Source organism: Kitasatospora sp. NPDC022785, from assembly GCF_055561295.1.
The window spans coordinates 112,253-167,395 of the sequence record NZ_JBVHHB010000014.1 but is presented as its reverse complement, the minus strand read 5'-3'; the positions used below and the strand labels follow the sequence as shown (position 1 = coordinate 167,395).

Annotated in this window: 51 protein-coding genes (2 of these 51 only partly in view); 25 read left to right on the top strand and 26 right to left on the bottom strand. The window is 72.9% G+C overall.

Annotated features, from left to right (window positions below):
- The 4 genes from ACZ3YO_RS22745 to ACZ3YO_RS22730 all read left to right on the top strand — a co-directional run.
- Positions 1-207, top strand: the 3' portion of a protein-coding gene (locus ACZ3YO_RS22745) for an IclR family transcriptional regulator (protein ID WP_465572121.1). 528 nt of this gene lie to the left of the window's left edge; only the last 207 of its 735 coding nucleotides appear in the window; the start codon falls outside the window, past its left edge; the stop codon is at positions 205-207.
- Between the two features lie 110 nt (positions 208-317).
- On the top strand, positions 318-959 hold the full coding sequence (locus ACZ3YO_RS22740; RefSeq protein ID WP_465572119.1) for a DsbA family protein: 642 nt from the start codon (positions 318-320) through the stop codon (positions 957-959).
- Positions 960-1,032: 73 nt separating this feature from the next.
- On the top strand, positions 1,033-1,245 hold the full coding sequence (locus tag ACZ3YO_RS22735) for an MbtH family protein (RefSeq protein ID WP_238861746.1): 213 nt from the start codon (positions 1,033-1,035) through the stop codon (positions 1,243-1,245).
- A gap of 196 nt (positions 1,246-1,441) precedes the next feature.
- A complete protein-coding gene (locus ACZ3YO_RS22730; RefSeq protein WP_465572116.1) occupies positions 1,442-2,482 on the top strand; it encodes a polyprenyl synthetase family protein in 1,041 nt (346 codons plus the stop codon).
- Between the two features lie 87 nt (positions 2,483-2,569).
- On the opposite strand, the gene ACZ3YO_RS22725 is transcribed toward ACZ3YO_RS22730, so the two are convergent.
- Positions 2,570-4,720, bottom strand: a complete 2,151-nt coding sequence (locus tag ACZ3YO_RS22725) for an MMPL family transporter (RefSeq protein ID WP_465572114.1) — start codon at positions 4,718-4,720, stop codon at positions 2,570-2,572.
- Between the two features lie 312 nt (positions 4,721-5,032).
- Between ACZ3YO_RS22725 and ACZ3YO_RS22720 the strand changes: the two genes are divergently transcribed.
- On the top strand, positions 5,033-8,428 hold the full coding sequence (locus ACZ3YO_RS22720) for an AfsR/SARP family transcriptional regulator (RefSeq protein ID WP_465572112.1): 3,396 nt from the start codon (positions 5,033-5,035) through the stop codon (positions 8,426-8,428).
- Positions 8,429-8,644: 216 nt separating this feature from the next.
- Positions 8,645-10,585, top strand: coding sequence for an AfsR/SARP family transcriptional regulator (locus tag ACZ3YO_RS22715; RefSeq protein WP_465572108.1), 1,941 nt, complete (start codon positions 8,645-8,647; stop codon positions 10,583-10,585).
- Positions 10,586-10,639: 54 nt separating this feature from the next.
- On the opposite strand, the gene ACZ3YO_RS22710 is transcribed toward ACZ3YO_RS22715, so the two are convergent.
- On the bottom strand, positions 10,640-10,795 hold the full coding sequence (locus ACZ3YO_RS22710) for a hypothetical protein (RefSeq protein WP_465572105.1): 156 nt from the start codon (positions 10,793-10,795) through the stop codon (positions 10,640-10,642).
- A gap of 153 nt (positions 10,796-10,948) precedes the next feature.
- On the opposite strand from ACZ3YO_RS22710, the gene ACZ3YO_RS22705 reads away from it, so the two are divergent.
- Positions 10,949-12,538 (top strand): tryptophan halogenase family protein, encoded by a 1,590-nt coding sequence (locus ACZ3YO_RS22705; protein WP_465572102.1) that lies wholly within the window; start codon positions 10,949-10,951, stop codon positions 12,536-12,538.
- A gap of 60 nt (positions 12,539-12,598) precedes the next feature.
- Here the strand turns inward: ACZ3YO_RS22705 and ACZ3YO_RS22700 are convergent, their stop codons facing one another.
- Genes ACZ3YO_RS22700 through ACZ3YO_RS22690 form a run of 3 tightly spaced genes read right to left on the bottom strand, consistent with a single transcriptional unit; the run spans position 12,599 to position 16,724 of the window.
- On the bottom strand, positions 12,599-13,003 hold the full coding sequence (locus tag ACZ3YO_RS22700) for a nuclear transport factor 2 family protein (RefSeq protein WP_396320969.1): 405 nt from the start codon (positions 13,001-13,003) through the stop codon (positions 12,599-12,601).
- 11 nt (positions 13,004-13,014) lie between these two features.
- Positions 13,015-13,968 (bottom strand): NAD-dependent epimerase/dehydratase family protein, encoded by a 954-nt coding sequence (locus ACZ3YO_RS22695; protein ID WP_465572097.1) that lies wholly within the window; start codon positions 13,966-13,968, stop codon positions 13,015-13,017.
- Positions 13,965-16,724 carry an alpha/beta fold hydrolase gene (locus tag ACZ3YO_RS22690; protein ID WP_465572094.1) on the bottom strand — a complete coding sequence of 920 codons (2,760 nt, stop codon included), beginning with the start codon at positions 16,722-16,724 and terminating at the stop codon, positions 13,965-13,967. Before ACZ3YO_RS22690 ends, ACZ3YO_RS22695 begins: the two co-directional genes overlap by 4 nt.
- Positions 16,725-17,545: 821 nt before the next feature.
- Here ACZ3YO_RS22690 and ACZ3YO_RS22685 point away from each other — a divergent pair.
- Together ACZ3YO_RS22685 and ACZ3YO_RS22680 are read left to right on the top strand one after the other, a co-directional pair.
- A complete protein-coding gene (locus tag ACZ3YO_RS22685; protein WP_465572091.1) occupies positions 17,546-18,157 on the top strand; it encodes a LuxR C-terminal-related transcriptional regulator in 612 nt (203 codons plus the stop codon).
- Between the two features lie 79 nt (positions 18,158-18,236).
- Positions 18,237-19,052: a LuxR family transcriptional regulator gene (locus tag ACZ3YO_RS22680; protein ID WP_465572089.1), complete on the top strand. Its 816-nt coding sequence runs from the start codon at positions 18,237-18,239 to the stop codon at positions 19,050-19,052.
- A gap of 50 nt (positions 19,053-19,102) precedes the next feature.
- Here ACZ3YO_RS22680 and ACZ3YO_RS22675 read toward each other — a convergent pair whose 3' ends face one another.
- The gene (locus ACZ3YO_RS22675; protein ID WP_465572086.1) at positions 19,103-19,288 is read right to left on the bottom strand and encodes a hypothetical protein; all 186 of its coding nucleotides are present in this window, start codon (positions 19,286-19,288) and stop codon (positions 19,103-19,105) included.
- A 97-nt stretch (positions 19,289-19,385) separates the two neighbouring features.
- Positions 19,386-19,616: a DUF6269 family protein gene (locus ACZ3YO_RS22670; protein WP_465572084.1), complete on the bottom strand. Its 231-nt coding sequence runs from the start codon at positions 19,614-19,616 to the stop codon at positions 19,386-19,388.
- 104 nt (positions 19,617-19,720) lie between these two features.
- Here ACZ3YO_RS22670 and ACZ3YO_RS22665 point away from each other — a divergent pair, with 104 nt between their 5' ends.
- Positions 19,721-20,071 carry an ArsR/SmtB family transcription factor gene (locus tag ACZ3YO_RS22665; RefSeq protein WP_465572081.1) on the top strand — a complete coding sequence of 117 codons (351 nt, stop codon included), beginning with the start codon at positions 19,721-19,723 and terminating at the stop codon, positions 20,069-20,071.
- 435 nt (positions 20,072-20,506) lie between these two features.
- On the top strand, positions 20,507-21,523 hold the full coding sequence (locus ACZ3YO_RS22660; RefSeq protein ID WP_465572078.1) for an adenosine deaminase: 1,017 nt from the start codon (positions 20,507-20,509) through the stop codon (positions 21,521-21,523).
- 306 nt (positions 21,524-21,829) lie between these two features.
- Here ACZ3YO_RS22660 and ACZ3YO_RS22655 read toward each other — a convergent pair whose 3' ends face one another.
- The 4 genes from ACZ3YO_RS22655 to ACZ3YO_RS22640 all read right to left on the bottom strand — a co-directional run bounded on the left by ACZ3YO_RS22655 (position 21,830) and on the right by ACZ3YO_RS22640 (position 24,653).
- Positions 21,830-22,444 (bottom strand): vitamin K epoxide reductase family protein, encoded by a 615-nt coding sequence (locus tag ACZ3YO_RS22655; protein WP_465572075.1) that lies wholly within the window; start codon positions 22,442-22,444, stop codon positions 21,830-21,832.
- On the bottom strand, positions 22,441-23,304 hold the full coding sequence (locus ACZ3YO_RS22650) for a DsbA family protein (protein WP_465572074.1): 864 nt from the start codon (positions 23,302-23,304) through the stop codon (positions 22,441-22,443). Before ACZ3YO_RS22650 ends, ACZ3YO_RS22655 begins: the two co-directional genes overlap by 4 nt.
- A 113-nt stretch (positions 23,305-23,417) precedes the next feature.
- On the bottom strand, positions 23,418-24,092 hold the full coding sequence (locus ACZ3YO_RS22645; protein ID WP_465572072.1) for a hypothetical protein: 675 nt from the start codon (positions 24,090-24,092) through the stop codon (positions 23,418-23,420).
- 87 nt (positions 24,093-24,179) lie between these two features.
- Positions 24,180-24,653 carry an SRPBCC family protein gene (locus ACZ3YO_RS22640; protein WP_465572070.1) on the bottom strand — a complete coding sequence of 158 codons (474 nt, stop codon included), beginning with the start codon at positions 24,651-24,653 and terminating at the stop codon, positions 24,180-24,182.
- 110 nt (positions 24,654-24,763) lie between these two features.
- On the opposite strand from ACZ3YO_RS22640, the gene ACZ3YO_RS22635 reads away from it, so the two are divergent.
- The gene (locus ACZ3YO_RS22635) at positions 24,764-25,633 is read left to right on the top strand and encodes an Fpg/Nei family DNA glycosylase (protein ID WP_465572068.1); all 870 of its coding nucleotides are present in this window, start codon (positions 24,764-24,766) and stop codon (positions 25,631-25,633) included.
- Between the two features lie 191 nt (positions 25,634-25,824).
- Here the strand turns inward: ACZ3YO_RS22635 and ACZ3YO_RS22630 are convergent, their stop codons facing one another.
- Positions 25,825-26,679 (bottom strand): SAM-dependent methyltransferase, encoded by an 855-nt coding sequence (locus ACZ3YO_RS22630; RefSeq protein WP_465572066.1) that lies wholly within the window; start codon positions 26,677-26,679, stop codon positions 25,825-25,827.
- Between the two features lie 475 nt (positions 26,680-27,154).
- Between ACZ3YO_RS22630 and ACZ3YO_RS22625 the strand changes: the two genes are divergently transcribed.
- From ACZ3YO_RS22625 to ACZ3YO_RS22600, 6 genes are all read left to right on the top strand, one after another.
- The gene (locus ACZ3YO_RS22625) at positions 27,155-27,760 is read left to right on the top strand and encodes a polysaccharide deacetylase family protein (protein ID WP_465572063.1); all 606 of its coding nucleotides are present in this window, start codon (positions 27,155-27,157) and stop codon (positions 27,758-27,760) included.
- Between the two features lie 160 nt (positions 27,761-27,920).
- Positions 27,921-28,247, top strand: coding sequence for a hypothetical protein (locus ACZ3YO_RS22620; RefSeq protein WP_465572061.1), 327 nt, complete (start codon positions 27,921-27,923; stop codon positions 28,245-28,247).
- Between the two features lie 80 nt (positions 28,248-28,327).
- Complete coding sequence (locus tag ACZ3YO_RS22615) at positions 28,328-29,080, top strand: family 20 glycosylhydrolase (protein WP_465572058.1); 753 nt, start codon at positions 28,328-28,330, stop codon at positions 29,078-29,080.
- A gap of 81 nt (positions 29,081-29,161) precedes the next feature.
- Complete coding sequence (locus ACZ3YO_RS22610; protein WP_465572055.1) at positions 29,162-30,241, top strand: class I SAM-dependent methyltransferase; 1,080 nt, start codon at positions 29,162-29,164, stop codon at positions 30,239-30,241.
- A 132-nt stretch (positions 30,242-30,373) separates the two neighbouring features.
- A complete protein-coding gene (locus tag ACZ3YO_RS22605) occupies positions 30,374-31,246 on the top strand; it encodes a sulfurtransferase (RefSeq protein ID WP_396321001.1) in 873 nt (290 codons plus the stop codon).
- Between the two features lie 182 nt (positions 31,247-31,428).
- Entirely contained in the window at positions 31,429-32,955 is a 1,527-nt protein-coding gene (locus ACZ3YO_RS22600; protein ID WP_465572051.1) for a M1 family metallopeptidase, read from the top strand.
- Between the two features lie 194 nt (positions 32,956-33,149).
- On the opposite strand, the gene ACZ3YO_RS22595 is transcribed toward ACZ3YO_RS22600, so the two are convergent.
- Positions 33,150-34,529 carry a condensation domain-containing protein gene (locus ACZ3YO_RS22595; RefSeq protein WP_465572048.1) on the bottom strand — a complete coding sequence of 460 codons (1,380 nt, stop codon included), beginning with the start codon at positions 34,527-34,529 and terminating at the stop codon, positions 33,150-33,152.
- 259 nt (positions 34,530-34,788) lie between these two features.
- Here ACZ3YO_RS22595 and ACZ3YO_RS22590 point away from each other — a divergent pair, with 259 nt between their 5' ends.
- Positions 34,789-35,640 (top strand): class I SAM-dependent methyltransferase, encoded by an 852-nt coding sequence (locus tag ACZ3YO_RS22590; RefSeq protein WP_465572043.1) that lies wholly within the window; start codon positions 34,789-34,791, stop codon positions 35,638-35,640.
- 216 nt (positions 35,641-35,856) lie between these two features.
- Here ACZ3YO_RS22590 and ACZ3YO_RS22585 read toward each other — a convergent pair whose 3' ends face one another.
- Positions 35,857-36,597, bottom strand: coding sequence for a dienelactone hydrolase family protein (locus ACZ3YO_RS22585; protein WP_465572040.1), 741 nt, complete (start codon positions 36,595-36,597; stop codon positions 35,857-35,859).
- 270 nt (positions 36,598-36,867) lie between these two features.
- A complete protein-coding gene (locus tag ACZ3YO_RS22580; protein ID WP_465572037.1) occupies positions 36,868-39,465 on the bottom strand; it encodes a helix-turn-helix transcriptional regulator in 2,598 nt (865 codons plus the stop codon).
- A 486-nt stretch (positions 39,466-39,951) separates the two neighbouring features.
- Between ACZ3YO_RS22580 and ACZ3YO_RS22575 the strand changes: the two genes are divergently transcribed.
- The 4 genes from ACZ3YO_RS22575 (at position 39,952) to ACZ3YO_RS22560 (ending at position 43,251) form a co-directional block, all read left to right on the top strand.
- On the top strand, positions 39,952-40,773 hold the full coding sequence (locus tag ACZ3YO_RS22575; protein ID WP_465572035.1) for a trypsin-like peptidase domain-containing protein: 822 nt from the start codon (positions 39,952-39,954) through the stop codon (positions 40,771-40,773).
- An 80-nt stretch (positions 40,774-40,853) separates the two neighbouring features.
- Entirely contained in the window at positions 40,854-41,969 is a 1,116-nt protein-coding gene (locus ACZ3YO_RS22570; RefSeq protein WP_465572032.1) for an alpha/beta hydrolase, read from the top strand.
- Between the two features lie 216 nt (positions 41,970-42,185).
- Entirely contained in the window at positions 42,186-42,581 is a 396-nt protein-coding gene (locus ACZ3YO_RS22565; protein ID WP_465572029.1) for a hypothetical protein, read from the top strand.
- A 28-nt stretch (positions 42,582-42,609) separates the two neighbouring features.
- On the top strand, positions 42,610-43,251 hold the full coding sequence (locus ACZ3YO_RS22560) for a hypothetical protein (protein WP_465572026.1): 642 nt from the start codon (positions 42,610-42,612) through the stop codon (positions 43,249-43,251).
- Positions 43,252-43,421: 170 nt separating this feature from the next.
- Here ACZ3YO_RS22560 and ACZ3YO_RS22555 read toward each other — a convergent pair whose 3' ends face one another.
- Entirely contained in the window at positions 43,422-44,231 is an 810-nt protein-coding gene (locus ACZ3YO_RS22555; RefSeq protein WP_465572023.1) for a class I SAM-dependent methyltransferase, read from the bottom strand.
- A gap of 475 nt (positions 44,232-44,706) precedes the next feature.
- On the opposite strand from ACZ3YO_RS22555, the gene ACZ3YO_RS22550 reads away from it, so the two are divergent.
- Complete coding sequence (locus tag ACZ3YO_RS22550) at positions 44,707-45,213, top strand: DinB family protein (protein ID WP_465543491.1); 507 nt, start codon at positions 44,707-44,709, stop codon at positions 45,211-45,213.
- A gap of 186 nt (positions 45,214-45,399) precedes the next feature.
- Here the strand turns inward: ACZ3YO_RS22550 and ACZ3YO_RS22545 are convergent, their stop codons facing one another.
- The 4 genes from ACZ3YO_RS22545 to ACZ3YO_RS22530 form a co-directional block, all read right to left on the bottom strand.
- On the bottom strand, positions 45,400-46,380 hold the full coding sequence (locus ACZ3YO_RS22545) for a MinD/ParA family ATP-binding protein (protein WP_465572019.1): 981 nt from the start codon (positions 46,378-46,380) through the stop codon (positions 45,400-45,402).
- A 546-nt stretch (positions 46,381-46,926) separates the two neighbouring features.
- A complete protein-coding gene (locus tag ACZ3YO_RS22540) occupies positions 46,927-47,433 on the bottom strand; it encodes an ATP-binding protein (protein ID WP_396321014.1) in 507 nt (168 codons plus the stop codon).
- Positions 47,434-47,577: 144 nt separating this feature from the next.
- Complete coding sequence (locus ACZ3YO_RS22535) at positions 47,578-49,260, bottom strand: CehA/McbA family metallohydrolase (protein WP_465572016.1); 1,683 nt, start codon at positions 49,258-49,260, stop codon at positions 47,578-47,580.
- A gap of 113 nt (positions 49,261-49,373) precedes the next feature.
- Entirely contained in the window at positions 49,374-50,270 is an 897-nt protein-coding gene (locus ACZ3YO_RS22530) for an SMP-30/gluconolactonase/LRE family protein (RefSeq protein WP_465572014.1), read from the bottom strand.
- A 223-nt stretch (positions 50,271-50,493) separates the two neighbouring features.
- Between ACZ3YO_RS22530 and ACZ3YO_RS22525 the strand changes: the two genes are divergently transcribed.
- Positions 50,494-51,459 (top strand): polysaccharide deacetylase family protein, encoded by a 966-nt coding sequence (locus tag ACZ3YO_RS22525; protein WP_465572011.1) that lies wholly within the window; start codon positions 50,494-50,496, stop codon positions 51,457-51,459.
- 59 nt (positions 51,460-51,518) lie between these two features.
- On the opposite strand, the gene ACZ3YO_RS22520 is transcribed toward ACZ3YO_RS22525, so the two are convergent.
- The 6 genes from ACZ3YO_RS22520 to ACZ3YO_RS22495 form a co-directional block, all read right to left on the bottom strand.
- A complete protein-coding gene (locus ACZ3YO_RS22520; RefSeq protein WP_465572009.1) occupies positions 51,519-51,980 on the bottom strand; it encodes a protease inhibitor I42 family protein in 462 nt (153 codons plus the stop codon).
- The gene (locus ACZ3YO_RS22515) at positions 51,977-52,348 is read right to left on the bottom strand and encodes a hypothetical protein (protein WP_465572007.1); all 372 of its coding nucleotides are present in this window, start codon (positions 52,346-52,348) and stop codon (positions 51,977-51,979) included. Before ACZ3YO_RS22515 ends, ACZ3YO_RS22520 begins: the two co-directional genes overlap by 4 nt.
- A 25-nt stretch (positions 52,349-52,373) precedes the next feature.
- Positions 52,374-53,954, bottom strand: coding sequence for a putative alpha/beta hydrolase (locus ACZ3YO_RS22510; RefSeq protein WP_465572004.1), 1,581 nt, complete (start codon positions 53,952-53,954; stop codon positions 52,374-52,376).
- Between the two features lie 3 nt (positions 53,955-53,957).
- Positions 53,958-54,269, bottom strand: coding sequence for a WXG100 family type VII secretion target (locus ACZ3YO_RS22505; protein WP_396321022.1), 312 nt, complete (start codon positions 54,267-54,269; stop codon positions 53,958-53,960).
- A 281-nt stretch (positions 54,270-54,550) separates the two neighbouring features.
- The gene (locus tag ACZ3YO_RS22500; RefSeq protein WP_465572001.1) at positions 54,551-54,934 is read right to left on the bottom strand and encodes a barstar family protein; all 384 of its coding nucleotides are present in this window, start codon (positions 54,932-54,934) and stop codon (positions 54,551-54,553) included.
- Positions 54,931-55,143: the final stretch of a 4'-phosphopantetheinyl transferase family protein gene (locus ACZ3YO_RS22495; RefSeq protein WP_465571998.1), read on the bottom strand. The gene runs 441 nt beyond the window's last position; only the last 213 of its 654 coding nucleotides appear in the window; its start codon lies beyond the right edge, outside the window; the stop codon is at positions 54,931-54,933. The genes ACZ3YO_RS22500 and ACZ3YO_RS22495 overlap by 4 nt, the downstream gene beginning before the upstream one ends.

Sequence of the window (55,143 nt, the reverse complement as noted above, 5' to 3'; positions counted from 1 at the left end):
GTCCGCCGACAGGGCTGGGCGCACAGCCTGGGCGCCGGCGAGCTGGGCTTCGCCGCGGCCGCGGTGCCCGTGCGCGGGGCCACCGGAGAAGTCGTGGCCGCGTTGGTGCTGGACGGGCCGATCACGTTGCTGTCCCGGTCCCCGGGCCACCTGTACGGCGGTCTGCTGATCGACGCGGCCGCCGAGCTCTGTGCGGCGCGGACCTGACCGGTCGGCCGGGAAATCCTGACAGCTTGCTGCGGGACGGCTTGTCCGGCCCCTCGGGAAATCGATAGAAATCCTACTGGCGATTCGTTGCTAATTCCTTGGAGACGGTGATGGCAAGAAAGCCACCGCGCTGGTACTTCTCGTTCGGCAGCGCATACTCCTGGATGGCCTACCGGGACCTGACCACGCGCTATCCCGATGTGGCGGAGGTGATCGACTGGTTGCCGTTCTGGGAGCCGGACGATGCCCACCACGACCACCTGGAGGCGACCGGGGTGCAGCTGCCCTACGTCGCGATGTCCCGGGAGAAGTACCTCTACGTCCTCCAGGACGTCCGCCGGCTGGCCCGGGAGCGCGAGCTGCGAATGGTCTGGCCGACGGACCGTGCGCCCAACTGGGAGGTCTCGCACCTGGCCTACCTGGTGGCCAGGGACCACGGCCTCGGCCGGCAGTTCATCGACGAGACCTACCGGGCCAGGTGGGCGGAGGGACTGGACATCTCCTCCCCGGAGGTCGTTGCCGGCATCGGGGCGAGGATCGGCCTCGACCCTGATGTCATGGGCAACGCCTGGCAGGACCCGGAGGTGCGCGCCCGCGGCCTGGAGGCACTCAACTCCCCATATCGTGACGGGGTGTTCGGGGTCCCGTACTTCATCGACGGCTACCAGCGCTTCTGGGGCATCGACCGGCTGCCCGGATTCGTCTCCGCCGTGCGCCACCGCATGGCGGCCGCCACCGCGACCGCCCGCTGACCAACGTCGGCCGACATCACGCGACGCCGACGGCCGCAAGATCCGCAACCAACCGACAGGAGCCCGATCCATCATGGCGACCAACCCGTTCGAGGACGACAGCGCCTCCTACTACGTCCTCGTCAACGAGGAGAACCAGCACTCGCTGTGGCCCGCCTTCGCCGAGGTCCCGGCCGGCTGGACCGTCGTGCACGGCCAGGAGAGCCGCGAGTCCTGCCTCGAGTACATCAACACCAACTGGACGGACATGCGCCCGAAGAGCCTCGTCGAGGCGATGGGCGCCTGACCCGCGTTCACCTGACGGCGGCTCCCCCCATTGGCCGCGGCACCACACCCAGGCCCCCGGTCCCACACGGACCGGGGCCTGTCGCGTGTTCGCTGGCAGTTTGCTGCCAGCCTGCCCCTGGGGGACCGGGTGATCCCCGGTACCGGACCTAGGGTCGGGTTCGAACGACCGCGCCGACGCTTCGCCCGGAGGAACGATGACCGCGCTGACCGCCGAGCCCCTGCCGGACTCCCTGGTGGCCCGGCTGGCCCTGACCGACCGGGGGCTCGCCGACCGGCTGCACCTCGGACTTGCCGACGCCGAGACCCGACTGCGCGAGGTGGCGGCCGATGTGCCGAACGCGCTGGTCGCCGAATGGTCGCGGTACCTGATCGAGGCCGGCGGGAAGCGGCTGCGCCCGCTGCTGGTGCTGCTCGCGGCCGAGTTCGGCGCGGCGGCCGCCGCGGACGGGTCTGACCGGATCAAGGACGCCGCCGCGATGGTGGAGCTGATACACGTGGCCTCGCTGCACCACGACGACGTGATGGACGGTGCCCGCAGCCGGCACGGCGTGCCGAGCGCACCGGCCCGCTGGGGCAACCGGACGGCCGTGCAGCTCGGCAACCGGCTGCTGATCAGGGCCGGCCGGATCGCCGCCGACCTGGGGGGCGAGGCGGTCAGGCTGCAGGGCAGCGCCGCCGAACGCCTGGTCCAGGGCCAGCTGCGGGAGTTGACCGGGCCTGCGGCGGGGGAGTCCCCGCTGACCCACCACTTCGCGGTGATCGCCGACAAGACGGCCTCGCTGATCTCCATGGCGCTGCGCGTGGGCGGCACGGTGGCGGGCGTGCCCGCCCCGGCCGTCCGGGTGCTCGCCGAGTACGGCGAGCACCTCGGCATCGTCTTCCAACTCTCCGACGATCTGCTGGACTTCGCCGCCGACCCGGCGGAGTCCGGCAAGGATGCCGGGATCGACCTCGCCGTCGGGGTGCGCACCCTGCCGGTGCTGCTGGCGCTCAGCGAGGACGGGCCGCGCGCGGCCGAGCTGCGCCGGCTGCTGGAGGGCGGGCCGCTCACCGACGAGGGCGGCCGCCGCCGGGCGGCGGAGCTGCTGCGCAGCTCGACCGCCGAGGCGCGCGCCCGCGAACTGCTGCACTCCTACGCGACGGACGCCCGCGACGCGCTGTCCGACCTGCCGGACCTCCCGGCCCGGGAGGCGCTGGCCGCGCTGGTGGGAGTGGTCGAGCATCGCACCTCGTGAACACCGCACCTCCTGAGGCCGGTTGACGCGAAGGGGCCGCCGGGTCGGAATCCGACCCGGCGGCCCCTTCGCCGTCGCCGACGCAGGTCAGCCCGTGGTGCGGCCGCTGCCCACCAGGAGGGGCTCCTCGTCGGCCGGGGTCGGCGTCTGGTCCTTCAGTCCCGGCCACCAGGCCCGGCGGCCGAGCAGCGTGGTGGTGGCGGGAACGAGGAACAGCGCCATGACGAAGGCGGTGAGCAGGATGCCGAACGCCACCGCGAAACCCATCTGCTGGAACATCGAGTTGTCCGCGAGCATCAGGACGCCGAAGGTGCCGGCGAGGATGATCGCGGCGGCGCTCATGGTCGGCGCCGACCGTGCCACGGCGTGCCTGATCGCCTCGCGGGGGTCGTTGCCCTCGCGGATCTCCTCGCGCAGCCGGGCGACCATCAGGATGTTGTAGTCGGTGCCGATGGCGACCACGAAGAGGTAGACCAGGATCGGCAGGCTGAACAGGACGCCGTTGGCGCCCTTGAGGTCCTGGAAGAGGAAGACCGTGGCGCCGAGGGTGCCGCCGAAGCCGAGGCCGACCGAGATCATCAGGAACCAGGGCGCGACCACGCTGCGCAGCAGCAGGCCGAGGATCAGCATGATGGCGAGGCCCGCGACCGGGAAGACCACGGTGTAGTCGTGCTCGACGGCGGTGCGGATGTCGGCCAGGACGGCGCTGGTGCCGCCGACCAGGGCGCGGGTGTCGGCCGGGGCGGCGGCGTGCGCCTGGTCCCGCAGGTGGCCGTCGACCAGGTCGATCGCCTTCTCCTCGGACGGCTTGTACTTCAGCGAGACGCTGTACCGGGCGACCGTGCCGTCGGCGGACGGCATCGCGGGGGAGACCTGGGCGACGTCCTCGATGCCGGCGAGCTTGTCCCGGTAGGCGGACAGCTGGTCGGCGGGCAGCTTGCCCCCGGAGGTGTTCTCCAGGAACACCAGGGTCGGATCGGCCTGGCCGGCGGAGAAGCCGCTCTGCAGGGTGTCCATCGCCTGGACCGACTCCAGGGTCTTCGGCAGCGAGCCGCCGGTGTCGAAGTCGGCCTTGAAGCCGAAGAGGCCGATCGAGAGGATCACCAGGAGACCGCCGGAGACGGCCGCGACCAGCCCGGGGCGGCGGGCCGTCAGCCCGCCCACCTTCTGGGCCAGGGCGTTCTTCGGCTCGCGCTTCCAGGCCTTGGAGGGCCAGAAGGCGGCCCGGCCGAGCAGCGCGAAGACGGCCGGGACCAGCGTGACGCCGGCGACCATGCTGACCGCGACCGCGATGGCGAGCGCCGGGCCCATGGCGCGAAGCATGCCCATGGTGGACAGTGTCAGCGCGAGGAAGGCAACCACCACGGCGCCGGCGGCGGAGGCGATGGTCTCGCCGACGCGGGCGACGGCCTCGGCCATCGCGGGGCGCGGCTCCATGCCGGCCCGCAGGAACTCGCGGTACCGGAAGAGCAGGAAGAGCAGGTAGTCGGTGCCGACGCCGAACAGCACCACGATCAGCATGGTCGAGACCGAGGAGTCGGCGGTCAGGCCGAAGACGGAGCTGACGGTGGAGATCAGCCCGGTCGCGGTCAGGTAGACCATCAGGATCACGAGCACCGGGAGCAGCGCGATCAGCGGGCTGCGGAAGATGACGCCGAGCAGGATGACGATCAGCAGCAGGGTCGCCATCATGATCATGCCGTCGGTGTTGCTGCCGGAGTCCTTGGAGTCCAGCGCGGAGGCGGACTGGCCGGTGATGCCGAGCTTGAGGCTGGTGCCGTTCAGGAGCTCCTTGGCGTCCGTGCGCAATTGCTTGACGTCGCTGGTGACGGGGTCGTCGTAGACCTCCTTGGTGTCGGCGTAGATGTTCGCCAGACCGATCTTCCCGTCGGGGGAGACCGCGTTCGGGTCGGTCTGCACCTTGTTGAGGTGGGCGTAGTGCTTGGCCTCCAGGCCGGCGGCGATCTTCGCCAGGTCGGCCTTGTCGGTGTCGGTGAGCGCGGCCCCGTCGGTGCGCTGGAAGACGCCGATCGCGGCGGGCTGGTCGGGCCCGGGGAAGGCGCGCTTCTGCACCTCCGTCACCTGGACCGACTCGTAGTGCGAGGGGAGGAACTCGGCCTGGTCGGTGGTCGACGTGAGCTTGGGCGCGAGCGCGCTCAGCGCGATCGCCGCGACGAGCCAGGCTGCGACGACCAGCCATGGCCGACGGACGACGAACCGCCCGATCTGTGTGAACATGACACTCCTTGACGTTCGAAGCCCCGGCATCAGAGGTGATGCCGGGCGGGCGATCCGAACCGATGGATGGTGCGCGATCAAGTTCGCGATCGCAGAGGGTGACGCTGCAGCATTGCACCGTGGCCTTATTGGCACCCGTGCCGTGGCAGCTTGTGGCCACTCGGCCCGGATCGTCCCGCTTGTCCGTCGTGGGCGGTTCAGCTTGCGGACGGCCGGGGGGTGGACCGTGGCGGCACGGGCCGGGCCCCGCCTACCGTCGATTCACTGTCGAGCGTTCAGGGAGGATGGCCGGTGCCGGGTACCGCGTCCACCGTGCGTGATCGGGGCGAGGAGCTGCAGGGCCTGCAAGTCGGCGCCCGCACCCAGGAGGGCGTGACCGCGCTGGCCGGCTACGGCGGCGTCTTCCGGTGCAACACCCGCGCCTCCGGCGTCATCCCGCTGCGCGCCGGCGTGCCGGGCGGCTCGCACTTCGTCTACGACGACGAGCACTCCTTGGTCGAGGAGGTCTGCCGCTGGCGGTCCGTCGGCGGCCGGGCCGGGCCGGGCGTGACAGCTTCCTGCGAGGCCGCTTGGTGTGAAAGCGGCCCGACTGGTACGAACAGCGCGAACTGGCAAGATCGAAAACGTGCGGCCTCGGCCGAGGGGAGGCGGCTGATGCACCAGGTGGTGTTCCGGATCCTCGGCCCCCTGGACGTCCAGGTGGACGGCCGGCCGGTACCGCTCTCCGGAGCGCGGCAGCGCACCATCCTGTCGATGCTGCTGCTCTCCGCCAATCGGGTCGTCTCGGTGGACACCCTCGCCGACGCGGTCTGGCAGGGCCGGCCGCCGAACACCTTCGTGAACCAGATCGCCATCTGCGTGTCCGGCCTGCGCAAGACCTTCAAGGCCGCGGTCGGCCAGGACGACCTGATCACCACCGTCCACCCCGGCTACCTGCTCGCGACCGGTGAACACCGGGTCGACGCGGTCGAGTTCGAGGAACTGGTGGGCCAGGCCCGGGAGGCGGTGCGGCAGCGGCGCACCGTCGAGGCCGTCGAACTGCTGGACGAGGCGCTCGGCCTGTGGCGCGGCGCCGCCCTGGAGGGTGTGGTCGGCGAACGCGTTGCGGCTGAGGCGGCCCGGCTCGGCGAGCTGCGGCTGGGCGTCTACGAAGAGTACACCGGGCTCCGGCTCGACCTGGGGCACCACCGCGAACTGGTGGGCGAACTCAGCTCCTTCATCAAGGAGAACGGGCTCCGCGAACAGGCCCGGGCGCAGCTGATGCTCGCCCAGTACCGCTCCGGGCGGCGGGCGGAGGCGCTGGAGACCTATCGGGAGGCCCGTCGGCTGTTCGTCGACGATCTCGGGATCGAACCCGGCCCGATGCTACGGAAGTTGCACGATGCGGTACTCGCCGACGAGTCATGGCTGACCGCGCCGCCCGCCGCGGTGACGATCGAGCAGCCGGCGTCCGGTCCGGTCGCCGCGGTCGCCGCGGCGGCGGCGATTCCCGCCCAACTCCCGGCCGACGTGGCCGCCTTCACCGGTCGGAGCGACGAACTCGCCGCACTGGACCGGATGCTGGACGAGCGCAGCAACAGCTCGGTGCTCCCGGTCGGCCTGATCACCGGAATCGGTGGAGTCGGGAAGACCGCGCTGGCCCGGCACTGGGCCCATCGGGTGGCCGCGCACTTCCCCGACGGCCAGCTCTTCGCCGATCTGCGGGGCTACGACGACTCCGAGGAGCCGCTCACCCCGAACGCCGTCCTGGACCGCTTCCTGCGCGCCCTCGGCGTACCCGCGGAGGAGATCCCCGCCGATCCGGTCGAGCGGGCCGACCGGTTCCGCAGCGAACTCGGCGGCCGACGCGTCCTGGTGGTCCTCGACAACGCCCGCTCCTACGCACAGATCCGCTGGCTGCTGCCGGGCAGCGGCCGGCACTGCGTCCTGGTCACCAGTCGCCATCCGGTCGAGAGCCTGGCCGGTGACCACGACTTCCTGCACCTGCCGCTCGGCGCGCTCGACCAGGGCGAGGCGGCCGAGCTGCTCACCAAGGTGGTGGGCGGCGAGCGGCTGTCGGCGGATCCGGAGAGCGTGCGCGAACTCGGCGCGCTCTGCGACGGCCTGCCGCTCGCCCTGCGCATCGCGGCGGCCCGGTTGGCCGGCAAGCCGCACTGGACGGTGCGACAGCTGGTGGACCGGCTGAAGGACCAGCACCGCCGACTGGACGAACTCAGCGAGGGCTCGCGCGGGGTGCGGGCCGGCTTCCGACTGAGTTACCGCGGCCTGTCCGCCGACGTGGCCCGGATGTACCGGCTGCTCGGCCTGCTGAACCTCCCCGACTTCCCGGCCTGGGTGGGCGCCGCGCTGCTGGACGTCGACCCACCGGACGCCGAGGACCTGATCGAGCAACTGGTCGACGCCCAACTGCTGGAAGTGGTCGCCGACCGGGGCAGCGGCCAGGTCCGCTACCGCTTCCAGGACCTGCTCCGGCTCTTCGCCGCCGAGTGCGCACAGGCGGAGGAGACCCCGCAGGCCCGGGCGGACGCGCAGCGCCGGGTGTTCGGCGCGCTGCTGTTCCTCGCCGAGGAGGCGCATCGGCGCATCTACGGCGGCGACTTCACCGTCGTGCACGGGCCCGGGCCGAGGCACCGGCTGCCGGACGAGCTGGTCGGCGCCCTGACGGCGGATCCGATGGCCTGGTTCGAACGTGAGCGGGCCTCGATCGTCGGCAGCATCGACCAGGCGGCCGAGTGCGGTGAGTCCGCGCTCGCCTGGGACCTGACGATGACCGGCGTTACGCTCTTCCAGAACCGCAACCACCCCGAGGACTGGCGCCAGTGCGCGGAGCGCGCGCTGGCCGCCGTCCGGCACGCCGACGACGCCCTCGGCGAGGCGGCGATGCTGCACTCGCTCAGCACTCTGGAGATCGTCCAGTTCCGCTGGACGGAAGCGGGCGCCCGGCTCGAACCGGCCCGGCGGCTCTTCGCGGAGCAGGGCGAGCGGCGCGGCGTGGCGCTCGTCCAGCGCAATCTCGCCCTGTACGAGCGCAACCGGGGCTCCCTGGCCGCCGCCCGGGAGGAGGGCTACCGGTCCCTGGCCGGCTTCCGGGAGGTCGGCGACCTCTACGCCGAGGCTCATGTGCTCGGTATCCTGGCCCGGATCGAGCTGGAGTACGGCGAGCCGGGCAACGGTCTGGAACTCGCCGAACAGGCCATCGCGGTCAACCTCCGGCTGGGGTCCGCCCGGGGCGAGGCACAGAGTACCGTCCGGCTGGCCGAGGTTCTGGTCAGCCAGGGGGAGGGCGAACGGGCCGAGGGGGCGAGCCGACGGGCGCTGGAACTGGTGCGCGCCGCAGGCGACTTGCACGGCGAGGCCCACTCGCTGCGCTGCCTTGGCGAGGCACTGTGGCGGCAGGCCCGACCGGCGGAGGCGGCCGACATCCTGCGGGGGGCACTGGCCGCCGCGGACCGGGTGACGGACCGCTTCCTGGCGGCCAGGGTCCGCACCCTGCTCGCGTGCGTGACGGGCCTGACGGGGGACCGGGTGGCGGCGGCAGGGCTTCTCGCCGCCGCGGCACGACAGTTCGAGGAGCTTGGCGCACCGGTGTGGCTGAAGCGGGTGACCGGGCTCGACCGGGTGGTGCGAGGCACCGGCGCACTCGCGTCCGAACGACTCTGGCAGCTGCTGGAGGTCGCGCCTAGCCGGCAGCGCGGCCGACAGGGGTGATGGTCCAGGGATCGTCGTTGTATCCGGTGGTCATGGGTTCTCCTCCCGCTCGCAGGCCCCGCCCACCGCCGACTGTAGCGAGCGGGGATTCCGAGCCTCTGTCGAAGTCCTTTCACATCGCGCGGCCCGGGCCGGAAACTCCATTGACAGGGCCGGGAAAGGACGGCTTCGTACAGTCGGGCGATCACAGTGTCAGCCGCGCGGAACGGATGTGTCATGTCTCACGTCGATACCCCGGGGGCCGGCGAGCAGCCGAGCACCCGGCAGGCCGCACCCGCCCTGGAGTTCCGTCTCCTCGGGCCGGTGGAGGCGATGGCCCCCGACGGTCGGGAGATCAGGCTGGACGGCACCAAGCAGCGCTCCGTCCTGGCCGCCCTGTTGCTGTCAGACGGCCAGTTGCTCCCCGACGAGCGGCTGAGTGCCCTGCTCTGGGGGTGGGAGCCGCCAGCCACCTGGAACGCCCAACTGCACACCTACGCGTCGCGGCTGCGCAACAGGCTCGGCCCGCGCGTCGACCTGGTCCGCCGCGCGCCCGGCTACCGGCTGGACATCGGTCCGGGCCGGGTGGACCTGCACGAGTTCCGTCGGGACGCCGACGCCGGCCGTCGGGCCCTGGAAGCCGGCGATTACGCCCGCGCGGCCGAACTGCTCTCCGCCGCACTGGCGCACTGGCGCGGCACTCCGCTCACCGGGGTCACCCCGCAGCTGGCCGAGAAGGAGCTGCCGGCGCTGGAGGAGAGCCGGCTCGCGGCCCTGGAGAACCGCATCGAGGCGGACCTCGCCCTGGGCGGTCACCGGGCGGCCGTCCCCGAACTGCGCGGGCTGGTCGCCGAGCGTCCGACCCGGGAGCGCCTGCGCGGGCAGCTGATGACCGCCCTCTACCGCTGCGACCGACAGAGCGACGCCCTGGAGGTGTACGACCAGGGGCGACGACTGCTCGCCGAGGAGCTGGGCGTCGACCCGGGCCCGACCTTGCGCGAGCTGCACCGACAGGTCCTCTCCGGCACCGTTCCCGGCCCGGCCGCCGCCGACCGGCCGACGGCTGCGCCCTCGGTCCCGAACCCGGTCCTGGTCCCGGTTCCGACCCCGGTCGGTGATGAGCGGTCGTCCGCGCGACCCACCAGCGCGTGGAGCGGGCTCGTGCCGGCGATGCTGCCGCCCGTCGTCGCCGACTTCGCCGGGCGGCAGCGCCACCTGGCGGCGCTGCAGGCCATCCTGGGCGGGGCGTCGCAGGACTTTCTGGCCGACCCTGCGGGTCCGGTCGGACCGATCGTGCTGACCGGCGGCGCCGGGTGCGGGAAGTCCGCGCTCGCCGTCCAGGCCTGCCACCTCGCCCGGCCGGCGTTCCCCGACGGTGTCCTCTACACGGACCTGCGCGGCCCCGACGGCCTCCCCTGTGACCCGGCCGAGGTGCTTCGCGCCTTCCTGCGCGCCCTCGGGGCCGACGCACGCGAGTTGCCCGACAGCCCGGACGAACTGGTCCGCCTCTACCGGAGCCGGCTGGCCGGACGGAAGGTCCTGGTGGTCCTGGACAACGCAGAGGACGAGCGGTCGGTCCGTCCGCTGCTCACCTCCGACGAGTGCGGCCGCACCGTCGTCACCAGCCGCTCCGCGCTCGGCACGATCGAAGGGGCGCAACGCTTCCGGGTAGGCCCGCTGGACTTTCCGGAGGCCTACCAACTGCTCGCTACGGCCGGCCGGGACCGGGTGAGCGCGGATCCGGCGGCTACCGCCCGGATCGTCGAACTCTGCGACCGGCTGCCGCTCGCCCTGCGGATCTGTGCCGGCCGGCTGGCCGCCCGACCGCACTGGACGACGGCCAGGCTGGCCGATCGCCTCACCCCGGTCGAGCACCGGCTGGACGAACTGCGCCTCGGAGAGCTGGACGTCCGGGCCAGCCTGGCCGCGGACCTGTCGCGAGTCCACCCGGCCGCCCGTACCGCCCTGCGGGCCCTTGCCCGGGCCGGGGCCGGCAGTGTCACCCCCGAGGACGCCGCCGCGCTGCTCCGCTCGTCCGAGCGCGAGGCGGAGGACGTGCTGGAACTGCTGACCGAGGCCGGGCTGCTGACCGCCGACCCGGCCGAACTTCGCTACCGCATCACGTCGCTGGTCCGTCTGGTCGCCCGGGAGCAGCCGGCGGCCGCGCTCGTCGCTTGAGTCATCCTGCTGCCCTGCTTTGCCCTGCCTGGCAGGGCCGTCGGCCGGGGCCGGTCAGCCGCAGCCACCGGCGTGGCCGACATCCAGACTGCGGGTCGGCATCGGCGCGGCCGTCGCCAGCAGGTCCGGGTCGCTGAGAAGAAGTTCGATGTCGATGTAATCCGGGACCGCCTGTTCGGTCACGGCGGTGTCAGCGGTCGTCATCTCCATGGTGGCCTCCGGTCCCATCTCGCGGATTTCCTGATCGCGAGACAAGGATCCAGCCGGTGGCTATGGTGCCCCTATCAGTCCTCTGCGGGCCGCTGTCGGATTCCGACAGTTTCCCTATAGAGGTCCTATGGACCTCCCGGGCAACGTTCCGACGTGGACACCAGGATCAGGGACGTGATCGTTCTCGGCAGTGGCCCGGCGGCCTGGATGAGCGCGGCCTATCTGGCCCGGGAGCTCCAGGGCACGGTATCCGTGACGGTTCTCGAGGAGCCGGAGAACGCCTCCGGACACGGCGTGGAGAGCGTGCTCCCGTCCTTCTCGGGGTTCCTGGACGTCCTCGGGATCGCCGACACCGACTGGGTGCGGGCCTGTGCGGCGACCTTCCGCACGGCCGACCGGTACGTGAACTGGCGGACCGCGGGGCCCGCCGAGGCACGCCCCCGGGAGCTGCCCGGAGCCCGGCCCGACGCCTTCTACCACCCCTTCGGGCTGCTCCCCGAGCACGACCGGCTGCCGCTCTCGCACTACTGGCAGCACCGCCGGCACCGGGGGGAGACCACGGAGCCCTTCGACTACGCCTGCTTCCGCGAGCCCCCACTGCTGGACGCCCGCCGCTCCCCGTGCTGGTTCGACGGCCGGCCCGCGACCCGCTACGGCTGGCACGTCGACCGCCAGGTGCTCACCGGCTTCCTGCGCCGCCACGCCACCGCCCGGCCCGGGGTGAGGCGGGCACGGGGCGCCCTGGCCGCGGTCGAACGGGACGGGCACCACGACCTGGTGGCGCTGCGCACCACCGCCGGCGAGCGCCTGAGCGGCCAGCTGTTCCTGGACTGCACCCCCGGCCGCCGTCTGATCGGCGAGGTCCTGGCCGAGCCTTTCCTCGATCTGCGCGGGCAACTGCCGTGTGATGCGGCGGTGTCGGTGAACGTCCCGCAGCCGGACGCCCGCCGCCGGGGCATCGAGCCGCACAGCACGCTGCTCGCGATGCCGGCCGGGCGGGCCGGGCTCCACCCGGTGCTGGGCCGCGCGGGCGCCGACTACGTCTACGCGCGCGAGTTCGCCACCCGCGATGATGCGGCCCGGGGCCTCTGTCGGCTCTGGGGCCTGGATCCGGAGCAGACCGAGGTCCACCACCTGGAGCAGCACCCCGGGCGGGTGCGTCGGGCGTGGGTGCGCAACTGCGTGGCCGTCGGCCCGGCGGCGGGCGTGCTGGAGCCCGGCCCGGCGGGTGGGTTGCAGTTGGTGGTCCGTACGCTCCAGCTGCTGGTGGGCCACTTCCCCGCCGGGCCGCTCCGCCCGGTCCTGACCGAGCGCTTCAACCGGGCGGTGGCCTGCTCGTTCGACGAGGCGCGGGACTTCGTCCAGATCGGCTACGCCTGCTCACCGCGGACGGACACGCCGTTCTGGCGCGCTGCCCGGGGGCTGTCCCTCTCGGGCGGGGTGCGGACCAGGATCGAGCTCTACCGGGCCGGGCTGACCACCGGATCGGTGCTGGCGGAGGAGGCCCGCTACTACCGGCGCAGCCGGGAGGAGCCGATCAGCCCGTGGAGCGACTCCGACTACTACTGCGTCCTGTCCGGCCTCGGGCTGGAGACCGACGGTCCGCCACCGGCCCTCGCCCATCGGCCCGAATCGGTGCGTGGCGCCGGACCGGTCTTCGACCGCGTCCGGCGCCAGCAGCGGAACCTGCTGGACACCCTGCCCGACGCCTACGCGTGTCTGCGCCGGCTGCACGGGCGGTGAGACGCCGCGAGAGGTGCCCCCGGCGGGGGTACCTCTCGCGGCCGGACCGGTCGTCAGGGATCAGCTGTCGATCAGCCGGGCGAACGTGACGGTGTCGAAGACGTCCTCCATCCGGACGGCACGACCGTCGCGGAAGCTCCAGGAGTGGATGAACGGCAGGGTCTCGGTGTGGCCGCTCAGTGAGGTGACGGCGCGGACGCCGAACACCACCACGCGGTCGCCGGAATGGACGAACTCCTGGGGTTCGAGTCGCATCCCGCCCAGGACGGCCGGGACCCTGGCCAGGAAGTCCAGCACGCCCTGGTGACCGATCTTGGTGCCGCCCAGTCCGTACTCGGCGAGGCCCTCGGGGTGGACCCATTCGATGCCAGGGTCCATGGTCGCCAGCAGCGCGGTCACGTCCCGGTCGTGGAAGGCGCGGTAGGCGGCGTGGACGACGGCGAGGTTGTCGTTCTCTCGGGGCATGTGCGGGCTCCTCAGTGCTCGGCGTGCTCGGACCCGGCGTACTCGGGCCTGAGGTGATCGGGGTGGAGGGCCGCGAGGGTGCGGCGGATTCCCTCGCGCCAGTGGACCTCGCAGGGGCCGGTCAGCCGGCGGCGCAGTGTGGGGTCGAACTGGTAGGTCTCCCGGGTGACTTCGCTCGGAACCAGCTTCGCGGGCACCCCGGTCAGCTCTTCGAGATAGCGGACGCAGTCGGTGATTCCGACCGCCTCGTCGCCACCCCAGTTGGTCAGGGTCGCGGGCACCGAGGCGGCGTCCCACAGTCGGGGCACCTGCGAGACGAGGTCGCTGGTGTAGAGGGGGGAGCACCAGTTCTGCCCCTCCAACGGCACCGGGATGGGCTGTCCGGCGAGCATCCGCTGGAAGTACAGCATCGGCACGCCGCCGTAACCCCCGGGGCCGTAGGCGATGTTGAGCCGGGCGATGGTGGTCGGCAGGCCGAGCACCCGGGCCATGGCCCGGACGGCCCCCTCGGTCGCGATCTTGCCGACCGGGTAGGCCGGAAGCCAGTCCGCGACGCCGTCCACCGGATCGTCCTCGGTGTAGGCGTGGTCGAGCGTCTGCCGTGCGTACAGCGCGCCGGTCGACACGAACAGGAAGGACTCGGCGGTGCGGCAGTGTGCCATCAGCCGGCCGGTGGCCGTGACGTTGACGTCGATCGTCCGGTTGAAGTCGCCGTCCTCGCCGCGCCTGACCGCGGAGTGGATGACGTGGGTGAAGTCCTCCGGCAGGCCCTTCAACGCGTGCTCGGAGTCGTCCTCCATGTCCCACCGCCAGGTCGTCACGCCCCGCGCCCGGAGCTCGTCCGCCACCCCCGGAGTGCCGAAGCGGCCGATGCACCAGACGTCGTTCTCCGCGGCGAGCGCCTCCGCGACCGGCCGGGCGACCTGACCGGTACCGCCGGTCACCAGGATCTTCTTGCCCCTCACTTGCCCTCTCCCATCGCCCGGTCCAGCTCCTTGCGCAGAATCGCCTGGAAGGCCGCCACGTGCTGCGGCCCCATCAGCGTGTAGTGCTCACCGGGAACGTCCACGTACCGGTTGGGACCGTCGGTGAAGTCGTCCCAGCGGCGCAGCTCGTTCTCCAGCCAGTCCTCCTTGGTGCCCCGCAGCGGCACCGCGTAGAAGACCGTCATCTCGCGGACCCTGCCGGCGGGCCGGTAATCGCGGCCCAGGTCGGTGAGCCGGTCGGCGATCTCCGCCCAGGCGCCGAACCGGTCGGCGTCCAGGTCGAGTTCGGCGACCCGCTCGGCCGGGGCGACGGCGAGCAGGCGGGCCAGCTGCTCCTCCCGGGGCAGCCCGCGCAGCTGGCCGGGCAGCTCCAGGGACTGCTTCCTGTCGATCAGCGCCATGAAGAACGCCAGGTTGACGGCGGTCTCGGCGAAGTCCAGCTCGTCCATCCGGTACCTGATGTGCGGCGGCAGGTTGAAGCTGCCGACGAAGTCGACCCGCTCGCCCTGCTCCTCCAGCACCTTGGCGATCTCGAAGGCCACCGCGCCGCCGTAGGAGTAGCCGGCGACGGCGTACGGGCCGTGCGGCTGCCTGGCCCGGATCGCGGCCACATAGGTGTCGACCATCTCCTCGAAAGTCCGGAACGGCTTCTCGCCGTCGTTGAAGCCCCGGGCGCGCAGGGCGTAGAACGGCCGGTCACCCACGAAGTACTGGGCGAGGTTGACGAAGACCAGCACCTCGCCGACACCGGGGTGGACGCAGAACAGCGGTGTCTTGTCGCCGCTCAGCTGCATCGGCACGATCGGGTCGAAGTCGGGCTCACCGGGCCCCCGCGGCCCGGTGAGCCGGGCGGCGAGCGACCGGACGGTGGGTGAGGTCAGGACGGTGATGATCTGCAGACCGGGCACGCCCAGGCGCTGTGCCACCAGGCTGCGCAGCCGCAGGATGTCCAGCGAGGTGCCGCCGAGGTCGAAGAAGCTGGCGGTGGCGCTGATCAGAGCCGGGTCGGTGTCGAAGAGCTCGCCGTAGATCCCGGCGAGGACCTGCTCGGTCTCGCCTTCCGGTGCGGCGTGACCGCCAAGCCGATGAAGCGTCAATTCCCTTACTTCGTGCACATCTTGTTCGTACCGGCCGGTCTCCAGCCGGTTGCGCATCAGCGAGCGCTGGATCTTTCCGAGGCTGGTCTTGGGAAAGGTCTCGGCGGGCAGCGGCAGGATCAGGGCGGGCCGGAAGCCCCACTGCAGCACCACGCTGCTGCGAACCGCGGCCAGGACCCGGTAGAGGCCGGCCTCGTCCTCCCACGGCACCTCCGGGCAGAAGGCGATCACCAGCTGCTCGGTGTCGCTGCCGGCCGGGCGGGTGGGGAACGCCGCGACGTAGGAACGGGCGACACCGTCCAGCCGCTCCAGCACGGCCTCGATCTCGTGGCTGAAGTAGTTGACGCCGTTGACGATGACGCTGTCCTTGCTGCGGCCGACGAGGGTGAGTCGCCCGCCGTCGATCCGGCCGAGGTCGCCGCTGCGGAACCAGCCGTCGGCGGTGAAGGCCTCCCGGGTCGCCTGCTCGTTGTTGTGGTAGCCGCCGGTGATCATCGGGCCGTTCAGCTGGAGTTCGCCCACCTCGCCCTCGGGCAGTGCGCGGTCCTCGTGGCCGACGACCCGCATCCGCAGCCCGGCGACCGGGGTACCGAGGTTGGCGAACTCCTCGCCCTCGTCGGCCTGGGGGAACGCGAGCGAGTAGATGCTGCCGGCGCAGGTCTCGGTCATGCCGAACGCGGGCCAGAGCGCGGTGGGGGCGAGCCCGTACGGCGCGAACCGGTCCAGGAAGGTCCGGCCGGTGGCGCAGACCACGGCCTCGCCGCCGCTGACGATGTGCCGCAGTCCGGTCAGGTCAAGCTGCTCCAGCTCCTCCTCCGGCGCCCGGTCAACGGCGGAGTTCAGCAGTCCCAGAAGGAAGTTGGGGGTGAAGGTCGTGGTCACCCGGTGCTCGGAGGCGAGCCGCAGGAACTCCAGGGGCTCCCCGAGGACGACCTGCGCCGGCACGTGGACCTGGCGGCAGCCGGCCGAGAGCGGCAGCAGATGGCACTCCAGCAGGGCGGCGACATGGTCGAACGAGACCCAGTTGAGGCTGGTGTCGGCGGCGGTGAGGCGGTGGCAGCCGTTCTTTCCGGCCATGGACGCCAGCAGGTTGGCGTGGCTGAGCCTGACCGCCTTGGAGTTGCCGGTCGAGCCGGAGGTCAGGATGAGCACGGCCAGGTCCTCCGGTGCTGCCCGGTAAAGCTCCTCGGCGGGCTCCGGCGCGGCCTCGGACAGCGACGCGAGGGTGGCGACGGCAAGGCCTTCCACCGCGGGCAGTTCGGCCGCGATCGTCTCGCTGGTGATTACCAGAGGGTGGTCCAGCAGTCCGTTGACATGGGTGAGTTGGGTGTTCCAGCGGTCCTGGTCGCCGCGCAGCGGCGCCATCGGGCAGGGGACGAAGCCACCGAGTACCGCGGCCCAGAACGCGGCGAGGAAGTCGGGCTGGTGCTCCAGCAGGAGCACGACCTTGTCCTGCGGCCGGACTCCGCGGGCGCGCAGTCCGGCGAGCACGAGGCGTGCCTCCTGCAGCAGTTCGGAGTGGCTCTGGTCGCGGTAGCCGGTGCCGGCCGCACCGGAGCAGTAGCGGATCCCGGTGCCGGGGTGGTCGGTTGCGGCGCGAAGTAGCAGGTCGGCGACGGTCTTTGGGGGGAATTCCATGGTTTTCTCCAGTGCCTTGGCTGTCGGCGGACGGGCGTGGATCGGGAGAAGACCGCTTTTCCGGTGGATTCCGGCATAGCGGTGGACCATTCGGGGAAGGTATGAGGGGAAGATGGGACAGATTCAATCCGGGTGGGCCGGTACTGGCCAGCGGTAACCCGGTCGCCATGGGGCGGTTGTGGCGGTTGCGGTCACGGGGGGAACCGTAGGTCGGCCCCCGGTCGGGGTGGCGGGTGCTGGCCTGAAGCGGCGCCGCGCACTCACGGCACGTGAGGGGCGGATTGCCGCCGGTGCCGAAAGCGGAGCGAGCGACCATCTCTTCGGCAAGGAGTCGGCAGCTTGCTGACGAAGTATCCGTTCCGCCGATGCTGCGGGTAAAGCTCTGGTATCAGCGCTCCCGCCGTCGAGGTGGGCCTCTCGTTGACTGAGCGAACGACGCAAACTAGTGTTGCGGCGATCTTTGGCCCGTACACGCGAATCTGGTTTATCCCTGAACAGTCGACTCGGTCCGTCCAGCGGTGTGTCCGAAAACCGCTTGACGAAAATCGATGGCTGCGATCGCGTGTAGGGGAGCAACACGGGGTGGATCAACGGGGGCGATGGCAGTGGTACATGCATCAGGTGTGGGCGCGTCGGAGGCGGGCGACCCGCGGGCACACGCGGAACACGTGGAGCAGGCCCTTTTACAGGCCCGCGCTCTGATCGAGTCGACCGTCTCGTTGCACCGGCAGAGGGTCGGCGGTCACCCTCTCGTGACGCGGACCGACACCGACGCGATGGGCGGGGCCCTTGACGGGCTGGTCGGTGGGGCCCGTCGGTCGGTGAGCGTGACACTCACCGCCACGAGTGAGTTCGCCACCCTGACGACCCAGGCGCTGACCCGGCTGGCGGTCCGCGGGGCGTCCGACTTCGTCCGCTCGGGTGCGGACCCGGCGGCCGAGGGCGCAGTCGTGGTGCGGGTGCTCTGCTCCGGCGCCGCGACCGACGCCGCCCTCGCCCTGGCCCGGCGGCTGAAGGGGCTCCGGGTCGAAGTGCGGATCTCCGAGGCCGAGTTGCGCGAGGCGCTGCTCGTCGACGGCCGCGGCGCACTGGTCCGATCGGCTGCGCAGGACTGCGCCGGCCATGCCGTCCTGGTGAAGGATCCGGCCGTGGTCCGCGCCCTCGACCTGCTCGTCGCCGGCGCGTGGTCCCGTGCCCGTCCGCTGCTCGACCACCTCGGCCTGAGCCCGAGGCTCTGCAAGGAGCCGACCCGGCGCATCCTGGAGATGCTCCGCGAGGGCCACACCGACGAGGCGGCCGCGCAGGAGCTGAACGTCTCGCTCCGCACCTACCGCCGTCACGTGGCCGACATCATGCGCGAACTCGGAGCCGCGTCCCGCTTCCAGGCGGGCGTTCGAGCGGTCGAGCTGGGGCTTCTCTCCGCGAACGGCTGACCAGTCCGGGCGGATGCCCCTGCACCGGCCAGGAGTGTGCCCGCGCAGCGGGCGAATCGATCAGAACTGTTGAGGGGACATGGGCGACGTGTCGAACCGGGCCGCTGACGAGCTAGAGGAGGCACTGCTCGGGGTGAGCGCACTGATCGAGTCCACCGTCGTGATGCACCGCGACCGGTACTCGGACGACCGGCTCATCACCACGGTAGGCGGGCGGTACGACGCCATCCTCGACACGGCCGAGGAGATGATCACGGGGGCCCGGACGAGCATCGAGATCATGCACGCCCGCCGCCTCCAGGGCGAGGAGCGGGAGGACCGCGCCGAGCGGGAGCTGCTCTACAACGCGGACCCCACCGTCGGAGTGCGCCTGCTCACCGCCCCCGAGCTGCTCGACGAGGACTTCGTCCGCGAGCAGCTCGGCCGGGAGCACCCCGTCGCGATCAGGGTCGCGAGGGTCCCCCCACTCCAGGCGATCATCGTCGACCAGACGGCCGCGCTGGTCGTCACCGGGTCGGTGGCCGCCCGTCACTCCTCGGTGATCCGGGTGCCCGAGGTGATCCACACGCTCCGCATCCTGTTCGAGAACGTCTGGCGCACCGCCGTGCCCGCCAACGAGCGGATCGTCTTCGGCGACCGGACACGGGCGGCCTTCGCCCGCCAGATCCTCGGCGCCCTGCGGGCCGGCGTCACCGACGAGGTCGCCGCCCGCGACCTGACCGTCTCGGTGCGCACCTACCGGCGCTACGTCGCGGAGATCATGACGCTGCTGGGCGCGTCCTCCCGCTTCCAGGCCGGGGTCCGCGCGGCCGAGCTGGGCCTGCTGCCCCCGGCCGGTCCGGATGGCCGCCCCGCCCCGGCCCGCTCTGGCCCGGACCAGCCCCGCACCGGCTGAGCGGGGCCCCAGCCGTGGGGCCGTACGGCCCCACGGCCCGGCGGCGCCGGTCACACCCAGGGGTCGTCGTACATGGCCACCGCCACCACGGTGGAGGACACCTGCGCGGACCCGGCCTGGTCGGTGCCCTGGGACGGCAGGGCGACCGTGACCGCTCCGGTGACCGCGAGGAGCATCGCCGTACGGGCGACCAGCTGGCGGGCGCGGGTCCGGGCGGCTGAGGCGCTGCGGTTCACGGGTTCTCCTCGGACTCCTGGGGCAGGCGCTCGGTGCCTGCGACCTCACGCCGAGAACGCTACGGACGACCGATTCCGGGGCCCTTTCGAATCGCTTTCACAGGCCTTCGTCGTCGCCCCGCACCTTCGGCCGGGCTTCCGCCTGCTCGTCCTGGTGCGAGACGATCAGTTCGGTCAGCACGTCGATGTACGCGGCCAGCACCTCGGTCCAGGGTGTGTCGCCCTCCTGGAACCGCGACTCCTGCTCGCAGGCGTTGTCCTGCTCGATCCGGTCCAGGACCGTCAGCGGGTGGGGGACTCGAACTCCGTCGACCCGGTCGTCGTGCATTTCTCCTCCTGAGTGTGGAGTCGGCTGTGTCCTATTCCCCGTACGCCGAGCTTGGGCGGCCATGGTATGGCGCACCTTTAATCAACCTATATTTCCGGCGGTCCATGCCTCTGTGTGGCATTCCGGGCGGGCGTGCCCACCCCGTCCGCCGCCTGCTCGACGTGCTCAAGGTGGACGGCGCCGCCACCGTCGGCCTGCTGGCCGAGCGCACCGGCCAGGCGGTCGGCAACGTCAGCCACCACCTCAAGGTGCTGGCCGGGGCCGCCCTGGTCGAGCAGGCGCCCGAGCTGGCCCGGGACCGCCGCGAGCGGTGGTGGCGCCTGACCTCCGCCAGCCTGCGCTGGACGCGGGCCGACTTCGAGGGCGACCCCGTTGCCGAGGTCGTCGCCGACGCCGCCGGCTCGCTCCAGCTGGAGCGCCAGGCGGTCCTGGCTCACCGCGCGACAGGAGTATGACCCCGCGTGGCGCGAGGGCTGCGCCGTCGCCACCGAGACCTGGCTGCGGCTCACCCCCGAGGAGGCGCGGGAGCTGGCGGGCGAGCTGGTCGAGGTGTTGGAGTCGAGGTGTTGGAGAGGTGGGCCGGCCGGCCGGTGCCCGATGACGGGCGGCCGCGGAAGTCGGTGTTCGCCTTCGCCCACAGCGTCCCGGCCCGGCCGTGACGGCCGCCGCCTCCGGGCCCGTCCTGGCCTCGGCCGGTGCATCAGCCGGTGCACCGGCCCGCTCCCGATGAGGCCTGCTCGCCCAGCGCGACTTCCGGCTGCTCTGGGCCGGTGAGAGCCGGGACCTGCCCTCGGGACCGGCGCTCGTCGATCGGATCGTACGATGACTACTCTGCCGTCCTGCCGTCACCTCGCCTTCCCTTTCCCTCCCACAGCTCGGACCGATCACCCATGCCGCTTCCCAAGGCCGAACTCCACCTGCACATCGAAGGCACGCTGGAGCCCGAACTCGCCTTCGCCCTCGCCGCGCGGGGCGGCGTCACCCTCCCGTACGCCGACACCGAGGAGCTGCGCCGCGCGTACTCCTTCACCGACCTGCAGTCCTTCCTGGACCTCTACTACGCGCTGATGGCCGTGCTGCGCACCGAGCAGGACTTCGCCGACCTCGCCGACGCCTACCTGGCCCGGGCCGCCGCGCAGGGCGTGCGGCATGCCGAGATCTTCTTCGACCCGCAGGCGCACACCGCCCGCGGCGTGCCCCTCGGCGTCGTGGTGGAGGGCCTCGGCCGCGCGCTGGACCGGAGTGAGGAGCGGTACGGCGTCAGCACCCGCCTGATCATGTGCTTCCTGCGGGACGAGTCCGCCGAGTCCGCGCTGGAGACCTTCGAGGCGGCCCGCCCGTACTTCGGCCGGATCACCGGCATCGGCCTCGACTCGGCGGAGGTCGGCCACCCGCCCGCCAAGTTCCGTGAGGTCTACCGCCTGGCGGCCGAGGCCGGCCTGCACCGCGTCGCCCACGCCGGCGAGGAGGGCCCCGCCGCCTACATCACCGAGGCCCTCGACGTCCTCGGGGTCGAGCGGATCGACCACGGCCTGCGCTGCCTGGAGGACCCGGACCTGGTCGACCGCCTCGTCCGCGAGCAGATCCCGCTCACCCTCTGCCCGCTCTCCAACGTCCGCCTCCGCTGCGTCGACACCCTGGCCGACCACCCCCTCCCGGCCATGCTCGCCGCCGGCCTCCTGGTCACCGTCAACTCCGACGACCCCGCCTACTTCGGCGGCTACGCGGACGACAACTTCCGCGCCGTCGAGGAGGCCCTGAAGCTCGACCGCGAGAAGCTGCGCCTGCTCGCCGCCAACTCCTTCCGCGCCTCCTTCCTGGACGAGCCCCGCCGCGCCGCCCTCCTCGCCGAGGTGGCGGCCTACGCGTTCGAGCCCATCGACGCCTTGGAGCCCGTCGACGCCTGACCGGTGTCCTCAAGGCCGGCGCCTTCCCGGCCGGCGCCTTCCCGCCGGGCGTCCTCCCGGCCGTAGGCGGACGGGGTGGACGTAGATGCGGACTCGTCCAGCCGCTGGGGAAACCGCCCATCCGGGCCGGCTCGCGGTTGACGTGGCCGTGCAGCTCGTCGTCGACCCGGTGCCAGGAGATGTCGCGGTCCGGTCCCTCGACGAAGCCGTCGAGAGAGACCGACATGAAGAGGATCACGTTGCGCACGGGAGCCTCGCCGGGGTCGTCGCCGCCCCGGGCCGGCGTGGCCCGGGGCGGCGCGGAACTCAGACCAGCGTGCTCCAGTAGTACCAGAACCGGTTGAGGATCAGCAGCGCGATCACCGCGTACCAGAGCGCCGGCACCACCCAGTGGTAGCGGACGGCCTCCCGGACGGCCGGGCTCAGCCGCGGCCCCACCGGGATCACGCCGGAGCGCAGGTTCTGCAGCGTGGTGTACCAGAACAGCGGGACCATCGCCGCCCAGACCACCATGCAGTACGGGCAGAGCGCGCCGATCTCGTACAGCGCCTGGTACATCAGCCAGGTCACGAAGCCGATCCCGAACACCGTCCCGGCCTGGAGGCCGAGCCAGAACCAGCGCCGGTACGACGCCCCGGCCAGCAGCCCGGCGCCGATCGCCATGACGACGCCGAAGCCGACCAGGCCGATCAGCGAGTTGGGGAAGCCGAAGGCCTCGGCCTGGTCGCTGCGCATGATCGAGCCGCAGCTGATGATCGGGTTGATGTTGCAGTTGGGGACGTACGACGGGTCCTTGAGCAGCCGGATCTTGTCCAGCGTGAGGACGACGGAGGCGAACAGCCCGACCGCGCCGCCGATCAGCAGCAGGAGGGCGAACGGCCGGCTCGCGCCGTAGGTGCGCGCGGGGGCGGCGGAGGTCATCCGGTCACCTGCTCGACCATGGCGGTGAACCTGTCGGGCGCGACGGGCGCGCCGCCCGCGAACACCTCCAGCTTCTGTCCGTCCAGCTTCACGGTCGGGGTGCCGCTGACGCCGCTCTTGTCGAAGGCCTTGCCGACCTGGTCCGCCCACGGCGCGTAGGTGCCGTCCTGGACGGCCTTGACGAAGGAGTCCGTCTTCAGTCCGGGGACCTGCCCGGCCAGGTCGAGCAGGCGGTTGACGTCGGCGAAGCCGTCGTTGCGCTCGTCCGGCTGGTTGGCGTACAGCACGTCGTGGAACTGCTTGAACTTGTCGACGCCCTCGTTGAGCGCCGCGCCCGCGGCGGCCAGCGCGGTGCGCGAGCCCTTGCCGCCGAGGCCCTGGTCCAGGAAGGTCGCCAGGTGGTACTCGATCTTGTAGGTGCCGGCGTCGGCGAGCTGCTGGATGGTCTTGCCGTCGGTGGTCTCCACCTGCTCGCAGTACGGGCAGCGGAAGTCCTCGTAGATCTCCAGGGTGTGCGGGGCGTCGGCCTTGCCGTAGGTGATCACGGTGCCGTCGGCGCCGCTCGCGTTGGCGGGGGTGACCAGCGGGCCGTGGGCGGCGGTGTCGCCCGGGCCGGAGGAGCCGCCGACGGCGAAGGCCACGCCGGCCGCGAGGGCGAGCACGGCGGCGGTGGCGGCGCCGACGACCGTCCGGCGGCGGATCTTCGCGGACCGCTCGGCGCGCTCGCGCTCCTCCCGCATGCGCTCGGTGGCGGCGCGCCGGGCGGCGCTCCTGCTCTGCTTGCCGCCGGTGTTCGTCCCGCCGGTCTTCTTCTCGGCGGAGGCGGAGGCGGAGGCGGGGGTCTGGGGCTTCTTGCTCATGGCGGGGTTTTCGTCCTGTGCTTCGGTCCGGTGCTCCGTGCGGGGAGCAGGGCAGGCGCGCGTACGGGCGCGCGGCGGGGCGACCGGCGGAGACGCGGAAGGGGAAGGGTCTCTCAGCAGGCCGGGGCGGCCACGGGCGGCCCGCGGCGGACGGCGGGGCGGAGCAGCACGGACTCGGCCGGGACGCGGACCCGGCTGGCACGCGGGAAGGGCATCCGGGCCACCGGGCGGGCCGGGACGGGCGCGGCGAGAAGCAGCAGCAGGCGGCCGGCCGCGGCCGGGAACCGCTGCGCGAAGTCCCCGAGGACCCGCAGCGACCGCGCGAGGCCGGTCAGCGCGGCGTCGGCACGACGCAGCCAGAAGGCGGCGGCCAGCGCGATCGTGGTGTGCAGGGCGAGGAGCAGCAGCACGCCGGCGGACTGCGGGACGCCGTGGCCCAGCAGGAACCCGCCGAGCGAGCCGCCGCCGCAGAGCAGCGGCTCGAAGCCGCGGGCGGAGCCGGGCGGCAGCGAGGGGCAGGTGGTCTGGGCGAGGTCGAACAGGGCGCTCAGGCCCAGCTCCAGCGGCAGGAACACCGCGGCGATCGCCGGGTAGCCGCGTTCGGAGCCGGCGAGGGCGAAGGCCGCCACGAAGACGGCGCCGCCGGCCACGGCCAGCGTGCCGAGCGGCAGCGGGCGGCCGGTCACCAGCACCTGGCCGAGCCCGGCGAGCAGCACGACCAGCGCGGCGAAGACCGCCGCGCGGAGCGTCCTGAAGCCCGGGCCCGTCCGGCCGGTGTGCATCTGCATGGCATCCGAGTCTGCCACAGGTCGAATGGGGGACGACCGGGCCGAAGGTCCGCTGTGGGGATCCTCACCACCGCCCCTGAACTGGGCTTATGTGTCCTTTACGGGTTCGGGGTGCGCGGGCTGGGCGGCCGCGACCCGGGTCTCGACCAGCTGCCGGAAGAGCTCCAGGTCGGCCCGGACGACGCGCTCGACCGCCCCGGCGAGGGCGAAGCCGCGCGGCCCGCCGAACACCTCGTGCACCGCCTCCGGGTCGTACTCGATGCGGATCTGCAGCCTGGTGTGCTGCCGGTCGAGCGGGAGCAGGGCGAAGGCGCCGTGCAGGTCCAGGCCGTCCAGCGTCCGCCAGGCCATCACCCGGCCGCGGCCGTGGTCGGTGATCTCGGTCTCGACGTCGCGGGGGGTGCCGGCGATCTCCACCCCGAGGTGCGCGAGGTTACGGCCGTGCGGGTGGGCGCTGCGCACACCGCCCACGAAGCGCGGGTAGTCGTGGACCCGGTGCAGCTGATCCCAGGCCGCCAGCACCGGGGCGTCGATGTCGATCTGTTCCTCGAGCGTGCTCATCGCGGGGACGGACCTCCTAGGCCGGTCGCGCTGCGGGCGCGGGGCACCTCCAGCCTGCGCCTCCCGGTGGTGGACAGGCAAAGGAAGGGGTGCTGCGCGAGACTGGGCGCATGCCGGAGCTGCCCGAGGTCGAGGCCCTCACCGCGTTCCTGTCCGAGCGGCTGACCGGGCGGGTGATCGCCCGGGTGCAGCCGGTGGCGATCAGCGCGCTTAAGACCTACGACCCGCCGGTGACGGCGCTGGAGGGTCGGAGGGTCGGCCCGGTCACCCGGCACGGCAAGTTCCTCGACATCGAGGCGGGCGGCCTCCACCTCGTCGTCCACCTGGCCCGGGCCGGCTGGCTGCGCTGGAAGGAGAGCCTGCCCGCCGAGCCCCCGCGCCCGGGCGGCAGGAACCCGCTCGCCCTGCGGGTGCGGCTGGAGGGCGACGCCGGGGACGGCTTCGACCTCACCGAGGCGGGCACGAAGAAGGGCCTCGCGGTGTACGTCGTGCAGGACCCGGCGGAGGTCCCCGGCGTGGCCCGGCTCGGCCCCGACCCGCTGGACCCGTCGTTCACCCTGGAGGCGTTCACCGCGCTGCTGCACGGCGAGCGGCGCAGGATGAAGGGCGTGCTGCGGGACCAGAGCGTCCTGGCCGGAGTCGGCAACGCCTACTCGGACGAGGTGCTGCACGCGGCCCGGATGTCCCCGTACAAGCTGGCGTCGAGTCTGACCGGGGAGGAGACGGCCCGGCTGTACGAGGCGCTCGGCAGCACCCTGCGGGACGCGGTGGAGCGCTCGCGCGGGCTGGCGGCTGGGGAGCTGAAGGCGGAGAAGAAGCTCGGTCTGCGGGTGCACGGCCGCACCGGGCAGCCGTGCCCGGTCTGCGGGGACACCGTGCGCGAGGTGTCGTTCGCCGACTCCTCGCTGCAGTACTGCCCGACCTGCCAGACCGGCGGCAAGCCGCTCGCCGACCGCCGGCTGTCGCGGCTGCTGAAGTAGGCCGGCCGGAGGCGGCGCGCCGCCGGTGGAGCGCTGCGGTGCCGGGGGCCGAAGGGCTCGGCCCCCGGCGGAGGCGTGCAGCGTCCAGGTCCCGTCCGGCCGGCCGTGCCCGGCGTCACGCACCCGGCAGGAGCGTGACGGCTCGCTGCTGGCAGCCTGATCAATCCCCGAAGGACTTCCGGAGCCGACCACTACGGCTTGCGGGCGACGCCGCCCCAGTAGTACGCCGCGTGCGGGTCGGCCGGTGGCTCGCCGTCCGGGTGCCACGCCATGACGGGGGCGACGCCGGGCTCGATCAGCTCCCAGCCGTCGAAGAACCGGGCCACCTCGTCGCGGGTACGCGGGACGAGCGTCATCCCGCCGGCCCGGGCGGCCTCGGCGACCTTGGCGACGCTCTCCGGATCGAAGTCCTGGGTCGGGTGGGTGAGCGCGAGGCAGCTGCCGGAGGGCAGCGCGTCGCGCAGTGCGGCGACCTTGCCCCACGGGTCGTCCTCGTCGGCGATCAGCATCAGCACGGCGATCATCAGCAGGCCGACCGGCCGGCCGGGGTCCAGCGTGGAGGTGAGCGCCGGGTGGGCCAGCAGTTCGGCGGGCTTGCCCAGGTCGGCGTGGATGTAGGTGGTGCGGCTGGCCGGGGTGGAGACCATCAGCGCCCGCGCGTGGGCCAGCACGATCGGGTCGTTGTCGACGTAGACCACGCGGGTGCCGGGGCTGACCGCCTCGGCGATCTCGTGGGTGTTCGGCGAGGTGGGGATGCCGGTGCCGAGGTCGAGGAACTGGCGGATGCCCTGCTGCTCGGCCAGGTGGCGGACGGCGCGGCCCTGGAACGCCCGGTTCTCCTTGGCCATCGCCCTGACGCTCGGGACGGCCTCCTCGATGGCCCGGCCCATGGCGCGGTCCGGAGGGAAGTTGGTCTTTCCGCCCAGCCAGTAGTCGTACACGCGGGCGGAGTGCGGAGCACTGGTGTCGACGCCGAGGCGCTCCCACTCGCTCGGCACGGCCTCGTCGTGCCCGGGCTGGTCGGAGAAGTCCTGACTTGTCGTCATGGCCACGTCCTCTGAAGACGGATCATCACACTGAGGGACGTCAGCGTAGCGGTCCTGGAGCGGTCGCGGGTGTGCGCTGCAGGGTTCTGGGCGGACGGCATCCCGGGCGGGTGTGCGCTTGGGCCGTCGGGGTGGCACTGGGAGCCGTCGGGGTTGCCGGTGGGAGGCGCGACGGTCCGCGGGGGATGCATCGATCATGCTGTCTGATCGTCAGATTACTTCGCGTAGATTGCTCCTGGTCGCGGCCGGGATGTCGCTGCTCGGGCTCGCCGGCTGCCGGGGATCCGACGGGCCCGGGGGCGGTGCGCCGAGTGCCGGGGCGGCCGGCGGGGCGCCCGAGGCGCTGGGCGCCGCTCCGAGCCCGGCGTCGCCGTCGGCCTCCGCCGCCCCCTCTGCCGGCCCCTCCACTCCTCCTCCCGCCGCTCCCGCCGCTCCCGCCGTCGCCTCCGGCTCACCGGCGGCCGCGCCGCGAAAGGTGACGGAGCTCGAGAGCAGGCCGGTGTACGAGCTGGACGCCGGGCGGCGGGTGGTGGCCCTCACCATCGACGACGGTCCGGATCCGCGGCACACCCCCACCGTGCTGGCCCTGCTGGAGCAGTACGGGATCCGCGCCACCTTCTTCCTGATCGGGGAGAACGCCGTCGAACACCCCGCACTGGTCCGGGAGATCGCCGCCCGCGGCCACCACATCGCCAACCACACCTGGACCCACCCCGATCTGCGGCAGCTGTCGGAGGCCAAGGTGCGGGACGAGCTGGAGCGCACCTCGGAGCTGCTGAACCGGACCACCGGGAAGCCGCCCACCTGGTTCCGTGCGCCGGGCGGTGACTGGTCCACGGCGTCGCTCAAGGTGAGCGCCGCCCTAGGGATGCGGAACATGGCCTGGTCGGTGGACCCGAGGGACTGGGCCCGGCCCGGTACGGCGGTGATCACCGACCGGATCCTCAAGGACGTCCGCCCGGGTGCGATCGTGCTCAACCACGACGGCGGCGGAGACCGTTCGCAGACGGTGGCCGCGCTCAAGACGTACCTGCCGGTGCTGATCGATTCGGGGTACTACTTCACCGCCCCGCCGGGGTGAGTTCGGCCGCGGAGAAAGGGGTGGCAGGTAGCGGCGTTTCCGGCTAAACCACTCAAAAGAGTGGATTGGGAGAACCGTTTCTGCGGATTTTGGGCTTCTAGGGTGATCTCGCATCAATGTCCCCGGCACCACCGCGTACCGCCCCGAAAGGCCCCACCCCATGCGTCTCCGCAACGCCACGCTCGCCGCCGCCAGCGCCATCGCCCTCGTCCTCGCCGTCCCCGCCTCCGCCGACGCGGCAACCGGCGACTTCCTCTACAAGGTCGGCCCCGGCGTGGAGACCGGTCTGGCCGACCCGGCGAGCGGCCGGTGCATCGACCTTCCGTGGACGACGGAGACGGCGCCGGGGTTCGCGCCCCAGAACCTCACCACCTCGACCGCCACCGTCTTCCGCGACTTCCACTGCGAGGGCGACGTCTTCTACGTCATGAACCCGGGCAAGAAGCTCGGCGACAGGCTCAAGCTGCGGTCCGTCGTCTTCTCCTGAGCCGGACCGATTCCGCCGAAGGGCGCGACAGTTCGGCGATTGGTTGAGACCATTCCGGTGAACCGACAGCTGGAGAGGCCTTGCCGACACGAATCGCCGGGCTGTCCGCCCGGTCCGGCGGACCGCTGACCGTCCTCACCGCGCTGCTGCTCGCCGCGGCCGGCTTCGGCGTCCACCACGCGCTCGGGTCGGAGGACACCCCCGCCGCCCGGCCGGCGCCCGCCGGGCCGCGCCTGCACATCGGCGGCGACGAGGTGGAGAAGGTCTCCCCGGAGGCCTACCGGGAGTTCGTCCGGCGGGTGGGTGCCCAGGTGACCGCGGCCGGGAGGACCCCGGTCGGCTGGAACCAGACCGCGCCCGGCGGCATCGGGCTGCTCCAGTACTGGGACGGCACGGGCGGGCGGGAGGCGGAGCTGCGGGAGGCCGCCGAGCGCGGCGCGAAGGTGATCATGTCCCCGGCCGGGCGGACGTACCTCGACATGAAGTACGACGCCTCCTATCCGCTCGGACTGGTCTGGGCCGGGACGGTCGACGTCCGGTCCGCCTACTCCTGGGACCCGGACACCCTGGTCCGGCTACCGGCCGGAGCGGTCCTCGGCGTGGAGGCACCGCTCTGGACCGAGACCCTCGCCACTCCGCACGAGCTGGACCTGATGCTGCTGCCCCGGCTGCCCGCCCTCGCCGAGCTGGGCTGGTCACCGAAGTCGGGCCACGACTGGGGGCGGTTCAGGCAGCGGCTCGCCGAGGAGGGCGCGCGGTGGGACGGGGCCGGGTACGCGTATGAGAAGCGCCGGGAGGTCCCCTGGCCGGCCACGGGCGGGCCGGCCGGATAGCGGGTCTGGGGCGGGCCGGGTGCAGCGGCGTAGCGTGAGGAGGGGAGGGTTCACGCTGGTCCCGGAGGCGGAGGAGGAACGATGTCCGTACGGGAGCCGGACCCGGTGGAACAGGAGGAGTTCGCGGGTCGGATCGTGCAGGTGCTGAACGACGCCTGCCTGGGATTCATGGCCAGCATCGGCCACCAGACCAACCTGTTCGACACCATGGCCGGCCTTGCCCCGTCGACCAGTGCGGAGGTCGCCCGCGCCGCCGGGCTCGACGAACGCTACGTCCGCGAGTGGCTCGGCGCGATGGTGGTCGGCGGGATCGTCGAGTACGACCCCGGACACGGCACCTACCTGCTGCCGCCCGAGCACGCCGCCGCGCTGACCCGGGCTGCCGGGCCGGAGAACCTGGCCGGGATGATGCAGTACCTCGCGTTGATGGGCGAGGTCGAGCAGCGCCTCGTCGAGTGCTTCCGCAAGGGCGGCGGGATGCCGTACTCGGCGTACCCGCGGTTCCAGGAGCTCCAGGCCGAGGAGTCCGGGCGGGTCTACGACCTGGCCCTGGTGGACGGGATCGTCCCGCTCGTGCCCGGGCTGCCGGAGCGGCTCCGCGCCGGGGCCGACGCGCTCGACATCGGCACCGGGCAGGGGCACGTCGTCAACCTGCTGGCCCGGGCCTTCCCGGCCGGCCGGTTCACCGGCGTCGACATCTCCGAGACGGGCATCGCCGCCGCCCGGGCCGAGGCCGAGGCGCTGGGCCTGTCCAACGCGCGCTTCGAGGTCGCCGACTCGGCCGGGCTGACCGGCTCCTATGACCTGGTCACCGCCTTCGACGTGATCCACGACCTGGCCCGCCCGGCCGAGACGCTGGCCGCCGTCGCAGGCGTGCTGCGGCCCGACGGCGTCTTCCTGATGGGCGACATCGCCGCCAGCAGCCGGCTGGAGGAGAACATCGACCACCCGCTCGCGCCGGCGCTCTACACCTTCTCGACCTTCTACTGCATGACGGTCTCGCTCGGCGAGGGCGGCGCGGGGCTGGGGACGGTCTGGGGGGAGCAGACGGCCCGGCGGATGCTGGCCGAGGCCGGGTTCGGCTCGGTGGAGACCGCGCAGGTGGAGGGGGACGTGCTCAACGTGTACTACCTGGCGCGGTTGGACGGTGCCGGGGCGTAGGCGGCCGCGTCCGGGCCGCTCCGGGGCCGTGGCGGGCCCCGGCAGGGCGGGCCGGCGGGGCAGCCCCGGTGCGGGTGGCCGGGGCGGAAGGTCGGACGTAGGTTCGAAGAGTCCGAGCGAAGGAGGGCGGCGATGACCGGCAACGGCTACGCACACCCCGAGGCGCTGGTCCCCACCGAATGGCTGGCCCGGCACCTGGACGACGGCACGATCCGCGTCGTCGAGGTGGACGAGGACACCACCGCGTACGAACAGGGGCACATCCCCGGCGCGGTCGGCTGGAACTGGACCACCGACCTGCACAGCCGGGTGGGGCGCGACTACACCGACCGCGACGGCATGCAGCACCTGCTGCGGGCGGCCGGGGTGGAGGACGACACCACCGTGGTGCTGTACGGCGGGAACAACAACTGGTTCGCCGCCTACGCCTACTGGCTGCTGCGGCTGCGCGGCTACGGGCCGGTGAAGCTGCTCGACGGCGGGCGGAAGAAGTGGGAGCTGGAGGAGCGGGAGCTCACCGAGGAGGTGATGGACTACCAGCACAGCGCCTACCGGCTAGCGGGCCCCGAGCACCCCGAGGTGCGGGCGCTGCGCGACGAGGTGCTGGCCAAGGCGGAGGTGTTCGCCAAGCCCGGCTCGGACTCCGTGCTGGTCGACGTCCGCTCCCCGGCCGAGTACCGGGGCGAGGCGCTGGCGCCGCCGCACCTGCCGCAGGAGCAGGCGCAGGTGCCGGGCCACATCCCCGGCGCGGTGAACATCCCGTGGTCGCAGGCGGCCAACGACGACGGCACCTTCCGCTCGGCGGACGAACTGCGCGCGCTGTACGGCGGGCAGGGTGTGGAGGCCGAACGCGAGGTGATCGCGTACTGCCGGATCGGGGAGCGCTCGGCGCACACCTGGTTCGCGCTGACCGAGCTGCTCGGGTACCCGCACGTGAAGAACTACGACGGGTCGTGGACGGAGTACGGCTCGCTGGTGCGGGCGCCGGTGGCGCTGGGGGCGTGAGGCGAGGGTCGGGGGCGTGAGGCCCGGGGGCCGGGGCGGCGTGTTCGCGGCATGACGGGGGCGCGGCGGCTCCATTTCGGCCTGTTTCTTCTCATGAACATTTCATCGGGCAGGAGTGGGCCCAGGCTCACCGGGACAGGGATCGATGCGACCCACTGTCCCAGTGACCCTGGAGGACCACCGTGCGCAAGAGGCTGATCGTCTCTGCCGCCGCAGGCGCGCTCGCCCTGCTCCTGACCGTGCCCGCCTCCGCCGCGCAGATCGGCCCCGGCGCGGCGGGCATCGGAGACCCGTACTACCCCAACGCCGGCAATGGCGGATACGACGTCTCGCACTACGACATCCGCCTCAAATACCAGCCCGTCACCGACGAACTGGAAGGCACCGCCACCATCCTGGCCACCGCCACCCAGGACCTCTCCCGCTTCAACCTGGACTTCGTGCTCGGCGTCAAGGAGGTGCTGGTCAACGGCCGGACCGCGAAGTTCGCCAGTACCGGTGAGTCGGAGCTGGAGATCACCCCCGCCCGGCCGCTCACCAAGGGCAGCGCCGTGACCGTCGTCGTCCGCTACGCCGACAAGCCCGGCGAAGTGGAGCGCGGCGGCTACTCCGCCTGGCTGCGCACCCCCGACGGCGGCATCGCGGCCAACGAGCCCGAGGGATCGGCCTGGTGGTTCCCGAGCAACGACCACCCCACCGACAAGGCCACCTACGACGTCTCCGTCCTGGTGCCCGACGGCACCCAGGCCATCAGCAACGGCCTCCTCACCGGGCAGAGCTCCCGGGCCGGCTGGACCCGCTACAACTGGCGCCAGACCAAGCCGCAGGCGACCTATCTGGCCACGCTCGCGATCGGCAGGTTCGACGTCCGGACCGACACCACACCGGGCGGGATCCCGGTCGTCACCGCCTACAGCAAGGACCTCGGCGACAACGACGGCGCCGCGCGTGCCAGCGTCGAGCGCACCGGCGAACTGGTCGACTGGCTGAGCGGCTACTTCGGGGCGTACCCGTTCGACTCGGTCGGCGGCTACGTCCCCAACGTGCCCACGGGCTACGCCCTGGAGACCCAGACCCAGATCTTCTACAGCCCCGCGCAGTTCTCCCGCGGCGCCAACACGTCCGTCGTCGTCCACGAGCTGGCCCACCAGTGGTACGGCGACAGCGTCTCCGTCCAGCGCTGGAGCGACATCTGGCTCAACGAGGGCTTCGCCCGCTACTCGCAGTGGCTCTGGTCCGAGCACGAGAACGAGGGCACGGCGCAGGAACTCGCCGACTATGTCTACACCTCCTACCCGGCCGAGAACGCCTTCTGGAGCGTCAAGCCCGGCGACCCCGGGGCGGACCACCAGTTCGCCGGCGCCGTCTACGACCGGGGCGCGGTGGCGATCCAGGCGCTGCGCAACGCCGTCGGGGACGAGAAGTTCTTCCAGATCCTGAAGGGGTGGCCGGCCGAGCGCAAGTACGGCAACGCCACCATCCAGCAGTTCCAGGCGTACGCCGAGCGGATCTCCGGGAAGCCGCTCGCGGACCTCTTCACCACCTGGCTGTTCACGGCCTCGAAGCCGTCGGTGTCGTCGGCGGGCGTTCCGGCGGCGGGGGCGACGGGCACGGCGGGCCTGGCGCCGAGTGCCAAGGCGACGGTGCAGGAGCCGAAGTCGTGGAAGAAGATCCAGGAGACCAACTCGCTGCACGACCACGCGCACTGACGGGTGCACGCGAGCACTGGCGCGAGCACTCGGAGCTGCACACGGGCGCTGACCGGGTGCGGTGACCTGGTGACGTGGTGTGGAGTGACATGAGGTGACGGGCGTGGCCCGGCCGGGCGCTGGGTGCGGGCGGCCGGGCCACGCCGTTGCCCGGGCCTGTCTGCAGGGCGGTGGCCGGTGAAAAGGGCCGGCGGTCAGGGGTTGGTGGTGGCCAGGGTGCGCGCCTCGGTGACGACCAGTTCCTCGATGCCGTAGAGGAAACGTTCCATCCGGGGGCGGGGGAGCACCGAGCCGTCGGCCGTCATCGCCAGCTGGAGCGCGTCCGCGGTCCGGAGCGCGTCGAGGGCGTAGGTGAGCCCGGGGCGCGGCTCGAACTCCTTCGGCCGGCCGAGGGTGGTGCGGGTGGTGTCGAGCGGGCCGCCGGGGGCGGCGGTGGCTCCCGGCCCGGTGATCGCCGGCGGGACCAGGTCGCGGGTGTCGTTGAAGACGCACGAACGGTCGGCCGTCGGGCCGTGCTCGGCGGTCAGCCGGGCGATCTCCTCGTCCAGCAGCCGCTTGTTGTAGTAGGCGTGCCGGTAGGTGGCGATCGACGCGGCGTGCGCACGGCGGACGGCCGCGCCGAACTCGCCGTCCACGTCCGGCAGATGGAGGATCCCGTCGCCGGCCACCACGCTCACGGCGCCCGCGAGGCCCGGCAGGAAGCGGTTGTTGACGACGATCTGGAGCACGGCGTCGGACGAGCCGGCGAGCCGGGCCGTCATCACCGCCGTCGCGGCGAGCAGCACCGAGGAGGTGCTCACCCGGTGGCCGGCCGCGACGAGTTCGACCGCCCGGAGCAGCGCGGGGGAGCTGAGCACGGCGTTCGGGAACGGCTGCGGCTCGTCGTTCCGGGCGGGCGGGAAGAGGCGCGGCGGGCCCGAGCGCAGTTTGCGCAGAACGTGCGCGCGGGCGTTGGCGTCGCGCCGTCGGCCGCGCTCGGAATGCTGGAACTCGGCTTCCTCCAAGGGCTGCTGGGCAGGGCGGCCGGCCCTGATCGTCTCGACGGACCCGCCCAGCGACAGCTCGGTGAGGTCCATCACCAGCCGGCCCATGCCCGCGCCGTCCACCGCCGTGTGCGACAGGACGAGCGACAGGTGCCGGACGAGGCCGCCCGCCACGACCAGGCCCACCCGGATCGGCCACGCGGTGGCGCAGTCGAACGGCAGCGCGGCCAGTTCGTCGTGCAAGGCCGCACCGGCGGCGGCGAGTTCGGCCGCTCCGCCGTCGCTCTGGCGGGTGTGCACGGGCAGCCGGCCGTCCGGGTCGACGGTCTGCCGCAGCCGGCCCTCGCCGTCCGTGTGGAGCCTGGTGTGGAGGGAGTCGTGCAGGTGGATCAGGTTCGCGAGCGCCTCGAGGACGACCGGCACCGGCAGGCCCGGGTCCAGTGGTGCCGCCGTCGTGATGTTGTAGCGCGGCGCGTCGGCGGGCGCGAGCCGGCCGACGGCGTCCCAGATGGCCTGCTGGCCCCAGGTGGCCGGTCCGGTGCCTGACCGGCCGGACGAGAAGGTGATCTCCAGCTGCTGACTCGTGGTCACCGTGTGGCTCTCCGATGTGCGGTTCCGGGCTCGGCGCGTGCCGCGTGATGCGTCGCGCGTCCGGGCGGGGCGGGAGGTGCGGCGGGAACGCGTGTGCTGCCGGGGCAAGAGTCTGGCGCACCGCCCAGGTCGCGTCGAGCCTCGGAACACGGCCGTCCGCTACCGCCGTTGGACGCCGAGGAGGCCGCCGGTCGCCGGCCGACCCGGCTGCGGGCCCGTGCCGTGGCGGTTCACGCGCGTCCACACCTAGGCTGGCGCGGTGACTGATGAGCAGGAGTGGGTGCAGCCGTCGGGAGTGTGGGCCACGGCGGTGGGGGTGGCCAGGGTGCGGGCGCTGGAGACCGAGCGGGAGAACGCGCTGTTCCGCGACCCACTGGCACGGGCCTTCGCCACCGCCGGCGGCCTGTGGCCCTCCTCGCCGCCGCTTCCCGACGACGAGGCCGCGCGCCGCCGCCGGCTGGCCGTGTCGTTCTCCATCGTCATCAGGACGAAGTTCCTCGACGACCTGTTGCAGCAGGCCTCCGCGTCCGGGGTCCGGCAGGTCGTGCTGCTCGGCGCCGGCATGGACAGCCGGGCCTTCCGGATGGACTGGCCCGAGGGCACCCGGCTGTTCGAGGTCGACACCGCCGCTCCACTGGACTTCAAGGCTGCCGTACTGCGCCAGGAGCGGGCCGTCGCGCGCTGCGAGCGGATCACGGTCGCGGTGGATCTGCGGGAGGACTGGCCGGGCGCGCTGGCCGCCGCCGGGCACGATCCGGCCGTGCCGACCGCGTGGATCGCCGAAGGACTACTGATCTACCTGCCCCAGGATGCGGTGGAGCTGCTGATGGCCCGGATCAGTACGCAGTCCGCGCCAGGTAGTCGGATGGGGCTGACATTGGGCTCGCGCGGCGTGATCGAGCGCTTCGGTGCGGACGCCGCGCCGGGATCGGCGGCGTCCATGTGGATCTCGGAGATGCCCGACGACCCGGTGGGCTGGCTGGCCGGGCACGGTTGGGAGGCCGACAGCCACACCCTGCGTGAGCGCGCTGCCGCCTACGGCCGCCCGATCGGCAACCCGCCGCAGCGCGAGGAGCAGCCCGGCGGACTGATCTCGGCGGTCCGCCGGTAGAGAGCCTCCCGGTTCCCCGGATGATCGACCCCGGGTTCGGGCAGCACCCGAAGCTCTGCAGTAACCGAACGGACAGTGACGTCAGACACCGTGGGCCCTGCCGGGAGTTCGGCAGGGGCCCACGGTGCAGGGAGCTGCGGAGGGCCGGCCCGTCCTCGATGAGCGGCGTGCCGGCCGGCATCAGCTACCGCCTGCCGCCGGTCCGACGGCCCGGCCTCACTTCAGATGGCGGGTGAAGAACTGGGCCGCGGCGTCCCCCGCGAACTGCGGGACGCCGGTGTGCCCGCCCATGTTGGCGTTCAGGGACTTCTCCTCGGAGCCGAACGCGTCGAACAGGTCCAGGGCCGCCTGCCGGTCGTTCCCCTCGTCGTCCCACTGCAGCAGGACGTGCAGCGGAACGGTGACCTGGCGGGCCTCCTCGAACATGGCGCGAGGCACGAAACTCCCGGCGAACAGAACGGCGGCCGCGATGCGCGGCTCGACCGCCGCCAGCCGGATGCCGATGGAGATCACTCCCCCCGAGTATCCGACCGGGCCGCCGATCTCGGGCAGCTCGAGCAGGGCGTCCAGGGTGGCCTGCCATTCCGGGACCGCCTTTTCGACCAGCGGGAGGACGAGAGCGTCGACGATCTCGTCGGTGACCGGCTCGCCGGCCTCGATCGCCCGGCGCAGGTCGGCGCGGGCCTGCTCGATGGCGGCCCACCGGGGCCGGTCGCCGCTTCCGGGGAGCTCGATGGTGGCCGTGGCGAAGCCATCCGCCGCGGACTGCCGGGCCCGGGCCACCAGCCGGGGGTACATCATGCGCAGCCCGAGGGGAGGGTGGCCGAGCAGGATCAGCGGCGCCGGCGCGGATGCGGATGCCGATGCGGGTGTCCACAGGATGCCGGGGATCTCACCGAGGCTGAAGGTGCGTTCGAGTACGCCGTCGTCGAGGCGCTGCTCAGAAGTGACATGCATGGTCGTGCCTTTCGGGAGTGCACTGCAACGGCGCTCCCGGACGACCTTTTCTATCGCCCGACCGTGACCCCGGAGGGGAGCACCCATGTCGATACTGCGTTCACGGGTACCACCTCCTCGGTCTCTTGCACGGCCTCCGGAAATGTAGCAGCGGTCGCCTCCGCCGCCTAACGGTTTTTGCGGGCCTCCCGTGGCCGGAGGCCACGGAGACACGACGCACAGGGTAGGGCGCGCCCGGCACCGGCATCATCCGTCCGAATGACGGCGGGGTCACGGGGAGTCGGTCCGGGTCGCGGCCTCGCCCGTCCGCAGCCGCGCCGCACCGGCGTCGGGCGCGTCCCCGCCCCGGGGCGGCGGAAGGGGCGTCGACGTCGATGCGGTGAAGGTGGCCGGGGCGTAGTGCGCGTGATGCAGGCGGTAGGCGTCGCCGAGGTGGTGCTGGAGGCGGCTGTGGCGGAACTGGTAGACCGCGCCGGTCTGGCGGAGCACTCCCCGGCGGTAGGCGTCGTCCAGGAAGGCGGCCGTGTCCCGGGGGAGGTTGCCGGTCGCGGGCAGCCAGATGCGGCAGAAGACCACCCACTGACCCCAGGCGGTGAACCCGAGGGCGTAGGAGAAGGTGCCGCCGAGCCCGCCGACCACTCCGATGAAGAGGCCGTCCGACAGCGGCCAGTTCATCGGCCCCAGGAGCGGTTGCAGCAGCTCGATGACGAGGCGGCCGCCGAGGGCGATCGCGAGGGTGAGCGCAGGTACGAGGACGAGGACCTGCCGGCCCACCGTCGTGCGGTTGGCGGACAGCAGGCCGGCCGGGGTCGCGGCGGAGGCGATGTCCAGGGGCGCCTCGAGTGCGGCCATCAGTCCGAAGACGAGGCCGGCCGCCGAACCGAAGATCAGTCCGAAGGCCAGCATGTTGATGAGCGTGCCCTCGATCACCGCGCCGTCGGCGAGCGAGACCCTGTTGTTCAGCGCGCGTTCCAGCGTGATGGCGCCGGCACAGCCGACGCCCATCACGAACCCGCCCAGCAGCACCGTCCCGAACCGGGAGGTGAAGGTGCGCATCGGTCCGCGGCCGACGCGGGTGTGGTTGCCGGGCATTCGTAGCCGGACCTGGGACGGTGCGAAGGCGGTGCTGCCGAACCTCGCGATGAGCCAGTAGACGGATCCGAAGGCCAGGCCCGCGATCGGTCCCATCAGGGAGCCTTCCAGGACGATCCCGTCGAGGTCCGCCGCGAGAACCGAGCCGAACTGGTGGGCGATCAGGCCGACGGACCACTCGGCGAGGGTGACGGACAGCGCGCAGGTCAGCATGACGGCGAGGAGGCGCGTCGACGGCCTCAGCGAGTCGCCGATCTTCCACCAGGCGAGGTCCTGCTGGTCGAGGTCGGGGAGCCGGGCCAGGTGGTGGGCGAGGTGACCGAGCCAGCGCCGGACCCGTTCGGACCCGGGGTCCGAGTCGTGGTCGGGCCGCCTGCGCGGGGGGCCGCCGGTGGCCCGTACGGGGGCGAGACGCCGGTAGACCGTGGGCACGAAGCCCGCCAGCAGGTGCTCCTCGAGCGAGTGCCGGGTGGGGAAGCGGGTGGTGTCCAGCAGTTCGGCCGGGTCGGCGTCGGCGTTCTCGCTGTAGAGCGTCCGCGCCAGGATGACCATCAGCGGGGTGCTCAGGACGGCGGCGAGGTTGCGGCTAGCGGGGGTGTCCTGCCTGCGCAGCGCCTCCAGCACGGCGTCCCAGACGTTCCCGGACCCGTTCCCGTCTCCGAGGGAGGTGTCCGGGCCGGTTCCCCGGGTGGTGACGGGGCGGGAGGTGCGGGGCAGGTAGTCCGTGAGGTCGCCGGGCGTGAGGTCGACGAGTTCGACGCCGGCCGCCCAGACCAGCGGGGTCCCCGCCGCGTGCACCGCCTCGGCGAACTCCCCGCGGCGGCTGGTCAGCACGAGCGGCATCGAGGTGGCGTTGAGCGCCTCCAGCGCGTGCGGCCGCAAGCCTTCGGCGATCTCGTCGAAGCCGTCCAGCACCGGCAGGACCAGGTCGGCGTCGACCAGCGCGGCGGCCAGCGTCGAACCGCTGGGGACGCGCTGGACCAGGTGGGGGTGGTCGCGCAGCAGCAGGTCGATCAGCCAGTCGCGGAGCGCGGTGGCCGTCGGGTCCCAGGACCCGAGGCTGAAGATCACCGGCACCCGGTCGGCGACGGCCGGGCCGGCCAGGAGGTCGAGGACGAACCTGATCGTCAGGATGGACTTCCCCGACCCGCCCCGGCCCAGCACCACGAGCCGCCCGGACGGGATCCGCCGGTAGACCTCGGCCACCGCGCGCAGATCACCGCTGAGGTCCACCCCGTCGGACGCGGACCCGGGGGGAAGGCGCTGGATGTTCTCCGCGTGGTCCGTCAGCCCCGCGGGAGCGGGTCGCCAGCGCACCGGTAACGGAAACGGATCGTGGACGCGGCGTTGCTCCTCCTCGATCTGCCAGCGGCGCCTGACTTCCGTCGCCAGTTCCGCGGTCGCCTCGGCGAGTGCGCCCGGAATCCGCGGGAAAGGGGACGGAAAGGGAACGGGGTCGGAAACCATCCCGGAATCGACGGGGGATTCCGGAGCCGGGTCGCGGGTGGAATCGGGAACAGGCCCGGAAATCGTTTCGGGAGCCGTATCTGACGATGCGTTCGCGAGTGTGGCCGCCAGTAGCAGGCGATCCTCGGGCCCCACGCCGAGGGCGTCCGCCAGAAGATTGACCGTACCCAGTCGGTGATCGGCGGACTTTCCGGTCTCCAGTCTGCGGATGGTGCGGACGCTCACTCCCGACCGCTCCGCCACCTGTTCCTGTGTCAGCCCTGACTGCTTGCGCAGCCGGCGCAACAGTGTGCCGAGCTGATCCGCCACGTCGGCGCCCCCTTTCCCCCGCGAGTACGGCCTGCGAGGAGCCTATCGTGACCACCGGTCATATGTGGCCGGTGCCATGGCCTGTCCTCCGACCTGGGCGAACGCCACCATCGGTGGTGTCCGGTCGCCGGTCCAACCCGGAGTGAGGAGTCGACATGGCCTACCGCCACTGGTGTGGTGAGTGCGGATACAAGACGGCGTGGCTCCCCCGGGCGGAGAGCGAGGAGCAGCAGATCCTGCACTACGCCAAGCAGCACCCCGGAATTCCTCCGGGGGGCAGTGTGGAGGCCGGTCGCAGGGACCCGGGCGGAGGCCCGGGATGTCTGCCCGTCCTGGGAATCGCCGTTCTGCTGCTGATTCTCGCGGCTTCGTGCCGCCGCTGACACCGGATTCCGTCAACCGAATTCCGTCCGAGCCGGCCGGATGTCCGGGCGGAGGCGCGACCGGCGCCCCGCCGCTTTCGGCCCCACATTGGAGAGTGATCGTATGCTTCGCGAAATACGTGCCCTCGGTCTCGCCGCCGTCCTGGCGGGAATGGCCCTCGCCACCGCGCCGTCCGCGGGCGCGGCGACCGCCGCCCGCGCCACCACCGTCACCACCGCCTCCACCGTCACCACCGCCTCCGCCGCGGACACGCGCACGCCCATCGGCGGCGGCACCGGCATCATCTTCCGCATGGCGCCGAGCCCGGAGAACCCGCAGAGCTACTACGTCTGCACCCTCACCGCCGTCGGCCGTGACAACGCCGGCAACCTGGTGGCGCTGACCAACGCCCACTGTTTCATCGACGACCAGGGCAACAAGCTCGTCGGCTCACAGGTGTACCGGGACACCTCGCCCGCCGGGACGGCGTTCTCCCCGGCACCGCTCACCGCCAGCCGGCCCGACCTGGAGACGGGGGCGATCGGCGAGGTGACGTACGTCAGTACGCCCAACAACCTGCTCAACAACGGCCCCAAGGGGCTCGACTACGCGGTGATCAAGCTGGACGAGAGCCGGGTGGCGGCCACCGACACCGTCGGCGGCGTGACCATCAAATCGATCGGTGCCCCGCCGGCGGTGGGGACGCGCATGTGCAAGGAGGGCCACCGGACCGGTCTGACCTGCGGCATGAGGATCGGCACCAACGGCATCTGGTTCACCCATCTGATCTGGACCGACGGCGGCGACTCCGGCTCCCCGGTCGTCTCCGGCACGACGCTGGTCGGCAACGCCTGGGGCATCCAGCACAGTTCGTCGATCCTGAGCATCATCGACGAGCTGAACGCCAACGGCGGCGTCGGCGCCGGCTTCCACCTGGCCGGCTGACCACCGCCCGCCCCTGCGCCTTCCCCTGCGATTCACCTCCGACTCGCCCTCCGACTCACCCTCACGGAGAGAGAAACCTCATGACATCCCTGCTGTCCGGTGCGCGCGTGCGCGCCGCGATGCGCGCCACCGCCGCCGCCGCGACGGCGCTGGCGGCAACGGTGATCGCCTTCACCGGGCCGGCCGCGCACGCCGACGCGCAGGCCGAGGCGCCCGGTGTTCCGGTCTTCGCCGACGGCTACGGCCTGACCCAGGTCGCCGGCGCCACCGAAGTCCACTCCGGCACCGACTTCACGATCACCGTGACCACCGGACAGGTGTCCGGCCGGCACAGGATCCGGATCTTCCTGCCCAGCGGCTACGCCGCCGAGCCCGGCAAACGCTGGCCGGTGGCGTACTTCCTGCACGGCGGTGGCGGCAACGTGGACGATGCCGCGGCGGCGCCGGCCCTGCACTCGGACTCGATGATCACGGTCGTCCCGGACGGGGGCCTGAAGGGCTGGTACGCGGACTGGCTCATGCAGAACACCGCCCTGGGCGCGGCGAACTGGGAGACCTTCCACCTCAACCAGGTGGTCCCCTTCATCGACGCCAACCTGCGCACCCTCGCCGACCGGAGCCACCGGGGCATCGTCGGCCTGTCGATGGGCGGCTACGGCGCGCTGCACTACGCGGAGGCCCGCCCCGACCTGTTCGGGCAGGTGGCCGCACTCTCCGGTGGCATCGACTTCGGAATGGCGGAGATCCGCGGGGCCGTCCTGGCCACCGAACTCAACCTCACGGGCGCGTGGTGCGCGCTGAGCACCTCCACCCCCTCCGGCACCGGACAGTGCACCGGCTACGGCCCCTACGTCGACAGCGACGCGATCTTCGGGTCGCCGTACCCCGTCTTCAACGCGGACCACGTCTGGAAGGAGGTCGATCCCGCCGCCAAGGCCAACCTGGCCAAGCTCACCGGTGCGGGAATCACGCTCTACACCGGCAACCAGGGGCCGATCGACCACTTCACCGAGATCGCCTCCACCAACGTCAAGGCCCGCCTCGACCAGCTGGGGCTCCCCAGCACCCTGGTCGACTACGGCAACGGGGCGTCGCTGGCTCCCGGTTGCAACGGCGGCCACAACTACGGCTGCTGGGCGCCCGCGCTCGCGGACTACGTGCCCCGGCTCGGGGCCGCGTTCGCCGCGGCGGGCTGACCCGCCGGGCGGAGGTCCTCCGCCCGACCGCCGCTCCGCGTCGTCGCGCGGAGCGGCGGTCGGGGGCCGCCCGTCCACGGTCCACGGCCAACGCCCCGCGGCCGCCCCACCGCCCCACGAAGCACTGAGCACTGAGCACGAAGCACTGAGTACGAAGCACGAACACACGACAGACGAACGCGCAGAGCTGTGATGCTGCGAAGAAGCGAGGATTCCATGGACGATCTGATGCACAAGCTGGTTTCGGGTGCCCTCAGCGGTGGGCTGATCGCACTGGTCGGAGGGCTCAGCGTCCTGGTCCGTCGAAGGCGGGTCGCCAGGGCGGAGGCCGCCGCGCCGGCCCCGGTCGAGGACCTCTCGCAGACCCTGCTGCGGCAGGCCCAGGAGGCCGACCGGAGCCGCGAGGCGCTGGCCGCCCAGGCCGGCCCCGCCGCGGCGCTCGACCCGGCCCGGACGGCCGCCGATCTCTGGCGCCGGCTCACCGAGATGCGCCAGGGACGGTTCCAGGCCGAACGGCAGGCAGCCCTGACGCGGCTCGGCGAACTGCTCGCCGCCGCCGGCCGGCCGGACGAGGCGGCACGAGTCCGCCAGGAGATCGTCGGGCTCGGCTGACACACCCGACCGAAGCGAGGAGACCGCCATGCCCGCAGCCCTCTGGACCGGCCGGGACGCCGACCCGGACCGCGTGACCGCCGACCTCACCCTGACGCTCGGCCGTGAACTCGGCCTCGACCGGCCGCCGGTGGCCGCCACGCTCCCGCCCGACAGCACCGGTGTCCCGGCCGGCAGTCTGCTGCCGCCGCGGGAGCGGTTCAGCGGAATGCCCGCACCGACACGCTGCTACGTCTACGTGGACGCCCAGGCGCCGAGGCCGTTCGAGCTTCGCGCCTCGCTCATGGCCGGGCGGGCCGCGCTCCGCCGAAGCCTGGGGCTGGGCCAGCTCCTCTACGCCGTGCCGCTGAGCCGGCCGCTGCCCTCCCGGGTCGCCCTGAGCGCGCCGCGGCGTTTCGGCCCGTCGTCCTTCGAGGGCGACGCCGAGGCCGCCGGCCGCCTGAACGCGGACCGGGAGCTGGTCGCCGAGGCCAACGCACTCACCCCCCTGGAGGCCGGGCCGGACACCTCGCACACCTGGTCGATCGAACGGTTGCTGGTGGTCGAGCCGCTGCCCCAGGGGTCGGTCCTCCTCCTGCGTACCCTCCACCGCGCCGCCGCCCGCGGCTGGTCACTCCGCTCCGATGTCGTGCTGAACCTGGCCGCCCGCATCGAATCCGTCCTCGGCTGAGCCCGGCGGGAGGCGCGCCCGCGCCGGGGCGGAGCCGCACGGCCCGGCGCGGGCGCCCGGGTCCCAGCCGCGGCCCGGCGCCGACGCCGGGCCGCTCTCCGACCGGGGCCGGGCCCGCGAAGGCAGGCAGCTGTCCGGCGGTTCTCCGTGACGGAGCAGGCCCGCCGTGGTCAGTCGCGGTCGGCGGTCACCAGGTGGTAGTCGAGAAGGCCGCTCCGCCAGGCGGTGAGGAAGTTGCGCGTCCAGTGGCCGGGTGGGACGGTGCCCTCCAGGTAGCGGTCGAGGCCGGGCCAGACGTTCGCGCCGATCGACTCGGTGGTGACGTTCCCGAAGCCGGCGGTGGCGAGGTCGGCCGTGAAGTCCTTGAGCGGGTGGGCCACGTCCAGGCCGTCGGCGAAGCTGGCGAGCAGGATGCTCAGCCGCTCGGCGACCTCCGGGCCGGAGCTGAAGAACGTGGTCACCACCAGCCGCCCGCCGGGCCGCAGCACGCGGGCCGCCTCGTGCGCGAAGCCGGTCAGCTCGCGGAAGTGCTGGGCCGCCTCGACGGAGTACACGCCGTCCAGCGAGCCGTCCGCGAACGGAAGTTCGTCGGCCGCGCCGAGCGTGAAGGCCAGCCGGTCCGGGAACGTCGCCAGCGCCTTGGCGTTGACGGCCCGGGCGCGCTCGACCTGGTCCGGATGGATGTCCACCCCGGTCACCGCGGCGAACCGGAACTCCCGCATCGCCAGCACCGCACCCAGCCCGCGCCCGCAGCCCACCTCGGCCAGCCGCAGCTGCTCGGCCGGCGCCGGAAGGGCGCGCAGCACCCGCCGGTACAACTGCTCCTGGCTGTGCACCCGGTCCTCGGGGGTCGGCGACGTGGTGTCGATCCCCTGCCAGTCACCGAAGTTGATGAAGCCGCCGGCGAAGCTCGCCGCCAGGGCGAGATCGCCGGCGCCGTAGGTCTGTCGCACGGTTGCGGGAATGCGGTCGTGGGTCATGGGCTGCTCGGTCTCCTCGCGGGTCGCCGCCCGGGGCCTCGGGCGTGCGCCGCAGTACGTACCCAGACGGGATCGTGGCCGAACACCACGCCAGGGTGATTCGAGCGGACAACCGGGCTGGTCAGGGGGTTGGTGGTGTGACCGGACGATGAGCATCCCGACGGTGTGCGGGTCATCGGCCCGGCGGCCCCGCGGGCTCCCGGGGTTCTCGGTGCAGGCCCGGCGGAGGGCGGTGAGCGGAGGGCGGAGGGCGGGGCCACGGGTTCCGCACCCGCCTGCGGCGCACCGCCCGCGGGCCGGGCGCCCCGGTACGGTGTGCACACCGGGGCTCGGCAGGTACGGGGGTGTGTCCGACAATCCGTCGGATCAGTGCGCCTGGCGGGAATGGGCAGACACGTTCTCGGGCTGTCGGAGGGCAACGGACGGGAGGCGTGCGCCAAAGGGGCCGCGCCACCGGGGAGGACAGGAGACCGACATGGCCACCGAACGGATCGCGCCACCGCTGACCGGGGACGAGCGCGAGATGCTGCGCGCCTTCCTGGACTACCACCGGGCGACGCTGGCGATGAAGTGTGACGGGCTGACCGACGACCAGCTGCGGCTGCAGTCGAGCCCGCCGTCCACGTTGTCCCTGCTCGGGCTGGTCCGGCACATGGCCGAGGTCGAGCGGACGTGGTTCCGCCGGGTCATCAACAAGGAGGAGATCCCGTTCGTCTGGTCCCCGGAGCGCGACTACCAGGCCGCGTACGACGCGCGGGGAGCCGACCGGACGGAGGCGTTCGCCGCCTGGCAGGAGGAGGTCGAGCACGCCCGCCGCATCGAGCGGGAGGCGGAGTCGCTGGACGTGACGGGTTACATGCCGAAGTGGGAGGCGGACGTCTCGCTGCGCCTGGTGATGCTGCACCTGATCCACGAGTACGCCCGGCACAACGGGCACGCCGACTTCCTGCGCGAGTCGATCGACGGTGAGGTGGGGGCGTAACGAGGCCCCTTCCCGGTCGGCCCCGGGCCCGGCAGCCCGGCAGCCCGGCAGCGCGGGCCCGGCAGCGCGGGAGGCCGGATGGCCGGACCCTCGGCCGGCCAAGGCCCCGGCGGGCCGAGTCCCGGGCGGACGTCCGCCCGGGGCCCGGAGGCTCGGGCGACCAACGGCCGTGCATCGTGGGGTGGTTCACCATACGGTGGGCCGGGCCGCGCGCCAGAGGTCGGCGCCGACCAGGGCGGCCAGCTCGCGTACGGCCGCGCCGGTGCGGTGGCCGAGCCGGCAGGGGTCGAACTCGGCGCCCGCCGCCAGGTGGTCGTCGAAAGGCAGCTCCACCACGCCCCGGCAGCGTGCGCCGAAGTACGCCCGCAGGTCGGCGGGGTCGACCGGCCGGGTGGTCCCGCGTACCGCCGAGACCACGGTGATCGAGCGCTCGGCCAACTCCCCGTAACCGTGGGCGTGCAGCCAGTCGAGGGTTGCGGCCGCGCTGCCGGCGCCGTCCACGCCAGGGGTGGTGGCAAGGATCAACTGGTCGGCCAGGTCGAGGACTCCGTGCATCGGGGCCTCCAGCAGGCCGGTGCCGGAGTCGGTGAGCGCGATCGGGTACCGCTGCGCGAGCAGCTCCAGGGCGGCGCGGTAGCCGGCGTCGGAGAGTGTGCCCGGGCGGTCCGGTCCGGCGACCACCGCGAGGCCGCTCGGCGTCGGCGAGACGTACCGGTCGAGGTCGACGAGGTGGCGGGCCGCCGCGAGGCCGGTGATCCCCGCCGTCGTGCGGTGCCGGACGCGGCGGGTCAGCGAGCCGGCGTGCGAGCCCGAGTCGACGGCCACGACGGGCTCGCCGCGCTCGGCCGCGAGCATCGCCCCCAGGGCGAGCACCACGGAGGTCTTGCCGGCGCCACCCTTGGCGCCCAGCACGGCGATCCGCCAACTCCCGTGCAGCGGGGACCGGATGAACCGCAGCTGCTCCCGGCCCCGGCGTTCGCCGCTGCGCAGCCGCTCCAGCACGCTGCGCCGCGGTGCGTGGGCAGGTGCGGGTGCGTGGGCGGGTGCGGGGGCCGGGGCGGCGAGGGGGCTCGGGTGGGGAGCGTGGTGCGGCGACGGCGACGGCGATGACGGCAGGACTCGGGCGCCGAAAGGGTGGAGGGGCGGTGCGGGGGCGGCGTTCCTCACGGTGTCTCCTTCGGCGCGGTCTGCGGTGCACGCTCGTTACCCGGCTCTACGGAGCGTCGGCGCAGGTCAGTTCACCGACCAGCCACCCGGCCGGGGTCCGGACGGGTACCGGCGCCCCGCCGTGGACCGGGGAGACATGGCCCGGGCCCGTAGGGGAGCGGCCTCAGAGCGGTGCGGGGGACCAGCCGGAAGGTGGCTCGGGCGACGGGTTGCGGAACCGGTGAACCGAGGGGGCGTTCCCGTCCGTAGTACGGGGTGGCGGCACTGCTACCGGCGCCCGACCCCCCGTGCGGGCGCCGGTTCAGCCGTCCGGGCGGGCGGAGCGCCCTCCGGGGCGGACCGCCCTCCGGGGCCTCCGGTCTCCGGCCCCTCCCGGTCCATCCGGCTTCCGCGCCCCGGCGGCAGCGGGACCGGGACGCTCCGGCGACCGCCCTTGTGGGAGGGCGGCCGCCGGAGCCCTCGCGCACCCCGGCCTCACCGCCGCGGTCTCACCACGCCGCGGTCTCACCATGGAAGCCTCACCACGGAGGCCTCACCGCCGAGCCCTCACCACCCCAGCAGGAACGCTCCCTGTGCCAGGCCGGCCAGGACGGCCCCGGCCGCCTCCTCCGGTGCGACCGGCTCGGCGTCCACCGCGTGCCGGTCCGGCGTGCCCGGTTCGGCCGGCGCACCCGCCGGCCGCAGCACCACGTAGTGCAGGGCCGCCCCGGTAGTACGGCTCTCACGGCGGAAGGCGTCCAGTGCCGCCGGTTCCACCGCCGCCTCCACCACCACCTGGTACCCGCCGGTGGCGAACGCGAAGGCGGCCTGCGCCGTGGCGGCCAGAGCCGTCGTGTTCTGCCGCCGCGCCTCCGGCAGGTGCGCCGGGACGTAGCCCTGCCGGACCGCCCGCTGGAAGTCGTCCGCCCGCAGGTGGACGCTCGGGTGGAGGGCGTCCGCCAGCAGGGGCGCGACCGTGCCGCTCCCGGCTCCGGCCGGGTCGGCCAGCACGACCACGCCGCCGGCGCCGCGGCCGCCCCCGATCTCCGGCCCACCTACGGTCGTACGGTTCACGGCTGCTGATCCCTTCGCGGGCCGGGGGCGGACGGGGTGCCGGGGCGGGTCGGACCCGGGTACGGACAGCCGGGTGCCTCGCCCCTACGACTGACTGCTGTCGGAGATCAACCTAGTCCACGGCGGTACCCCGAGTCCTCCCCCCTACCGGTCCGCGGACTGCTCCGGGGACCGGTCCGCCGACGGCTCTGCCGGCTGTTCCGCGGACTGCTCCTGCGGCGGGGCCGCCGGCCGCAGCACGATCGGATTGGTCAGCGCCGCCATCGGGCCCCACGGAAGGTCGGGTCCCATCGCATTGCCCCTCCCCGGGGTGCCGTCGGCCTTCGGGTGGCGGACCTCGGCCCGGACGAAGGCGGCGAGCGAGGCCGTCGTCCGCCAGACGACGGTGCCCGTGCCGTCGGCGGGCAACGACTCCTGGTGCAGCTGGCCCTCGTCGGTGAGGAACCGGACGGTGCCGCCCGGGACGCCGGAGACGGCGAGGCGTACGTCCACCGGGGCGTCCGCGGGGACGGTGAGCTGCTCGCCGATGCAGGCCTGGCGGCCGTGTCCGGTGGCGGTGAACTCCAGCTGGACGGTGGCCGATTCGGCTATCCAGCTGCGCCCGGAGCGGAGGCCGTCGAGGACGGCGTCGCGGGTGAGGTCCTCCGCCCGGACGACGGTGTGCGGGGAGCCTATGACCTGCGGGGCGCTGTGGGCGTCGCTGTTGCCGACGGCCGGCAGCCACGAGCGCCCTTCCCGCAGGGCGACGGCGAGCCCCGCGTCCCAGGTGTCGACGGCCGACTCGTCGTCGTACGTCCAGGGGCCGTTCCAGACCTCCACCGCGTCGGCGTCCTGGTAGCCGAACTTCCACTGGCAGGCGACGTAGGGGCAGTACGGGTGCGCGGGCACCACCAGGCCGCCCTGGCGGCGGACCTGCCGGGCGAGGCGGGGGAACGCCTCGTCGCGCGAGCGGTACCGCCAGTCGACGAACTGGCCCGGGCGCAGGCCGAGTGCCAGCCAGTGGCCGTTGCGGGTGGTGACCTCCTCGCCAGTCACGATCAGCAGGTCCGGTCCGGCGAGCGGGCCCCAGACACCGTGCGACGAGGTGGTGTTGTGGTCCGTCGACACGATGAAGTCCAGCCCGGCCGCCCGTGCGCCCGCCGCCACCTCGGCCGGCAGCCGGCGCCCGTCCGAGTGCACGGTGTGCAGGTGGCAGTCGCCCCGGTACCAGGCACGCCCGCGCCCCCGTGCCCGCTCGGGCGGGTAGGACGGGGTGAACTCCGGCCCCGGCACGCCGAACCTGAGCGTGATCGCCACGTGGTAGTCGAGGCCCTGCGGGGCCACCTGGTAGGGGCCGAGTACGAGGTTCCACGCCCCCGGGCGGATCGGGCCCGGGAGGTAGCCGGGCGTCGCCTGGTCGCGGGCGACCGTGAACTCGGTACGGAACCCGCCCGACCAGCCGCGGAACCCGCGGCCGCCGAGGTCGGTGCCGCGTTCGTCGAAGAGGCCGATGTCGCAGGAGTTGCCCGGGGTGCCGGCGGGGACGGGCGGCTTGTCGTAGCCGTAGGAGACGGCGATCTCCCGTACGCCGGAGGGGACTTCGAAGGGCAGGTAGACGAAGTCGGGTGCGCCGGTGGGGAGATGGCCGGTGAGGGTGATCGTCCGGTCGGGTGGCATCCCCGCCGCGTCCGCCGCCTGGGCGGAGGTGGCGGTGGCCGCGAGGCCGAGGGCGGTGACGGCGCCCCCGGCCAGGCCGGTCCGGAGGAGGTCGCGGCGGTCGAGGAGGGGCTGTCGGCCGCCGGGCAGAGCGTGCTGCCGATCGGGCTGCGGGTCGTCGCGGTCGGTCATCGGGGCCTCCGGTCTCGGGCAGCGGCGACGGGCGGATTCCCCGCCGGCTCGCCCGCCTCCCTACCCGCGCCGGTGAACCCGCGGTGAGCCGGGCCCCACGTGCGTACGGCGGGTCAGTGAAGGAGCCCCGGACCGCCCGCACCCGGACCGCCCGCACCCGGACCGCCTGCACCCGGGACGTCCACCGGCACGGCCAGCACCTGCCCGGTCCGGGCGCCTTCCGGCGGCGGCCACTCGGCGGCGGTCAGGTAGAGCGTCCGACCGTCCGGGCCGCCCAGCGCGCACGAGAAGCACCCCCGGTCGAGCGTGACCCGCTGCACCACCTCGCCGCCCTCGCGCACCCGGACGCAGCAGCGGTTCGGCACGTCCGCGAACCAGAGCGCGCCCTCCGCGTCCAGGGCGATCCCGTCCGGGGCCGAACCCTCGACCGCCGCCCAGACCCGCCGGTCGGTCAGGCCGCCGTCCGGCGCGACGGTGAACGCGGTGAGCCGGCCCGCGTACGACTCGGCGACGATCAGCGTCGAGCCGTCCGGGGTGAGGGCGATCCCGTTGGGGAAGGCGAGGTCCCCGGCCACCTGCCGGACGGCCCCGTCCGGGGTGACCAGCGCGAGCAGCCCCGGTCCTGCGTCCTCGCCGCCCATCAGGTCGAACCCGATGCAGTTGACGTACGCGTTGCCGCGCCCGTCCACGGCCACCTCGTTCCACGGCCGGTCGCAGACCGCCCGCAGGTCCGCGTACGGGGTGAGCGCGCCGTCCGCCTCGCGGCGCAGCAGCTGCCGGTCGCTGCCGGCCACGACGAGCAGGCGGCCGTCGGGTGCGGGCAGCCAGTCGATGCAGAACGGGAACGAGGGGATGCGGGCGGCCACGGTGGCGGCGCCGTCCCCGTCGACGGTGAGCAGCTCCTGGGCTCCCCAGTCGCAGACCCAGAGCCGGCCGTCGTGCCAGCGGGGGGACTCGCCGAGCGCGAGGCCGGTGAGCAGGGTGGCGGGGGTGGCGGGGGTGGCGGGCATCGGGGACTCCCTGTGCGGGGTGCCGGACCGGACGGGTGCCGGACCGGACGGGTGCCGGAATGGACGGGTGCCGCAACGGACGGGTGCCGCAACGGACGGTGGACGGGCCGGCGGGGGGCCGAGGCGGCGGGTGCCGGGACGGCCGGGTGGGGTTGCGGCGGGTGACGATCGATCGGTTCATAGAAACAGATGATCGGAATGCCGGATATGTGTGGAGGTGGGCATGTCGCTGAGTCGGCGGACACTGCTGATCGTTGCGGCCGGGAGCGCACTGGCGGGGTGTCAGGCGACTGCAAGGCCCGCCGAACGGGTGATGGCGGCGGTGCCGGCCGGGGCTGCTCCCGCCACCCCGGGGCCGTCCGCGCCGACGGCGCCGGCCACCCCGGAGCCGGCTGCGCCGGTCGTCTCCGCCGCGCCGTCCGTGCCGTCCGCACCGGTGACGCAGGTCGCGCAGGCCGTGCCGGCTGCGCCCGCTGGTCCCGCCTTCACCCGGGCCGTGGCGGTGGACCGGTACGGGGCCGTCGAGCCGGCCGACTGGGGCCTGGAGGTGTCCGGTGTGATCACCGCACTGCCCGACGGCGAGCAGGCCACCGCGCTCACCTTCGACGCCTGCGGCGGCCCCGGCGGCTCCGGCTACGACGCCGACCTCATCGAGCTCCTCCGCAGCCACGACGTCCCCGCCACCCTCTTCCTCAACGCCCGCTGGATCGACGCCAACCCCGCCGAGTTCGAGAGCCTCGCCGGCGACCCGCTGTTCGAGATCGCCAACCACGGCACGCTCCACCGGCCCCTCTCCGTCACCGGCCGCTCCGCCTACGGCATCGCCGGCACCGGCGACGCGGCCGACGCGTACGACGAGGTCGCCGGGAACAGGGAGAAGCTCGCCGCCCTGCTCGGCCACGCGCCCCGCTTCTTCCGCTCGGGCACCGCCCACTACGACGACGTGGCCGCCCGCATCGCCGCCGACGTCGGCCAGCGTATCGCCGGTTTCACCGTCAACGCCGACGGCGGCGCCACCTTCACCGGGAGCCAGGTCCGCCAGGAGGTCGCGGCCACCCCGCCCGGCGGCATCGTCATCGCCCACATGAACCACCCCGCCGGCGGTACGGCCCCAGGCTTCGCCGCCGCCCTCCCGGCGCTGCTGGCCGACGGCAGGCGCTTCGTCCGGCTCTCGGACGTGCTGGGCTGAGCAGACGGACGCGCCGTAGGGGGCCCGCCCCTACGGCGCGTCCGACCGAAGACCCCGCCCTACGCCCGCACGTCCACGGTGAAGCGGCGGTCGACCTGTTCGGGTGCCATGTCGGCGGGCGGCGCGATCACCCCGCCCGCGTAAAGGTTGTGCAGGGCGATCTCCGTCCGGCCGGGGCCCATGGCACGGAAGACGAAGAAGTGGCGGCCGCCCGAACCGAACACGCCGTCGGACCTGCCGAGGAGGTGGAGGTTGGCGACGTACTCCTCGTCCGACACCTGAACCGTGGCCGTGTCGGGGCGCGGCACGGCCACCGTCCACTCGTCTCCCCAGGACGGGTGCGCGTCGACCTCGATCGAGAACAGCTGCCCCGGCTTGACGGTGAGCTGTCCCGACGCCGCGGTGAACACCTTGCCGTGGTCGAGCTTGCCCCGGGTCAGCAGGTGGACTCCCACCGCTCCCGCCGCGACCACGACGACCAGTGCGCCGGCCACCGTCAGCAGAATCCGCCGTCGCGTCATGGCGTCGCCTCCCGGTTGGTCACCCGCAGGGCGAGGACGGCGGCGACCGCGTCCAGCCAGCGGGCGACCAGCAAGTCCCCCGAGGGGTCCTGGACGACCATCGCGGCCGCCTCCAGCCACCCCCGGGCCACGGCCGCAGCCGGGCCCGGCAGCGGTTCGGGCAGACCGGCCGCGTAGCGGGTGCCGCCCGCCTTGACCACCTCGCCGAGGAAGACGAGCGCACGCGGCAGCACGCCCAGCCGGTCGGCGGCGATGGCGGCGGCCACCGCGCCGTCCCCGAACAGGGCCGAGCGGTGCGCCCCCTCCGACGGCAGGCCGAAGCGCAGCAGGATCTCGATGTCGAGCGCGGCCAGCTGGCTGTCGCTCATGGACTGTGGAGTGCTCACAGCGGCCTCACTTGGGGAGCTGGACGTGGTCGGCGACGGGCATTCCGCCACCGGCGGCGGCGCCCTCCATGCGGTTGTTGACGAAGTCGCTCTCGCTGACCCAGACGGTGTAACCCCAGGGGTTGTAGATCTCCAGCTGGTCGCCGCGGTGCGCGATGATCATCATCTGGTGGCCGTCGGGACGGAACCAGGTGTCCTCCTTGACGCCGACCGGCACCGGCTTGCCCTGGTCCACCGCCTCCTCGACCTTGGCGAGCACGTCGCGGCGCTGCTCGGCGCCCTCCAGGTCCACGGTGCGGTAGCTCGCGCCGGTGTGCTTGCCGATCTCGTCGTTGGCGACGTCCTTGGAGTCGCCGTCGGACATGCCGTCCTGCCAGCTGCCCCACCAGCTGCGCTCGTCGTAGACCCGGTTCGTCTCCTTGTCCCAACGGTCCTTCGCGGCCTGGCCGTTGTCGAACTTCGGATCGCCGGGGTGGCCGCCAGTGGTGAGCTGGAAGGCGAACATCGGGTCGACCATCGCCCGGGCCGTGACGGTCGAGGCGGCGACGCAGGTCGGGTGCTGGCCCTGACCCCAGTCGACGCCCCCGTAGCCGGTGCCGTTCGTGTCGGACGAGAGGGAGGTGAGCTGCACCGGGGAGATCCGCTGAGCCAGCCAGTTCGGGTCGTCGCCGTGCTCGTGGATCTGCGCCCCGAAGGCCTTGACCTCGTCGTAACTGTGTCCGGCGGCCAGCGCCTTCATCAGGTAGGCGCGCTCCTCCGGGGACTTCGCGCCGGCCAGCAGCTCGTCGAAGCGGGCCCGGTCGGCGTCGCTCATCTTGTCCATGAACTGGCCGGCCCGGGTCACGTCGTTGGCGGTGAGGATCGCACCGGCCCTGTCGCTGCCCAGGAGGGAGGCGTCGACGAGGACCAGTTTGTCGGCCGCGCCGAGCCCCTTGTTCTTGAACTTGCCGGCCAGCGCCTTGCCCGCCAGCCCGTTCAGTTCGCGGGCCGCGGCCCGGCCGGCGTCCTCGGCCTTCACGGCCGCGTCGAACATCGACTTGATGCCGTCCTTGGCCTTGGCGTGGGCCGAGTGCATCTTGTCGTCGTCCCAGTGCACCGGGTCGGGTGCGCCGCCGACGGTGATGTCGTGCAGCAGCCCCAGCGCCTCCCGCAGCGGGGCGTCGCCCTGGCCGTGCAGCGACTGCGCCTCGCCGAGGGAGCCGGCGAGCGCCTTGAGCTGGTCGTGCCCCTTGGCCAGGGTCTCGCGGCAGCGCTGCAGGTCGTCGGCGGAGGCCCTGACGACCTCGACGGCCTTCTCGCCGACCTGGCCGGTCCAGGCCTCCGGGAGCCGCTCGGACGCGGTCCGGGCGACCTCCAGCTGGACCTGGTCGAGCTGACTGCCCGCGTTGTGGTAGGCGGCGGCCAGTTCGCCCAGCTTCCCCGGGTCCCCCTTCGGCGCGTCCAGCTGCAGGGCGTCGTGGACCGCGTACTTGAGGTCGCCGGCGCCCCACATGCCGTGCGACTCGTCGATGGTCTTCTTGAGGCGTTCGACCTGGGCCCGGTGGCTGCCCGGGTCGATGCCCAGCGGATGTGCGTCGTGGTCGGGCACCGGTCACCGCGCCTGGAGGTGCTGGGAGATCTTGCCGTCCACGCCCGCGTAGTTGGCGGCGGTCTTGCCGACCTTGTCGCCGAGGTCGTGCAGCGCGTCGGTGTTGACGCCCAGCTCGTCCTGCCAGGCCGACCAGAAGGCCTTCGCCGCCTCCGGTGCGCCGTACGGCCCGAAGGTGTCCTCGCCGGACATGCTCAGCCGGCCCAGGGTGTCGCGGATCGTCCCCACGTCATTGCCCGCGGTGGTCAGCTTGCCCGCCGCCGAGTCCAGCTTCTCCGGGTGGGCGGTGAAGCCCGTTCCTGTGCTGTCGGTCATTGTCCTGCCCCCGTTTCACTCACGGCCCGTCAAGGCCGCCGCACAGCATAGCCGCAGCTCGGAGGCGGTCCGGCCGCCCGAGCGCGCCTGTTACGACACTGTCGCTAGGAAGGCACAAATCGATCGGAAACGGCCATCTCCGGTCTTGCCGAGGTAAAGGGCGGGGCCGGGGCGAAGACCGGTAACGGCGGGCGACGGGCGGCGCCGGCGGACGACGGGCCCCGTACTGACGGAGGGCGGCACGGCACCGGCCGGCCGGCCCCGATCGTCGCACCGCCGGGTCAGCGCAGCCGCAGCCCGCCGGGGAGTTCGTCCTCGATGATCTCCACCAGCCAGTCGAAGACGGTAGGGCCCCGGCCGGCCCGGGCCTCGGCGAGGCGGGCGGCCACCCGGTCGCGGTTGGTGGGGTGGCAGCGGGCGAGCGTCAGTTCCAGCTGACGGGCCGTCTCGGGGTGGGAGAGGTGGTGGCGGGAGGTCTCGTGGTCACGCCACTCGATCACGTAGTCGCCGTCGTCGGGGGTGCCGAAGCCGCCGCGGAGGCAGTCGGCGAAGGCGTCGAGGTTGCGGCCGAAGTAGCCGCCGCAGCCGATGGAGCGGCCGGCCTCGGCCCAGAAGTCCTCCAGCGTGGTGATCCGGGTGCCGTCGACGACGTAGGTGACGGTCACGGCAGGACGGTGATCGCGGTGGCGAGGAGGCCGTTGCGCACGGTCCACCGGCCGGTGAAGGAGTCGAGGCGCCGGCCGTCGACCACCGGGCCGGGGACGAGGAGTTCGGCGTGGAAGGTGCCGTCGGTGCCGAGCGTGAGGTCGGCCTCGCTGAAGTCGAGGAAGAGGTGGGTGAGCGGGAACCAGGTCTTGTAGACGGACTCCTTGGC

What these genes read in the sequence shown, in the direction of transcription:
- ACZ3YO_RS22735 (WP_238861746.1), top strand. Translation starts at nt 1,033, where the DNA reads ATGGCGACCAACCCGTTCGAGGACGACAGCGCCTCCTACTACGTCCTC.
- ACZ3YO_RS22515 (WP_465572007.1), bottom strand. Translation starts at nt 52,348, where the DNA reads ATGAGCGACAGCCAGCTGGCCGCGCTCGACATCGAGATCCTGCTGCGC.
- ACZ3YO_RS22505 (WP_396321022.1), bottom strand. Translation starts at nt 54,269, where the DNA reads ATGACCGACAGCACAGGAACGGGCTTCACCGCCCACCCGGAGAAGCTG.
- ACZ3YO_RS22635 (WP_465572068.1), top strand. Translation starts at nt 24,764, where the DNA reads ATGCCGGAGCTGCCCGAGGTCGAGGCCCTCACCGCGTTCCTGTCCGAG.
- ACZ3YO_RS22700 (WP_396320969.1), bottom strand. Translation starts at nt 13,003, where the DNA reads ATGCCCCGAGAGAACGACAACCTCGCCGTCGTCCACGCCGCCTACCGC.
- ACZ3YO_RS22610 (WP_465572055.1), top strand. Translation starts at nt 29,162, where the DNA reads ATGTCCGTACGGGAGCCGGACCCGGTGGAACAGGAGGAGTTCGCGGGT.
- ACZ3YO_RS22605 (WP_396321001.1), top strand. Translation starts at nt 30,374, where the DNA reads ATGACCGGCAACGGCTACGCACACCCCGAGGCGCTGGTCCCCACCGAA.
- ACZ3YO_RS22645 (WP_465572072.1), bottom strand. Translation starts at nt 24,092, where the DNA reads ATGCAGATGCACACCGGCCGGACGGGCCCGGGCTTCAGGACGCTCCGC.
- ACZ3YO_RS22530 (WP_465572014.1), bottom strand. Translation starts at nt 50,270, where the DNA reads ATGCCCGCCACCCCCGCCACCCCCGCCACCCTGCTCACCGGCCTCGCG.
- ACZ3YO_RS22655 (WP_465572075.1), bottom strand. Translation starts at nt 22,444, where the DNA reads ATGACCTCCGCCGCCCCCGCGCGCACCTACGGCGCGAGCCGGCCGTTC.
- ACZ3YO_RS22730 (WP_465572116.1), top strand. Translation starts at nt 1,442, where the DNA reads ATGACCGCGCTGACCGCCGAGCCCCTGCCGGACTCCCTGGTGGCCCGG.
- ACZ3YO_RS22560 (WP_465572026.1), top strand. Translation starts at nt 42,610, where the DNA reads ATGCCCGCAGCCCTCTGGACCGGCCGGGACGCCGACCCGGACCGCGTG.
- ACZ3YO_RS22640 (WP_465572070.1), bottom strand. Translation starts at nt 24,653, where the DNA reads ATGAGCACGCTCGAGGAACAGATCGACATCGACGCCCCGGTGCTGGCG.
- ACZ3YO_RS22520 (WP_465572009.1), bottom strand. Translation starts at nt 51,980, where the DNA reads ATGACGCGACGGCGGATTCTGCTGACGGTGGCCGGCGCACTGGTCGTC.
- ACZ3YO_RS22680 (WP_465572089.1), top strand. Translation starts at nt 18,237, where the DNA reads ATGGGCGACGTGTCGAACCGGGCCGCTGACGAGCTAGAGGAGGCACTG.
- ACZ3YO_RS22550 (WP_465543491.1), top strand. Translation starts at nt 44,707, where the DNA reads ATGGCCACCGAACGGATCGCGCCACCGCTGACCGGGGACGAGCGCGAG.
- ACZ3YO_RS22710 (WP_465572105.1), bottom strand. Translation starts at nt 10,795, where the DNA reads ATGGAGATGACGACCGCTGACACCGCCGTGACCGAACAGGCGGTCCCG.
- ACZ3YO_RS22740 (WP_465572119.1), top strand. Translation starts at nt 318, where the DNA reads ATGGCAAGAAAGCCACCGCGCTGGTACTTCTCGTTCGGCAGCGCATAC.
- ACZ3YO_RS22565 (WP_465572029.1), top strand. Translation starts at nt 42,186, where the DNA reads ATGGACGATCTGATGCACAAGCTGGTTTCGGGTGCCCTCAGCGGTGGG.
- ACZ3YO_RS22690 (WP_465572094.1), bottom strand. Translation starts at nt 16,724, where the DNA reads ATGGAATTCCCCCCAAAGACCGTCGCCGACCTGCTACTTCGCGCCGCA.
- ACZ3YO_RS22650 (WP_465572074.1), bottom strand. Translation starts at nt 23,304, where the DNA reads ATGAGCAAGAAGCCCCAGACCCCCGCCTCCGCCTCCGCCTCCGCCGAG.
- ACZ3YO_RS22575 (WP_465572035.1), top strand. Translation starts at nt 39,952, where the DNA reads ATGCTTCGCGAAATACGTGCCCTCGGTCTCGCCGCCGTCCTGGCGGGA.
- ACZ3YO_RS22670 (WP_465572084.1), bottom strand. Translation starts at nt 19,616, where the DNA reads ATGCACGACGACCGGGTCGACGGAGTTCGAGTCCCCCACCCGCTGACG.
- ACZ3YO_RS22660 (WP_465572078.1), top strand. Translation starts at nt 20,507, where the DNA reads ATGCCGCTTCCCAAGGCCGAACTCCACCTGCACATCGAAGGCACGCTG.
- ACZ3YO_RS22620 (WP_465572061.1), top strand. Translation starts at nt 27,921, where the DNA reads ATGCGTCTCCGCAACGCCACGCTCGCCGCCGCCAGCGCCATCGCCCTC.
- ACZ3YO_RS22585 (WP_465572040.1), bottom strand. Translation starts at nt 36,597, where the DNA reads ATGCATGTCACTTCTGAGCAGCGCCTCGACGACGGCGTACTCGAACGC.
- ACZ3YO_RS22525 (WP_465572011.1), top strand. Translation starts at nt 50,494, where the DNA reads ATGTCGCTGAGTCGGCGGACACTGCTGATCGTTGCGGCCGGGAGCGCA.
- ACZ3YO_RS22555 (WP_465572023.1), bottom strand. Translation starts at nt 44,231, where the DNA reads ATGACCCACGACCGCATTCCCGCAACCGTGCGACAGACCTACGGCGCC.
- ACZ3YO_RS22725 (WP_465572114.1), bottom strand. Translation starts at nt 4,720, where the DNA reads ATGTTCACACAGATCGGGCGGTTCGTCGTCCGTCGGCCATGGCTGGTC.
- ACZ3YO_RS22715 (WP_465572108.1), top strand. Translation starts at nt 8,645, where the DNA reads ATGTCTCACGTCGATACCCCGGGGGCCGGCGAGCAGCCGAGCACCCGG.
- ACZ3YO_RS22535 (WP_465572016.1), bottom strand. Translation starts at nt 49,260, where the DNA reads ATGACCGACCGCGACGACCCGCAGCCCGATCGGCAGCACGCTCTGCCC.
- ACZ3YO_RS22665 (WP_465572081.1), top strand. Translation starts at nt 19,721, where the DNA reads ATGCCTCTGTGTGGCATTCCGGGCGGGCGTGCCCACCCCGTCCGCCGC.
- ACZ3YO_RS22630 (WP_465572066.1), bottom strand. Translation starts at nt 26,679, where the DNA reads ATGACGACAAGTCAGGACTTCTCCGACCAGCCCGGGCACGACGAGGCC.
- ACZ3YO_RS22570 (WP_465572032.1), top strand. Translation starts at nt 40,854, where the DNA reads ATGACATCCCTGCTGTCCGGTGCGCGCGTGCGCGCCGCGATGCGCGCC.